A 54136-nucleotide genomic window follows, 5' to 3' on the forward strand; every position below is an offset into this window, starting at 1 on the left:
CGGCGAGCCGCGGACGCCCGCCTCGGACGTCTACCAGCTCGCGTCGACGATCTGGACGATGCTCGTCGGCCGCACCCCGTTCGCGTCCGAGGAGGGGTTCGACGCCCAGGCGTACGCGCGGCGGGTACTGACCGAGGACGCGCAGCCGGTCGGGCGCCAGGACATCTCCCGCAAGCTCCGCGGCGTGCTGACGCGTGCCCTGGCCAAGTCCCCTGACGAGCGCCACGAGAGCGCCGCGGAGTTCGCCGCCGCGTTCGAACAGGCACGCACGTCGCGGCCCGCGACGACCGTTTCCGGCGCGAGCGGCGCTCAGACGCCGCTGACCGGTGCGCCCTCCGGCCCGTACGCGGCGCCCAGCGGGCCGCAGCCGCCCCAGACCGCCGTGATGCCGGTCGCCGATCCACCGACGATCCCGCACACCGCGCCCAGCGGCGCACAGGCGCCGTACGCGCCCCGGGAACACCTGCCCGCCCCTCCGTACGCGGCCCCGCCGCACCCCGACACCGGGCCCCACGGCGCGCCCGCCGCCCCGCCGGCCCCGCCCAACGCCCCGCTGTGGCCGCGGCCCCAGCCCGACGGGCCCGCCCAGCCGTCCGCCGCGCGCCTGGAGGGCGCCCAGCGGCTGCGCGGGGAACCCCGCCCGGACCCCGGCGACGACCAGCACGGCAGTCGGCTGCCCGCCACCGACGCGGGCGGCACCGCCGAGATCATGATGGCCAAGCTGCGCGGCGAGGAGATCTCGCCCCTGCTCGCCTGGTCGCGCGTCGAGGGCTGGAGCGGCACGGCCGAGTCCGGTCGCCTGCCCGACGACGGTCCCGCCCCCCAGCGCGACGACGCCCCCGCGTGGGCGGACCCCGGCCCGGACCCGGCCCAGGTCCGCTGGCGCAAGAACCTCCACCTCGCCGCGACGGTGTGCGGGATCCTCCTGCTCACCTCCGTCTCCGGGGCGTTCGCGTCCGTCGGCCCCCGGAACACGGTCCTCTCGGCCGCCGGGCCCGAGGAGCCCGCCGCCGAACCGAGTGCGGGAGCCGACGCTCAGGCCAGCGGCGGCGACGACGCGGGAGAGACGGTCGAACCGACCGTCCCGGAGGCGATCGGCGCCCCGGCGAACGTGCTCCTGGAGGACTCCCTCGACGCCGTGCGGCTCAGCTGGACCGACAACAGCGGCGGCACCGCGCCCTTCTTCGTCGTGGGGGGCCGCCAGAACCACGAACCCGCGACCCTCGCCCGGACCGGGGCCGGAGTGACCTCCGCGCAGATCACCACCGCCGACACCTACGGCGAGTACTGCTTCACCGTGGTCGCCGTCGACGGTTCCGCCTCCGCCGCCGAGGAGGTGTGCACGCGTCGCTCGGCCGCGCGCGCCGAGGCCGCCGCCGCCGAGGAGGAGGCCGCGGAGGAGGAGCGGGAGCAGGACGCCGAGCCCTCGGAGGAGCCGAGCCCGGACCCCGCCGAGGAGTGACCCGCGCCAGGCCGCCGGTGTGACCCGCGCCGTGTCGCTTCCGCGCCGTCTCCGATAGCGTTTGCGCGGCCGTGTCGCGGTTTCGCACGAGGAGCGCGGATTGTCCGGGGTCATCGTAGGGTTCGGTGTCATCACCAGCGTCGTCGTCATCGGGTACATGCTGGGACGGATCCCCATCCTCGGCCCCGGCGCCAAGGACGTCCTGACCCGACTCGCCTTCTACGTGGCCAGCCCCGCGCTGATGTTCACGATCCTCGCCCGCGCCGACCTCTCCTCCCTGGTGTCCACCCCCGTCCTGGCCAGCGTGGCCAGCGTCCTGGTGGTCGCGCTGGCGTTCGTCGTCGTGGCGTCCGTCCGGCGGTGGGGCCTGGGCCGCGGCACGATCGGCGCCCTGGCCGCCTCCTACGTGAACGCGGGGAACCTGGGCATCCCCATCTCCGCGTACGTGTTGGGCGACGCCTCCCTGGTCGCCCCCATCCTCCTCATGCAACTCCTCGTGATGGCGCCCGTGGGACTCACCGTCCTCGACCTGTCCGCCGGGGACGTGCGCGGGGTGGTGCCGATCCTGCGCCGGGCGCTGGGCACTCCGGTGCGCAGCCCGATCGTCATCGCGTCCCTCGCGGGTGTCCTGGTGTCCGCGTCGGGGTGGACCCCGCCCGCCCCGCTCATGGAACCGTTCGACCTCGTGGGCGGGATGGCGGTCCCCGCCATGCTGCTGGCGTTCGGGATCTCCCTGAACGGCAGCGCCTTCCCCGGGCGCGGCCCCGAGCGCGGCCCCGTGCTGGCGGCGGTGGCGCTCAAGTCGGTCGGGCAGCCGCTCGTCGCGTGGGCGGTGGGCGCGTTCGCGTTCGGCCTGGACGGCGGTGCGCTGTTCGCGGTCGTCGTGCTCGCCGCCCTGCCGACCGCGCAGAACATCTTCACCTACGCCGTCCAGTACGACACGGGAGAGGCGATGGCGCGCGAGGCCGTGCTGCTGAGCACCTTCCTCACCATCCCGGTCCTGTTCACGCTGACGTTCCTGCTCGGCTGAACGGACGCCGCGGGCGGGTCCGCCCGGTCGGGCCCGGGGGAGCCGAAAGGGACCGCGCGTCATGTGTCGGTCAACGCCCGCCCGGGAATACCCCAAGGGCGGGGTCCGTCCCTCTCCCCCTTGGGGGGCGGACCCCCTCGGCGTTCCCGGACCCCGCCCGCGGTCGGTACGCGGCTACTCGTACCTGAGCGAGGCGATCGGGTCCTGGCGGGCCGCGCGCAGAGCGGGAACGGTCCCGGCCAGGAAGGCGATCCCCATGATCGCGGCCACGATCACGGAGATCGTGACGGGGTCGAACGCCATCAGCGTCAGCCCCGGAAGGTCCGCGAGCAGTCCCTCGCCGAGCACGCCGTTGAGGACCGTGCCCAGGAGCGTCGCGGCACCGGCCCCGATCGCGCTTCCGAGGAACCCGATGAACGCGGCCTCCAGGCTGAACAGGCCGAAGATCCGGCCGCCGCCCATGCCCACGGCCTTCATCAGGCCGATCTCCCGGGTCCGCTCCTGGACCGACATCAGCAGGGTGTTGACGATGCCGAAGCCGGAGGCGAGCAGGGCGATGACGGAGAAGGCGCCCAGGACCAGTGTGAGGCCCGTGATGACGGTCTGGAAGGAGCCGATCTGGTCCGCCACGGTCGTCGCGCTGTACCCGGCGTCCGCCAACCGGTCCCTGAGGGCGTCGGCGGCCCCCTCCTCGCCCTCGGGGTCGAACCGCACCGACGCGGAGGTGTAGCTCCCCGCTTCGGCCTCGCCCAGGCCGAGGGTCCGCAGGTCGTACAGGGCCAGGACCAGAGCGTCGTTGGCGGTCGCCGTGTCGCCGCCGATCAGACCCGCCTCGGCCACGCCGACGACGGTCGCCTCCAGTTCGTCCTGGTTCCCCTCCGGGTCGGTCACGGCGAAGGAGACGGTCTCGCCCACGATGTCCCCGGGGGAGGAGAAGCCGAACGCCTCCACGTGCGCGACGGGGAGCACGACCTGGAGGTCGTCGCTGTTCCAGTCGGGCTCGTCCCCCGCCGCCAGCTGGACCCGCATGCCGGAGGCGGTCCCGTCGACGGAGATCTCGTACCTGTCCCCGCCGTACTCCACGTAGTCCGCGGACACACCGAGCACCGGCTCCACCGAGAGCACGCCGTCGACGCCGCGGAGCTCGTCGAGGTCGTCGGAGTCGAGCAGTTCGACGGTCTGGGTCTGGCCGGGGGGACCGTCCTGCTCCCCGGCGGGATTCTCGGCGGTCCGCTGGTCCGGGTCGTACTCGCGGGGACCCTCGCCGCCGTCCTCGACGAGCCTGCTCACGGTCATCACGTCGTCCGCGCCGATGGCGGACACGGTGTCGTCGATGTAGGAGCTGACCCCCGATCCGATGGACGTGGTCAGGGTCAGCGTGAACGCGCCGATGACGATGGCCACGACGGTGAGCGCGGTCCGGGTCTTGTTGCGGAAGCTGTTGCCGACGGCGGACGACACCAGGTCCAGGGCCCTCACGCGGCCACCTCCGCGCCTTGGGCGACGAGCCCGTCCCGGATGTGGACCCGGCGGTCGAGCCGGTCGGCGAGGTCGTCGTCGTGCGTGACCACGATCAGGGTGATCCCCCTGTCCCGGTTCAGGTCCAGGAGGATGTTCTCGACCGTCTCCCCGGTGGCGCTGTCCAGGTTGCCGGTGGGCTCGTCGGCGAAGATGACCCCCGGCTCGTTGACCAGGGCGCGGGCGATGGCCGCCCGCTGCTTCTGGCCCCCGGACAGGTTCGTCGCCCGGTTCCCCGCCTTGTCCGCGAGCTCCAGCTGTTCGAGCGCCGCCATGCCCCGGCGCCTGCGCTCGGCGGGGCGGATCCCGGCGATGCGCAACGGCAGGGTGACGTTGTCGAGGACCGTCGCGTTCGGGGTGAGGAAGAACTGCTGGAAGACGAATCCGAACGTCTCGTTGCGCAGCCGGTTGAGCTTCCCGGCCGAGAGGCGGGAGGCGCTGTGGCCGCTCAGCTCGACGTCGCCCGACGTGGGCCGGTCCAGGAGGGCGAGCAGGTGCATGAGCGTGGACTTGCCGGAACCGCTCTTGCCCACGACGGCCAGGGACTCGCCCTCGCGGACGTCCAGTGAGACGCCCTTGAGGGCGTCGAACCTCGTCGCCCCCTGGCCGTAGGAACGGGTGACGTTCCTGGCCGAGAGGATGGGAACGGACATGCCGGTACTCCCCTTTCACGGTGTGCTGTGGGACGGCTCCGATCCTCCACCGGGGCGCCGCCCGCCCGCGTCAACCCGGCGCGGCATCCTGCGTGTACCGCGCGGGGGTGAGCCGGCCGCGGCCCGCTCCCGCTCCGCCGCCGGGCGTACCGCGTCCGCGGTACGCCGGATACCGCGTCCGCGTCATGGCTCCCACCTGTCCTGAGGTGGGAGAATGACCGCCACCGACGGCAATCGGAAGAGGAGGGCGGATGCACGTCCCGGAGCCGCTCGCCGGTCGGCGCTGGCCTCGCTGGGTCGGCTACCTGCTGAGCGCGGCGGGCTCGGCGATGATCCTGGCCGTGGCGCTCATGCCGCCGCCCTTCGACATGGGGGCGGACGCGGGGTCGGCCAGGGTGGCGACCTCCGCTGTCGCGGTCGTCCTGCCCCTCTTCCGGTCGGACTTTCCCCGCGCCACGGCCGCCGCGGCGAGCGCCCTGTTGGCGGTCGCCTCGCTCCTGGGCGACGCCCCGTTCGCGGTGGAACTGTGCCTGCTCATCGCGCTGTACACGGCGGCCCGCCGCACCGACCGCCGCACCACCCTCGTCTACGGCGGCGCGGCGCTGGCGGCGGTGCTGCTGTCGGCCCTGGCCCAACCCCTCGAAGCGGTGAGCCGCATGGCCGGGCTGGTGGGCTTCGCCGCAGCGCTCGGGGACGCGGGACGCTCACGCCAGGCGTACATCCAGGCCGTCACCGAACGGGCGCGCCGGGCGGAGGAGACCCGTGAGAGCGAGGCCCGGCGCCGGGTCGCCGAGGAGCGCCTGCGCATCTCCCGCGACCTGCACGACGCGCTGGCCCACCAGATCGCGGTCGTGAACCTCCACTCCGGCGTCGCCTCACGCGCCCTGCCCGACCGGCCGGAGGACGCCGAACGCGCCCTGGCCACCATCCGCGAGGCCGCACGGACCGTCCTGTCCGAGATGAGCGCCCTGATCTCCGTGCTCCGCACCACCGATCCGGCGGATCCGGAGCCGGCGCCGGTCGCCGAACCGGTGCCGACCCTGGCCGACCTCGACCGGCTGGTGAGGCGGTTCACCGAGAGCGGTCTGCGGGTGGACCTGCGGTTCGGCGGCGAGTCGGCCGCGGTGCCGGAGCCGGTCGGCATCGTGGCCTACCGCGTGGTCCAGGAGGCGCTGACCAACGCCCACAAGCACGGAGCCGACCACGTCGTCATGCTCAGCGTCGAGTACGGGGACGACCGGTTGGAGATCACGGCGACGAACCCGGTGGAACCGGAATCCCTGGACGTGGGGGGCACCGCGGGCGGGCACGGGCTGGTGGGGGCGCGCGAGCGCGTCGCCTCGGTCGGGGGAAGCCTGGACGCGGCGATCGTTCCCGGGCCCGTGTTCCGCCTGCGTGCCGTGCTGCCGCTGCGGAGGGGGTCCCGGTGATCTCGGTGCTGCTCGCCGACGACCAGGCGCTCATCCGCGGGGCGGTGGCCGACCTGGTGTCCCGCGAGCCGGGTCTGGAGGTCGTGGGCCAGGCCGCCGACGGCGGGGCGGCGGTGGACCTGGCTCGCGCGCTGCGTCCGGACGTCGTCCTCATGGACATCCGCATGCCGGTGACGGACGGAATCCAGGCGACCCGGCTGATCTGCGCGGACCCCTCCCTGCCCGGGACACGGATCGTCATCCTCACCACGTTCGAGGAGGACGAGTACGTGCTCCAGGCGCTCCGCGCCGGGGCGAGCGGGTTCATCGGCAAGGGAGCCGAGCCCGACGACCTGATGGACGCGATCCGAACCGTGCACGTGGGGGAGGCCCTTCTGTCGCCGAAGGCGACCAGGGCGCTGGTCGACCGGTACGTCTCGGTCGCGGAGGCGCCGCGGACCGCCCGCCCCGACACCGTTCCGGCGCGGCTGTCCGATCTGACCGAGCGGGAGCGGGAGATCCTGGTGCTCGTCGCCCGGGGGAGGACGAACACCGAGATCGCACAGGACCTGGTGATCTCCCCGCACACGGTGAAGACCCACGTCAACCGGGTGATGGCCAAGCTGCTCGTGCACGACCGCGCGCAGCTCGTCATCATCGCCTACGAGACGGGTGTCATCGCTCCCGGACAGCGGTGACGGGGCGCTCCGGGCGGCCACCCCCCGGGCGCGGACACGCGCGCGTCCACTACGCTTCCACCACCCACGTGTTCGTTGAGTGGACATTTGTTCATGAAACGATCCGATGTCCTTCGACACGCTTCGCCCCTCGGTGAGGAGTCCCTCCATGACCGCAGTCACATCCCGTGGACCCGACGAGTCCCCCGCACCCGAGACCCGTACCGCTTCCGGCGCGGTACGCGGCCGCCGCGAGGGCGGCCTGGCCGTCTTCCGCGGCATCCCGTTCGCCGAGCCGCCGGTGGGCGGGGCGCGGTTCGCCGCACCGCGGCCCGCGCGCGCCTGGGACGGGGTGCGCGAGGCGTTCTCGTTCGGGCCTCCGCCGCCGCAGGAGGAGGTCATGCCCGGAGCGGCCCCGGTGACGGGCGACGACTGGCTGACGGTCAACGTCTGGACACCCGACCCGGACCCGGCGGCCCGGCGCCCGGTGATGGTGTGGATCTACGGGGGCGCCTACAAGTTCGGCTCCTCCGACGACCCCGGCTACGACGCGAGCCGGATCGCCAGCGACGGCGACCTGGTCGTGGTCACCTTCAACCACCGCGTCGGCATCGAGGGGTTCGCCCAGATCGAGGGGGCGCCCGCGAACCGGGGTCTGCTCGACCAGGTCGCCGCGCTGGAGTGGGTGCGCGACAACATCGCGGCGTTCGGCGGCGACCCGGGCCGGGTCACGGTCTTCGGCGAGTCGGCGGGGGCCGGGGGCATCGCCGCGCTGCTGGCCATGCCGCGCGCCACGGGGCTGTTCGGCCGGGCCATCGCGCAGAGTGTGCCGGGCACGTTCTTCTCCCCGGAACTGGCCGCGGACATCGCGACCGCCATCGCCGGGGAGTTGGGGCTGCGCCCGACCGCGGCCGACCTGTCCGGCGTCGATCCGCGCGCGCTGCCCGCCGCGGGGGCCGCGGTCAGCGCCCGGATGCGCGGCTATGAGGACCGCTGGGGAGCGGTCGCGCTCACGCCCACCCCCTTCTCACCCGTCGTCGACGGCGACGTCCTGCCCGTCACACCGTGGCGGGCCCTGGCCGACGGCGCCGGACGCGACGTGGACCTGGTCGTCGGCCACACCCGGGACGAGTACCGGCTGTTCACCGCCATGGCCGGGCAGCTCGGCCAGATCACCCCCGAGGAGGCCGCGAAGGCCCTGCGCGCGTTCGGACCGGGCGCGGACGGCGAGCGCGCCTACCGCGACGCCTTCCCGGACGCCTCGGCGGAGCGGCTGCACGAGCTCGTCCAGTCCGACTGGCTGTTCCGCATGCCCTCGCTGCGTCTGGCGGAGGCCCAGGTCGCCGGAGGCGGGCGCGCGCACGTGTACGAGCTCACCTGGAGCGCCCCCGGGAGCGGCGGCGTCCTGGGCGCCTCCCACGGACTGGACGTGCCGCTGGTGTTCGGCGCCTACGACGCCACGCTCGGCCAGCTGCTGATCGGCCCGGAGCCCTCCGCCGAGGCCGAGGCGTTGTCGGCGCGCGTCCGTACGGCCTGGACCGGCTTCGCCGCCACCGGCGACCCCGGCTGGCCCGACTACGCCGCCGACCAACGCCTGACCTGGGTCGTCGACGCGGAGCCGAAGGTCTCCGCCTACCCGGAGGAGTCCTCCCGCCTCCTGTGGCGGGAGCACACCTTCCCGGCTCTGCCGCTGCTCGGCGGGTAACCGCACCGCTCCGGCGCGGGCGGGCGGACCCGGACGGGCGGCGCTCAGGTCCCGAGCGCGTCCGCCAGCCCGGCGGCGGCGGGATGCCCCTCCAGGTCCGCCGCCACGCGGAGCAGCCTGGTCCGGGTGTTCGCGCGCAGGCACCCGTCGGGGACGGCCTCCAGGACGCTCATGCCCAGGGCGGTCGCGCTGGGGGCGTCCCGCCTGGCCGCGTACGTCCGCGCGAGGATCGCGGTCGCCGCCGCCCACCCCGGCGAGCCCGCCCGCTTCAGACCGATCGACGTCCGCGCGTGCCGCTCGGCCTCCGCCGGGTCGTGACCGGCCAGTGCCTCGGCCAGGTGCTGGTGGAACTCGGCGCGGTCGAACCCGAACCGGCCCGGCTCCTCGCGGTCGGCGGCGTCCATGCGGCGGCGGGCCGCCGTGACGGCGTCGTCGAGCCGTTCCCGGTCGCCGAGGGCCGCGAGCGGGCGCAGACGGCACCAGGCGGCGATCTGGGCGCGGCGCAACGCGTCGTCCGCGAACTCCTCCGCCTGGTCCGCGAGCTCCAGCGCCTCGACGTGCCGGTCCTGGGCCATGACCACCATCGACTGCGCTCCCAGCGCCCAACCCGCGAGCCGGTGCTCGCCGAGGTCCTCCCCGACCCTGGCCGCGGTGCCGAAGTGGATGAGCGAGGCGGAGACGTCGCCGGTGTGGTGGGCGAGGCTGCCCAGGAGGCCGGACAGCCACCCGACCACCCGGCGCACGTCCGTCGAGACGGCGCTGCCGTCGATGAGCGCCGAACGGCAGCGGGCGACCTCGGCGGCGAGCACGCGCGGCGGATAGTCGCTGTAGTGGGAGGAGTAGAACTCCACGGCGCGCTCGGCGAGGTCGAGCACGCCGGTGCCGGGTCCGTGGAGGGCGATGCTGTCAGCGACCGCGGTGAGGTCGGGGTGGGCATCGGGCTGCATGGGGCCCTCCTGTCGCGGGTGCGGTGTGAGGCGACCGTACCAACCGGAGGGGCTCCCGGGCAGAGTGATGCCCAGACGCGTCGGAGGAACTCCGTACGCCGCGGCCGGCGCGGGCCGGAGGCACACGACCTCCGACCCGCGCTCGGAGCCCGGGCTCCGACACGAATCCCGACTACCCCCAGGCGAGGGCGGTCAGCTCGGGGTCCTCCAGCGCGGTGCCGACGTCCCGCAGCACCTTGGAGCCGAGCTCGCCGTCGACCAGCCGGTGGTCGAAGGACAGCGACAGCGTCGTCACCTTGCGGACCGCCAGCTCTCCCCCGTGCACCCACGGCATGTCGCGGATCTGCCCGAAGGCCAGGATCGCGGCCTCCCCCGGGTTGATGATCGGGGTGCCCGCGTCCACGCCGAACACGCCGACGTTGGTGATGGTGACCGTGCCCTGCGACATGTCCGCCGGGCTCGTCTTGCCCGCCCGCGCGGTGTCGGTCAGCCCCTTCAGGGCCGCGGCCAGCTCGGGCAGGGCCTTGGCGTCGGCGTCCTTGATGTTGGGCACCACCAGCCCCCGGTCGGTGGCGGCGGCGATCCCCAGGTTCACGTAGTCCTTGACCACGATCTCCTGGTTCTCCTCGTCCCAGGACGCGTTGATCTCCGGGTTCCGGCGGATCGCCATGAGCAGCGCCTTGGCGACCAGCAGCAGCGGCGAGACGCGCACGTCGGCGAAGTCGGGGCGCTCCCGCAGCCGCGCGATCGCCTCCATCGTCCGCGTGACGTCCACCTGGAGGAACTCGGTGACGTGCGGCGCCGTGAACGCGCTGCCGACCATCGCCGCGGCGGTGTGCTTGCGCACCCCCTTGACCGGGATCCGCCGCTCACGGGCGGCCCGGTCGGTCGTGACGGCCGGAGCCGCCACCGCCGGAGCGGCGGGTGCCTCGGCGGGCTCCGCCGCGGCCCGCACGTCCTCGCGGGTCACGATCCCCCCGGGACCGGTCGGCGTCAGCGACGCCAGGTCCACCCCGAGGTCGCGGGCGAGTTTGCGCACCGGCGGTTTGGCCAGCGGACGCCCACCGGCGGGTTCCGCCGGGGGCGCGGGAGCGGCCGGAGCCGCCGCGACGGGCCTCGGCGCGGGCGGCGACACCGGGGCCGACGGGGTCGGGCGACGGCGGGCGCGGCGCTGGGTGGCGGCGGCCTTCTCGCCGTAGCCCACCAGCGGCTTCTCCCGCTCCTCGGTCTCCTCGCCCGCGACCGGCGTCCCGGCCGGGCCCCCGCTGCCGTCGTCGACGGTGATGATCACCGTGCCGACGTCGACCGTCTGTCCCTCCTCGACCAGCAGCTCCCGGACGGTGCCCGCGAACGGGCTGGGCAGCTCGACCACGGCCTTGGCCGTCTCGATCTCGCAGATGTTCTGGTTGACGGTGATCTCGTCACCGGGTTTGACGTACCAGGTGAGCAGTTCGGCCTCGACCAGGCCCTCACCGACGTCGGGCAGCTTGAACGACTGCACGCCGCCGCTGGCGGGTGCGTTCCTCTGAATCCCCATGTCTCCAGTTCCCCTAGAACGCGAACGCCCGGTCCACACCGTCCAGAACCCGGTCAAGGTCCGGAAGATAGTGCTCCTCCAGCCTGGACTGAGGGTAGGGAGTGTCGAAGGCGGCAACACGGATCACCGGCGATTCCAGGTGGTAGAAGCACTCCTCGGTGACCCTCGCGGCGATCTCCGCGCCGGGGCCGCCGCTGAGCGGGGCCTCGTGCGCCACGACCAGGCGACCGGTGCGCCTCACCGAGTCCACGATGGTCGGGTAGTCCACGGGGGACAGCGACCGCACGTCGACGACCTCGATCGAGTGGTCGGCGTCGGCCTCGGCCGCCTGGAGGGCGGTCTTGACCATCGGCCCGTAGGCCAGCAGCGTCACGTCCGTGCCGTGGCGGGCGATCCGGGCGGCCCCCAGCGGCGTCGCCTCCTCGATCGGCGCCGCGGTGTCGACCTCGGCCTTCTCGTAGTAGCGCCGCTTGGGCTCCAGGAAGATCACCGGGTCGTCGGAGCGGACGGCCTGCTGGATCATCCAGTAGGCGTCCTCGGGGTTGGCGACCGTCACCACCCGCAGGCCGGCCGTGTGGGTGAAGTAGGCCTCGGGGGACTCGCTGTGGTGCTCCACCGCGCCGATGCCGCCGCCGTAGGGGATGCGCATGACGACGGGGACGCTGAGCTTGCCGGCGGACCGGCGCCGCATCTTGGCGAGCTGGGTGAAGGTCTGGTTGGCGGCCGGGAAGAAGAAGCCGTCGAACTGGATCTCCACCACCGGCCGGTACCCGCGCAGGGCCATGCCGATGGCGGTGCCGACGATGCCGGACTCGGCCAGCGGGGTGTCGATCACCCGGTCGGCGCCGAAGTCCTTGTACAGCCCGTCGGTGACCCGGAAGACACCGCCGAGGCGTCCGACGTCCTCGCCCATGACCAGGACCTTGGGGTCGTGCTCCATGGCGGCGCGCAGGCCGGCGTTGATCGCCTTGCCGATCGTGAGGTTGGTTCCCATGGCCTAGCGGCCCCCTTCCGCGCCGGCGCCCTCGAAGGACGCGAGGTAGTCGGCGAACTCGGACCGCTGCTGGTCGATGTGGACGTTCGGTTCGGCGTAGACCTCGTGGAAGATGTCCAGCGGCTGGGGGTCGGGCAGCGCCCGGCACTCCGCGCGCACCCGCTCGCCGATGGCGTCCGCCTCCTCCTCGACCGAGGCGAAGAACGCGTCGTCGGCCAGCCCGCCGCGCTCCAGGTAGCGGCGCAGGCGAAGGATCGGGTCCTTGGCCTTCCACTCGTCCAGCTCGGCGGTGGAGCGGTACCGGGTGGGGTCGTCGTTGGTGGTGTGGGCGCCCATCCGGTAGGTGAACGCCTCCACGAGCGTGGGCCCGTTGCCCTCGCGCGCGTTGGCCAGGGCGGCGCGGGTGACCGCGAGGCAGGCGAGCACGTCGTTGCCGTCCACGCGCACGCCCGGGAAGCCGAACCCGGCGGCGCGGCGGAAGATGGGCACGCGGGCCTGCCGCTCCAGGGGCTCGGAGATGGCCCACTGGTTGTTCTGGCAGAAGAAGACCACGGGCGCGTTGTTCACCGACGCGAAGTTGAACGCCTCGTTGGTGTCGCCCTGGCTGGTGGCGCCGTCGCCGAAGTAGGCGATGACCGCGGTGCCGTCCTCCCCGACCGCGCCGTCGCGCTGAACGCCCATGGCGTAGCCGGTGGCGTGCAGGGCCTGGCTGCCGATGACGATCGTGTACAGGTGGAAGCCGTGCTCGTGGGGGTCCCAGCCGCCGTTGGTGACGCCGCGGAACATGCCCAGCAGTTCCTTGGGCTCGATGCCCCGGCACCAGGCGACGCCGTGCTCGCGGTACGAGGGGAAGGCCATGTCCGTGTCGCGGAGGGCCCGGCCGGACCCGATCTGCGCGGCCTCCTGGCCCAGCAGGGAGGCCCACAGGCCCAGCTCACCCTGCCGTTGGAGGGACACGGCCTCGCTGTCGACCCTGCGGACGAGCACCAGGTCCCGGTACAGGTCGCGGATCTCGTCGGCGCCGATGTCCAGGGGGTAGTCGGGGTGCGCGGTGAACTCCCCTTCGGGTGTCAGGAGCTGGACAAGCTCCGGTTCTGCGTGTGCGGTGGTGTCCGACACGTCGCTCCTCGGGTTCTCGGGGCCGGGTTCGCGTGGGTGAACGCTGATCGGCCGAATCAAGGTCCGCTCACCCGGGGTGGTGGGCGCAGCGGACAGCCCTCATCACATCGTGACAGAACTCACTATGTGGAGCGCAAGACCTCAGCGTCACCTTTTAACCTGTCCGCCCCATCATCCTGAACCAGCGCGCATACGCAACTACCAGGGCTTCCTAGCAATTACAAGGACTTCCAACAACTTTGTGGACCCCGGTCGGACACATACCGGAAACGCCCGGGCGGCCTCGGGTTCGAGGCCGCCCGGGCGTGACGCGCCATGGTGCGGCGACTACGGAGAGAGACGAGCGGAGCTCGCGGAACGCGGGGGCGGGGGCGCGTGGGCGCGGTGCGGCCCCGCGGAGCGGAAGGGCTCAGGCGGGGACGCGCATGCCGCGCTCGCGGCCGTAGTCGGCGAGCATCTCGCGGAGCTGGCGGCGGGCCCGGTGCAGCCGGGACATCACCGTGCCGAGCGGGGTCCCCATGCGGGCGGCGACCTCCTTGTAGGCGTAGCCCTCGATGTCCACGAGGTAGATGACCTCCTGGAACTCCTCCGGCAGCCGCGCGAGGGCGAGCTTGATGTCGGAGTCGGGCAGGTGGTCGAGCACCTCGGTCTCGGCGGAGCGCATGCCGGACGACGTGTGCGCCTCGGCCGCGGCGAGCTGCCAGTCCTTGATCTCGTCGGTGGTCTCCTGGCGCGGCTCGCGCTGCTTCTTGCGATAGGAGTTGATGAAGGTGTTGGTCAGGATCCGGTAGAGCCAGGCCCTCAGATTGGTACCCGCTCGGAACTGGTGAAAATTGGCGAAGGCCTTGGCGAATGTCTCCTGGACGAGGTCCTCCGCGTCGGCCGGGTTGCGGGTCATCCGCAGGGCCGTGGGGTAGAGCTGGTCGGCGAACGGTGTCACCGCGGTGGCGAAGTCCAGGGTCTGCTCTTCGGCGCGGTTCCCACCGGTCGTGGAGGTCTGGTCCGCTGCGATAGTCGTCAAGATTCCCCCCTCAGGACGACCGGACGATCACTTCCACACTGGTAGACGCCACCACACGCTTCCAATGATGACATCAATCGGGGTGATACGAGTCACGAAGGCACCGAAAGCGTCTCCAGTACGGGTAAGCATGCGGTAAAGGACCAGCGTGGCGGCTGGCCAGGACACGGTCGCGGGCCCGCGTGCCATACGCTGGCGTCGCCCGCTCCGAGTGGCTCGGAGAGGCGCCCGCCCACCCCGCGGCGGGCGAGTGCGGCACACCCACATTTCTTCTGGAGGACGCTGTGGCCCGCGTCGTTGTTGACGTCATGCTCAAGCCCGAGATCCTGGACCCCCAGGGTCAGGCCATCGCCGGGGCCTGCTCCCGGCTGGGCTTCGAGGGGGTCGCGCAGGTCCGGCAGGGCAAGCGCTTCGAGGTCGAGGTGGAGGGCGAGGTGGACGACGCCAAGCTCGCCGACGTCCGCCGCCTGGCCGAGACCCTGCTCGCCAACACCGTCATCGAGGACTTCGAGGTCCGCGTCTCCTGACCCGACCGGAGAACGGACGCGCCAGGTGTGTCCGGAATTGGCCAGCCGTGCCCCGTATCGGGCGCGGCTGTTCGTTTTGCGGCAACCGGGCTCGGGAACGTTCCTTAACGTGCCGGTCCGGTAACCGATCACGGAGCACGAGAGGTGTACGCATGGACGCCGTTTTCTCGATATCGCTCCCCCGACAGGCGTACACGGTGTCCGTCGTCCGCGATGTCCTCAGCACCCTCCTCCGGCGGGCGGGACTGTGCCGGGACTGCACCGACGACGTCGTCCTCGCCACCTCCGAAGCCTGCGCCAACGCCATCGAGCACGCCGGATCCGCCCACGACTACCGGGTCGAGGCCGATCTCGACGCCGACCTCTGCGAGCTGAGGATCTCCCACAACGGCGGGGTGCCGGCCAGCGCGGCACTGCCCCGCAGATTCTCCCAGGGCCACGTGCCCCTGCCCCGGCTCTCCGCCGAATCCGGCAGGGGCATCTTCCTGATGCGCTGCCTCATGGACGAGGTCGCCTTCCGGGCCACCCCCAGGTCCACGGTCCTGCTGCGCAAACACCTCGCCTCCTGCGACCGGCACGGCGGCCCCGGGGGCGCGCCCGCCCCCAAGCACGACTTCGCGCGGCTCTGAGGCGTCCTCCGCCCCGGCCCCGGGGGATCCGCCGGGGCGCCCGCGCACGGTGTGGCGCACACCACCGCGTCTGTCGGGTCGCACACTCCGACCGCGCCCGCGACCGCCGCGACTGGGAGGATCACACAGGCCACGGGCCCGGAACCGGGGTGAGCGTCGTACCCGAGCACAGGCGAGCGGGTACGCTGCGAGGTGCGGACACGCCGTCCCCGCGACGGTCCGGCGTCCGCGGACTCCTCGCCCAACCACCCGTTCCTCCCGCACGCGCGGGACGCGGACACACAATGACCCGGAGTGTGCTCATGGCAGCCCGTGTGGGCGTCGTCACCTTCCCCGGCTCCCTCGACGACAAGGACGCCGCCCGCGCCGTCGCGCTGGCGGGCGCCGAGCCCGTCGCGCTCTGGCACGCCGACGCCGATCTCAAGGGCGTGGACGCCGTCGTCCTCCCCGGCGGCTTCTCCTACGGCGACTACCTGCGCTGCGGCGCCATCGCCCGGTTCGCCCCGCTGATGTCCGAGCTCGTTCCGGCCGCCCGCTCGGGCGCGCTGCCGGTGCTCGGCATCTGCAACGGCTTCCAGATCCTGTGCGAGAGCCACCTCCTGCCCGGCGCTCTCACCCGCAACTCCTCGCTCCGCTTCGTCAACCGCGACCAGGTGCTGCGCGTGGAGTCCGCCGACACGGCCTGGACCGGCGACTACGCCGAGGGCCAGGAGATCCTGGTGGTCCTCAAGAGCGGTGAGGGCAGCTACGTCGCCGACGAGGAGACCCTGGACGAGCTGGAGGCGACCGGGCGGGTCGTGGTCCGCTACGCGGGCGGCAGCCCCAACGGATCGCGCCGCGACATCGCCGGGATCACCAACGAGCACGGGAACGTCGTCGGCCTCATGCCGCACCCCGAGCACGCCGTCGAGGCGCTGACCGGGCCCTCCACCGACGGGCTGGGTTTCTTCACCTCGGTCCTCAGCCACCTGGCGGCCGGATCCCCGGTCCACGCCTGACCCGACCGACCCGCACACGGACAGGGGGACGATCCTCGCGATGATGGAGCTCCTGCGTTCCCGCCGATTCAAGATCGCGCTGGCCTCGGCGGTCGTCGTCGGCCTGGTCGTCTCCGGGGCGCTCGGCCTCTTCCAGGCCCTGCGCGCCCCCGTGGCCCCGGCGCCGGGCGCGACCCCCGACGCGGGGGCCGCCCCGACCCAGGAGCGGTTGGAGGCGCCGGACGTCGACGTGCTGGGCGATCCCCCGGAGGGGCTGTCCTACCTCTCCGAGGACGCGGACGTGCGCTGCTCCGCCGCCGAGTGCGTACGCCTCGTGCGGGTCGTCGCCGCCGAGGGCGAGGAGACCCCCGGCTCCGAGGAGGCGATCGCGTCGGTCTACGACCACCTCCTGGGCGCCGACTGGGGTCAGCTGCTCCCCGAGGGCGCGGAGTCCCCGGACGACGTGCCCCTGGGCGAGACGATCCTCACCGACGGGGACGTCCTGGTCGCCGACTCCTCCGAGCACGACGCGGAGGACGCGACCGCGCTGCTCATGCTCGGCAACGCCAACCCTCCCGCCTCGTGACGACCTTCCGCGCCGCTCGGCGGACGCCGCGGCCCGGCTCACAACCGCACATCCCGAACGGAACCACGCATGTCTGAAGTACCTGGTCTCGACACCGTCGCCGTGGCGATCGACACCCCGGACACCGCCCAGCCCTACGCCGAGCTGGGCATGGCCAAGGACGAGTACGAGCGGGTCCGCGAGATCCTGGGCCGCCGCCCCACCTCCTCCGAGCTGGCGATCTACTCGGTGATGTGGAGCGAGCACTGCTCCTACAAGTCCTCCAAGGTGCACCTGCGCCAGTTCGGCGAGAAGGCCCCCGAGAGCGACGCGCTGCTGGTCGGCATGGGTGAGAACGCGGGCGTGGTCGACGTCGGCGACGGTCGCGCGGTCACGTTCAAGATCGAGTCGCACAACCACCCCTCCTACGTGGAGCCGCACCAGGGCGCGGCCACCGGCGTCGGCGGCATCGTCCGCGACATCCTCACCATGGGCGCCCGGCCCGTCGCGGTGATGGACGCGCTGCGGTTCGGCCCCGCCGACGCGGAGGACACCAAGCGCGTCCTGCCCGGCGTGGTGTCCGGCATCTCCTTCTACGGCAACTGCCTGGGCCTGCCCAACATCGGCGGTGAGATCGGCTTCGGCGCGGGCTACCTCGGCAACCCGCTGGTCAACGCGCTGTGCGTGGGTGTGCTGCGGCACGAGGACATCAAGCTCGCCCAGGCCCCCGGCCCGGGCAACAAGGTGGTCCTGTTCGGCTCCACCACCGGCCCCGACGGGATCGGCGGCGCGTCCGTGCTGGCCAGCGCCACCTTCGACGACGAGTCGCACGCCAAGCGTCCGAGCGTGCAGGTCGGCGACCCCTTCATGGAGAAGCTGCTCATCGAGTGCAGCCTGGAGCTGTACGCCCGCGACCTGGTCGTGGGCATCCAGGACCTCGGCGCCGCGGGCGTGTCCTGCGCGACCACGGAGCTGGCCGCGGGCGGCACCGGCGGCATGGACATCCAGCTCGACCGCGTCCCGCTGCGCGACCCCCGGCTCACCCCCGAGGAGATCCTCATGAGTGAGTCCCAGGAGCGCATGATGGCGGTGGTCGAGCCCGCCAAGATGGACGAGTTCCTCGCCATCTGCGAGAAGTGGCAGATCCTCGCCACCGAGATCGGCGAGGTCACCGAGGTGACCCCCGAGGAGGCCGAGCGCGGCGGACGCCTCGTCATGACCTGGCACGGGGAGACGGTGGTGGACATGCCGCCGCGCACCGCCTCCGACGAGGGTCCCGTCTACCAGCGGCCCTACGCCCGCCCCGCCGAGCAGGACGCGCTCCAGGCCGACGACGCCGCCGCGCTGCGCCGCCCCGCCGACGACGCCGAGCTGCGCGACCAGCTGCTCCGCGTGCTGGGCGCACCGGGCGTGGGCGACCCCACCTGGGTCACCCAGCAGTACGACAGCTACGTGCGCGGCGACACGGTGGTCTCGGCCCCGCACGACGCCGGGATGATCCGCGTGGCGGACGACTCGCACCGCGGCGTCGCCCTGGCCACCGACGGCAACGGCCGTTACACCCGCCTCGACCCCTACGCGGGCACCCAGGCGGCCTACGCCGAGGCCTTCCGCAACGTCGCCGCCACGGGCGCCCGCCCGCTGGCCGTCACCAACTGCCTCAACTTCGGCTCGCCCGAGGACCCGGGGGTCATGTGGCAGTTCGCCGAGGCCACGCGCGGCCTCGCGGACGCCTGCCAGCGGCTCGGCACCCCGGTGACCGGCGGCAACGTGAGCTTCTACAACCAGACCGGTGACGTGGCGATCAACCCGACGCCCGTGATCGGCGTGCTCGGCGTGATCGACGACGTCCGCACGCGGCTGCGGTCGGCCTTCGACACCGACGGCGCCGCGGTGTTCCTGCTGGGCGAGACCCGCGCCGAGTTCGGCGGGTCGGCCTGGGCGGACGTGGTCCACGGCCACCTGGGCGGGCTGCCGCCCCGGGTGGACCTGGCCGCCGAGGCGGCGCTGGGCGAGGTGCTGGCCACCGCCGCCGACCGCGGCCTGGTCACCTCCGCGCACGACCTGTCCGACGGCGGCCTGGGGGTCGCCCTCGCCGAGTCGGCGCTGCGCGGCGGCCGGGGCGTGCGCGTTGAGGTCGACGGCGACGCGTTCACCGCGCTGTTCAGCGAGTCCGGCGCCCGCGCCGTCGTCGCGGTGGCCCCCGAGCACGCGGACGCGCTCCGCGCTCTGGCCGCCGAGCACGGCGTCCCCGTCGCCCAGATCGGCGCGGTGGGCGGCGACTCCCTGGCGGTCAGCCACCCGGGCGGGTCCGTGGAGGTCCCGCTGGACGAGCTGCGCACCGCCTACGAGTCCGCGCTGCCCGCCCTGATGGACGGCGTGTAGGACCCGGAAGCCGACGGAGCGGGGGCGCCCACCGGGCTCCCCCGCTCCGTCGTCACCAGTGACCGTCCTCGTCACGCACGTCCGCCAAGGCCCCCGTAGCCAGAGGTGTGCCGGGTGGTGACGGTGCCCAGGACATGCCCGTGGCGTCGCTCACTGTCGGCCGCGCGTCCCCCTGTGTCGAGTTCACAGGACGTCGCTCACACGGTGAACAACGGGATACGCGCGCCGACGGAATCGGCGATCTTGGCGATGTCACCGGGATCGGAGGTGACAACGGTGGCACCCGCGTCCATAGCGGCCAGCACCACCATGGCGTCAACCACGTCACTGGTACCGGACTGTCCCAGGAGCTTGCCGATGCGCCGTGCCATGGTCCCATCGAGGCCAACGACCTCGCAGCTGTTCACCACCCGGGCCATCCCCGCCTGACGAGGCCCTCCACGCCAGATTTGAGCCAACACCATAATCGGCAGCAAGGGTTGCCGTCCCGCGATGTGCTCCTGTCGGCAGAGATCCCACACGTCCCCTCTGGGGTCGGCCTCAGCCGAACGGAGGGCGCCGGCGTCCAGCAGGAAACCCCGCGGTCGCAACACCGTCACTCTTCGCTCTCCTCATCCAGGCTGTCAAGGTAGGCGAGTGCCGCCTGATTCGCCCTGGCATCCTCGATCGGAACCGGGCGCCCCACTCCTGTGGCTTGGATCGCCTCCCGGACCCTGGCCTGCGCCTCCTTCGTGGGTTCACCGTGTTCGGCGAAGTGCTCCTCGAGAGCGATGCGCGCCTCATCCAGGGCCGCCTCTCTCCGAGCGGCACCGTCCAACCATCTCGACAACGGGATGCCCGCGCGACTCGCCGCGCGACGGGCCCGCTCAAGGGTCTCGGAGTCAAGGGACACGGACAGCTTCTCAGCAGACATGTACCCACCATAGCTCCACCGGTAGCACCGAGGTAGGAATACTGGCGACTGCACTGCCGAAGACGACGAGGCGGGTCTGCTCAACCGGACCCGACCCTCTGTCGTCGGCTCGCGTGGTGACCGCATCGTCGGCGCGGACGATCTGTGCCCGCTTCTCCGGAGGGGCGGTGTCATCGCCAGGGCCGAACCAGAGGCGTCGTCCTCTACCGGTGTTCGTGTTCGTCGGCGACGTCCGCCCAGCGGGCCCGGTCCATCCGCAGGGCGTTCGCGAGGGCTTCGTTGGCGGCCGAATGGCGCATCCCGCAGACCCGTGTGAGGTAGCGGTAGCACTCGTCCCAGCTGCCCTCCCGCCCGTCCACCAGCCATCGCGAGCGACCGGCGTAGGCGACGGCACGGCGGCTCATGTCTCCGCCTCCGACCGGTGTCGGGGCGAGAACTGGGTCAGGTGCAGCCGTGCTCCCAGGACCTCGACCGTGTCCGCGCGGATGACGTCGTCGGCGTCGGGTCCGTGCACGGCGATCCAGGCCGGGCCTCCGTCGTAGGCCCGCTGGATTCTCCAGCCGGGATACCGCTGGCGGAGGTCGGCGAGGGCGGTCTGTTCTGGGGTGTCGGGCTTCGTCATGCGTCCCATGTCACAGCGTGCTCACAATGCGCGACAAGGGGCCTGTGCTGCATACGTGCATCGCCGTACAGTCCGTGCATGGACGGTGCATCTTTCCGCACGCTTCTCCACGCTGGCCGCACATCCCGGGGATGGACGCTGGAGCGCCTGGGGCGCATGATCGGCGCTGTTGGAACTACGGTCGGCAGATGGGAGAGGGGCGAGTACCTTCCCCCCAGAGAGGTCGCCGTCGCCCTGGACAGGGAACTCGGCTACAACGGCCATCTGATGAGGGCCTGGCAGATCGAGAAAACCGGTTCACCGCTGCCTCCGTGGGCACACGACATCGCCCAACTGGAAGAACGGGCGCGGCTCATCGAACTCGTCTCGCCCCACCTGGTTCCCGGAATCCTCCAGTGCCCGAAGTACATGACACTGATGATGCGGCGAAACCTGATCCGGGCCGCTGACATCACCCAGTTAGTGCGGGCGCGCTCCCAACGCTTCGAGGTGTTGGTGGCGAACAATTTGGCGTCTGTGACAGCTGTGTTCCCCGCCTTCGCCGTGACCCGGCTACCTGATGACATTCGTCGCACACAGGCCAGGCGGTTACTCGACCTGATCAGAACAGGATGTCTCGATGTCCATCTGATCATGGAGGAGGAGACACCGATCGGGCTCATGGGTCCGCTGATGATGTTCCACCTGCACGAAGGCGGGACGATCGCGGCCAGCGAGCACAATCGGGGAGTTATCGTGCACGACGAGGCGAGCGACTACGGCCGTCTGCACAACCAGATCAAGGCGGCCCTCGGCCGTTCTCTGCCTCCGGTGCAGTCGCGCCGGTTCCTGGACGAGGAGAAGGAGAAGTAGCCATGTGGCACAAGTCCACGTACAGCCCGAGCGGTGGCGACTGCGTCGAGGTGCGCGAGCACGCGAACGGCGCGGAGGTGCGCGACACCAAGAACCGCGAACTCGGCGCACTGGCCTTCGACACCGACCAGTGGGTCACGCTGATCGCCAGCGTCACCCGCTGACGCACCGCCCGGTGTCCCGTGGGCAGCTCCGTTCACGGGACACCGGTATCAGGCTCAGCCGGGATCGACGTCGAAGGCGGCCCAGACCTGGGTGAAGTAGCCCGGCCACTCCGGGAAGGCGTGGCAGCCCCAGTCGGCGGCCAGGCTCTCCACGAGGAGCAATCCGCGCTGTCCCTCGGCGACGTCCCACTCGTCTTCGGTGCGCTCCGTGGGGATGCGGGGGCGGGTGGGCCCGCCGGGGTCGCTGACGGCGACGCGCAGCGTGCGCCCCCCGAGCAGGCACATCGTGCGCACGACCTCGCCGCCCGGGCGGGCGTACTTGGCCGCGTTCGCCACGAGCTCGCTGACCACGAGCTGGACGGTGTCCACCAGGTCCGGGTCGAAGCCGACCAGGTCACGACCGAGATCGGCACGGACCCCGGCGAGTTCGGACAGGTCACCGGCGTAGCCGCGGCAGGGCCACCACACGCCGGGCAGGGCGATGTCCAGGGCGCTCACACCGCCACCTCCGCACACCGCCGGGCCCGCTGGTCGTTCCAGGTGCGCACGAGGGCCGCGAGCTCGTCGAACTCGCCGGGCAGCGGCTCCACGGGGGCGGCGAGCAGGTCGCCGGAGGGGCGGGGCCTGGGCACCCACGCGTGCAGGCGGGCGGTCGCCTCGGCCCGGACGCTGTCGAGGTCGCGCTCGTGGGAGAGGTAGTAGGGGCGGACGAGGGCGATCTCGTCGGCGGGGAGGCTCTCACGCGGCGGAGCCAGAGGCGGCGCGGGCGTGGGGGCGGGAGGCGTGCTGGCCTCGACCGGAGCGGGGAGCGGCGCGTAGCGGCGGACCCGGGTGGAACGGCGACGGCGGGCGGCGGACGCGTGGCGACCGCGCGCGGGGGTGAACAGCGCCTTCACGAAGCCCATGGGCAGGGCGAGGAAGACACGGGTAAGGTTACCCATGTCGGCAATCCTTTCGGTTCAAGGTTCGACTTTGCTGACCACGACCCCGGGCGCTGACAAGCGTCGCGGGGTCTTCCGAGTTTTCAGTTGTGTTGGGTAGAAGATTAGGGCATGGGAGGGGTGGGGACGAACTTTTTCGCGAAGCGGATCTGAAAAAGTTCGCCACGTCGGACATCGCACCAGGTCAAACCGCTTGTTTGGAACGGTCGTTCCCCTTCCTGAATGGCGCCGGAAGAATTCTTTTAGTCCGAATTGAAGGGATTTGCTGGGATATCTGAAGCCCCGCTGTGCGGGCAATCCGTCCCGGTGGGTAGGGGTGGGACGAGGGGGTGAGGCGCGTGACGGTGGGAACCCTCTCCACGGGCCGGGGCGTCCGCCCCCGGTGGCTGCCCCTGGCGCCGCTCGCCCTCCTGGTCACGGCCCTCGCGGCGACCGGTGTCCTGCCGACCTGGCCGGGCCTGGTCCACCTCGTCGCGCTCCCGCCGCTGGACCTCTTCGGCGACCTCCGGGTCCTGCTGACCACGACCACCGGGCCCGTGTCGTTCACCCTGTGCCTGGCCGTCGTGCTCGCCGTCCGCGTCACCGTCCTGGCCCTGATGACGGGCGGGCTCAGTCGGAGACGGCTGGCCCTGGCCGCCGCCTTCTACGGCGTGCTGCTCCCGCCCATGCTGCTCGCGGCCGAGTTCGTGTACATGGCGGGCACGCTCCTGTACGCGCGCCTGTTCTGGGCCGGGCTCGTCGCGGTCGCGGTCCTCGTCCTCGTGTGCGCCCCCCTGCCCTGGGGACCGGGCCGACGGATCCGGGACGTCCTCGCCCGTGCCTGGCACGACGGCTTCCGGGTCGGCGTGACGCTGACCTACGGCGTCGCGGTGGTCGGGATCGGCGCGCTCGCCCACCTGTTCCCCGCCGCGACGGTCGCGCTCGTCCCCGTGTCGGCCGCGGCGACCGCCGTCGCGATCACCGCGCTGACCCGTCCCGCGCGCCCCGGCGGGCCGCGCCGCCTGGCGGCCGTCGCGACGTCGTTCGCCGTCCTGGCCTGGGCGTGGGTCGCCACCCGCGACACGGCGTCCGAGCCGCCCGGACCCGCCCCGCCGCGCGCGGGGTCGATCCTGCTGATGTCCGGCACCGACTCGCGGTCGGGAGCCGGGAACGCCTTCCGCACCCGCACCGACCTGCTCGGCTACGGCTGCGACCAGACCCACTACTTCTCCTACGCGGGCCCCGGGAACGGCCAGCCCCGGGGCGAGGCCCTCTGCCCGATCCGCACCGGCGCCCCCTACGTCAGCGCCCACACCCAGACCCCGGTGGGCGAGCAGGTCCGGTCGTTCGCGGCGCAGACCGAGGACCTGCCGCGCCCGCTGGTGGTGGTCGGGCACTCCCAGGGCGCGTGGATCGCGTGGCGGGCCGTGGCCACGGGCGCGGCGCCCCGGGTCGACGCCCTCGTTCTCGCGGGACCCTTCCCCGAGAGCGTCAGCGGCTACCGGCCCCCGGGCGAGCCGGGCCCGGGCCGACCCGCGTCCGACCTGCTCCACCTGCTGACACCGCTCAGTCGGGCGGTCGACTTCGCCTTCGACACCGAATCCGCCGCCGGGTACGAACTGCTCGGCACCACGGACGCCCCCGCCGCGGTCTTCGGTCTCCCCCTCCCCGGGCACACGCGCTCCCTCAGCGTGGTGTCCACCGTCGACCTGCCGCTCATGCCCTCCGGGTGGCGGCTGCCGGTCGACCGGAACGCCTGCCCGGTCCGCGCCCCGCACGCCTACCTGCCGACCAGCCCGGCCTTCTACGAGGAGGCGAACCGCTTCCTCGACGGCGCCCCCGCCCCGCACTGCCCGGTCTTCCGCACCTGGGGAGTCCCGCCGGCCGTGCCGTTCACCGCTCCGGCGGTCCACGCGGGGCCGAGGGCGCCGTGCCCCCGCCCGACGCGGGCGGTAGAACGGAGGGTGAGGACACGAAGGAGGCGGACATCATGCGGCGGGGATGGCTCAAGGGACCGCTCGGCAGCCACGAGCGTCCGGCGAGCGCGCTGGGCTTCCGGCTCGTGCTGGCCGTGTTCGGCGCCCTGGTCCTGCTGGTCGGCACGGTCGCCAGCGCCCTGCTCACCGGCGAGGCGTGGCTGACCGTCCTGTTCGGCGGCGGCTTCGCGTGCGCGTGCGTGAACGTGTACTGGGTGGGCCGACGCCTGCGCTACGAACGTCCGCGCCCCTGACGCCTACCCCGCCCCGCCCGGGAAGGCGCCTCCGAACGCCACGGGCTCGGGGACGCCCCACGGGCTCGGGCTTCCCTTGGCTCCGAAGAAGTCGCCGCCCTTGCTCTTGACGTCGTCGGTGCCCCACTCCTCGTCGCGGCCCACCGCGCGCAGGTGGGGAATGTGCTTGCGGCAGTGGATGTAGGCCTCCTCGACGTGCACGAGGGTCCACACCAGCGCCCGTTGTCCCGGCACCTGGGGCTGCGGCAGGCCGGGGACGTGCCTGCGGATCTGCTCGTCCTCCACGATCCGGGCCCGCCCGTTGACGTGCAGCCCGATGCGGTCGCGGAGGAAGTCCAGGAACATCAGCCCGACGTGCGGGTTCTCCATGATGTTGCCGGCGCTGGCGAACACGCCGTTGCCCCGGAACTCGGGATAGGCGACGGTGTACTCGTCGATCACGTGGACGAACCCCGGCGGGCCCGCGCGGAAACTGGAGTCGCACTCTCCCTCCGCGTCGGAGGTGGCGATGAACAGCATCTCCTGGCGGGAGATGAACTCGCGCATGCGCGGGTTCAGGTGGTCGAGCATCTGGTCCTGGTAGAAGCGGTCGGCACGCTCGGTGCTGCCGAGGATCGCCTGGACCTGGCGCTCGCCCTCCGTGCCGGGGGTGCGGCCGTCGTGTCGCGTCATCGGGGTCCCTTGCGGAGTCGGGGAAGAGGACGGTCGGGGTGCGGTGGGTTCGGGCGCGGTCAACGGGCGGACCGCGCGTACCGGGCGTACCCGACACCGGTCCCGGCGTCCTGTTCGGCGCCCGCGAGCATGTTGGCGGTGATCCACTCGTAGACCAGCACCCACGCGGAGCTCATCGAGGACGACCAGGTCGGGGAGACCTCGCTGACCGCGCGGACCAAGGCTCGGCCCACGTAGGGGTAGTGCTCGGGTTGGACGCCGAGCTCCCGGCGGTGCTGGGCGCCGAGCTTGCGGAGCTCGTAGGCGACCTCGTCGGGCGTGTCGAGGTACTGGACGACCTGCAGGAGGGCCTGGGCCATCCGCCGGTGCTGGGGGCGGAGGTCGTCGGCGAACATGCTCCGTACGCCGGGGGCCATCTCGAAGAGGTTCCGGTAGAAGGCCTCGGCCAGGCGGGTCGATCCGGACGGCAGCTCCGAGCAGGAGCGGCGGACGGCGTCGATGACCGACTGGTCGGGGAGAGGGACGTGGGCGAGTGAGCGGGGAGCCATGACGTTCCAAGGGGTGTCGGTGATCAGGGGGGACACCGGATCGTTGGGGGGCGCGAACGGCGTACGCGCCGCCCGCGGGTTCCGGGTCGGGGGCCGCTGTGGCGCGATCAGCGCTCTGGGGCGGCCACGAGCCCCGGCTGGGGGCAGCGGCAGGCTCATGCGGCGGGTGCGATGGTCCGCGCTCCGGCGGTCGGTCAACGGAACGGTGTGTCCGGGGGTCACGCGGAGTGGCTGGGGTCCGCATTCTGCCTGCGTGTCGCAGAAACGGTCGTACTCTAACAGAGACCAACACCTTGCACACCGTTACCGTGGTTAACAGTCGCGCTCGCGGGCGTGGGACGGTGGCCCGCCGCCCCGCCCCCGCGGCGGAGCGCACCCCGATCCGGCCCGCGGCACAGGGCCGGGACGGAGGTCCTCGCCCCCGCCCCGGCCCCCGTGCGGATCAGCGCCCCCCGTACCCCTCGGGGATCCAGTCGCGCCACACGTCCGGGTTCTCGTCCACCCAGATCCCGGCCGCCTCCGAGGGGTCGATCCCCTCGTCCGCGATCATCCGTGCGACCTCGTTCTGGTCGGAGTTGCTCCACCGCCAGTTGTCGAGGAACTGGTACGCGGGGTCGCCCGTCTCCACGAACCCGGTCCTGAAGATCTTGTTCAGCTCGTAGGTCGGGTAGTCGCAGGGGACGTACTCCAGGTCGTCGTCGCACCCCTCGACGAAGGGCGGGAACTCCACCTTGACCAGGTCGAGTTCGTCCTGGAGCCACTGCGGGTCGTAGAAGTAGAAGAGCACCGGCTCCCGGTCGGCGTACCGTCGCCGGACCTCGGTGATCTGCGACGCCTCCGATCCGGCGTAGACGATCTCCAGGTCCAGGTCGAAGGCGTTGATCATGCCCTGGTCCTGGGTGACGAACCCGGGGGCGCCGGCGAGGAACTCCCCGCTGTCGCCGGTCTGGGCCGTCCGGAACAGGTCGGTGCGCTCAGCCAACCCGTCCACGGTCGCGATCTCCGGATACTCCTCCACCAGGTAGGCGGGCACGTACCAGCCGATCACGCCCTCGTTGCCGTTGGGTCCGCCGTCGACGACCGTCCCCTTGCCCTCGGGGCCGTAGAGCTCCATGAGGTCCTCGTGACCCCAGTTCTCCACGATCACGTCCAGCACGCCCTGGTCGAGCGCCTGCCACGCGGGCTGCTCGTCCACCCGCATGAGCTGGACCTCGTAGCCCATCTCCTCACGGAGGACGTACGCCAGCACCTCGGCGCTGGCCTCGTACCCCACCCAGCCGTTGACGGCGATCCGCACGGTGTTGGGGTCCCGGGCGACCTGGTCGGTGCGCACCGCGCAGGAGCTGACCGACACCACGGCCAGGACCGCCGCGCACAGGCGGATCAGGGCGCCCTTCCTCATGAACCTAGGCACGGGGTGCCCTCCTTCCCTGCGTCACGCGGTCCAGGAACAGGCCGAGGCACACGATCGCCAGGCCGGACGCCAGACCCAGGCCGAACTGGTTCTGGGCCAGGCCGAACACGACCCCGAAACCGAGCGCTCCGGCGCCCACCAGCGCGCCCATGACCACCATGGACAGCACGAGGATGATGCCCTGGTTGACCGCGAGCAGCAGCGACCCGCGCGACATCGGCAGCTCGACCTTGGTCAGCAGCTGCCACTTCGTGGACCCCTGCGACCGCGCGGCCTCCAGCGTGGCCTTGGGGACACCGCGGATTCCGTCGTTGACCAGCCGGATGACCGGGGGCAGGGCGAAGACCACCGCCGCCACCAGGGCCGGGACCGGGCCGAGGCCGAAGAAGGCGACGGCCGGGATCAGGTACACGAACGGGGGCAGGGTCTGCATCGCGTCCAGGATCGGTTTCAGGACCGCCGCGAGCACGTCGCTGCGCGAGGCCAGGACACCGATGACCACGCCCAGCACGAGCGTCACCAGCGCCGCGACCAGCACCTGCGCCAGGGTGTCCATCGCCTCGGTCCACACTCCCAGCAGACCGACGACCACGAAGGACACGCCCGAGACCACGGCGGCACGCGTCCCGGCGAAGATCCACCCGAGCGCGGCGGCCACGAGCACCACCAGCCACCAGGGCGACCCCGTGAGCACGGCCGTCAGCGGGTTGATCACGACGCTCTGCGCCGCCTCGCCGAGGGCAGCCGTGAAGTCCCCGGCCACCGACTCGAACCACGCCTCGAACGCGTTGATCGGGCCGCTGATGTCGACCGACAGATCGCGCGGCCATCCCTCGACGCCCAGGACGCGTGCGACGCCGACGACGGTGATGACGATCGCGAGACCGCCGCCGAGCACCGGCAGCCGGAACCGCGGCGCGATGTCCGGGGTGTGCGCGCCGTGACCGACCGCGCCGGTCACCCGGTCCATCGCGATGGCCAGCATGACGATCGCCAGACCCGCCTGGAACGCCTCGCCGACGTTGACCTTGGCCAGCGCCTGGTAGATCGCGTCACCGAGACCGCCCGCGCCGATGACCGACGCGATCACGACCATGGAGACCGCGAGCATGATCGTCTGGTTGACGCCCAGCAGGATGGTCCGCCGCGCCATCGGCAGCTGCACCTTGGTGAGGAGCTGCCAGGACGTCGAGCCGAGCGACGTCGTCGCCTCGACGGCGCCCCTGTCGACCTCGCGCACGGCCAGCGCCGTGATCCGCACCGCGGGCGGCATCGCGTACACCGCGGTCACCACGACCGCCGCCGGGTTGCCGATACCGAAGAACAGCACGAACGGCAGCAGGTAGGCGAAGGCGGGCAGGATCTGCATGAAGTCCAGCACCGGCCGGATGCCCCGGTAGAACCGATCGCTGCGCCCGGCCAGGACGCCCAGCGGGAGACCGAACAGCAGGGCGGCGATGACCGAGGTGACGATCAGCGACAGCGTGGTCATCGACTCGTTCCACAGCCCGGTCAGCGCGAACACCGCGAACGTGGCGAGGACGACCAGCGCGACCCGCCACCCGGCGACCCGCCAGCCGACGAGCACCCCGGCGACGGTCACGCCCACCCAGGTGAGGTAGTCCAGGACCTGGTTGATCAGCACGACGGCCGAACCCAGGGTCACGGAGACGTAGTTGAACCCGTACAGGAACAGCGGGCTCTCGTTGCGGTTCAGGACGATCCACAGGTAGGCGTCGTCCATCCGGGCCATGAGCCACTCGCCGGTGGCGGCCGGGAACGCGCCCGCCCACGCCGGGTGGCCCAGCCAGGCGCTCACGAAGTACCCGGCGACGAGCAGCCCGACGGCGATCAGCGCCGCGGGCCACTGCCACAGGGGTATGCCGTCGATCCGTCCGAGTCCGCCGGTGTTCTGCCCGGGGTCGGGCCTGGTCGCCGTGGCCATGTCACCCACCGTCCCCGGTCGGCGCCGGGCCGCCGTGCCCCGTGTATCCGCTGGGGCCGTCGTAGCGGCGCGAGGAGTCGGGCTCCTCCGGCGGCGTCTCGGCCTCCGGAGCGCCCTCGGCGCCGGCTCCGCCCTCCGCGGCGCCCTCGGACCCGGGCTCCGTCCCGGCCCCGCCCGGCCGCTCGGGCGTCTCCGGGAGTCCGCCCCCACCGTGCTCGGCGACCTCCTCGACCGCCTCCTCCTCGATGGCCGCCGCCACCGTGGCGTCGGCGAGCTGGTCCTCGGCGATGGCGCGCAGCACGTCGTCGCGGCCCACGTACCCGAGGAAGGTGCCCTTGTCCACGACGCGGACCGGGGCCGTCGTGGCCGCGAGCATCGGCAGCACCTCCGCCAGGACGGTTCCCGCCTCGCAGACGGGACCGTCGGTGCGCTCCTCCGGGAAGGCGTCGCGGACCAGCCACCGCGCGGTGAGCACGGTCGTCCGCGCGACGTCCGAGGTGAAGTCGGCGACGTAGGCGTCGGCCGGGCGGCCGACCACCTCCTCCGGCGTGCCCACCTGCACCAGCTCGCCGTCGCGCATGATGGCGATGCGGTCGCCGAGCTTGAGCGCCTCCTGGAGGTCGTGGGTGATGAACACCGACGTCTTGTCGAGCTCGTGCTGGAGCCGGACGACCTCGGCCTGCATGTCGCGGCGGATCAGCGGGTCCAGGGCGCTGAACGGCTCGTCGAAGAGCAGGACCTGCGGGTCGACGGCGAGCGCGCGGGCCAGGCCGACCCGCTGCTGCATGCCGCCGCTCAGCTCCCGCGGCCGGGCGTTCTCGTATCCGCCGAGCCCGACCATCTCGATCATCTCCCGCGCACGGGCGTGGCGGTCGGCGCGCGGCATCCCGCGCACCTCCAGCCCGTAGGCCACGTTGTCGATGATCTTGCGGTTGGGCAGCAGACCGAAGTGCTGGAAGACCATGGCCAGCTTGTGGCGGCGCAGCTCGCGCAGCCGTTGCGGGCTGGCCTGCTCGATGTCCTCGCCGTCGAGCAGGATCTGTCCGGCGGTCGGCTCGATCAACCGGGTCAGACACCGGATCAGGGTCGACTTTCCCGACCCCGACAGGCCCATGACCACGAAGATCTCACCGGGACGGACGTCGAAGGACACGTCGCGCACGGCGACGGTGCAGCCGGTCTCCTCCTTGATGCGGTCCCGGTCCGCCGTCTCCAGTTCGGTGCCGATCACCTTGTCGGCGTTCCTGCCGAAGATCTTCCACAGATTGCGGACCGAGAACGTGACGTCGGACCCGCCGCCGTCCGGTCCCGCCGTCCCAGCCGTCTGCGTGCTCATCGGGCGCCCTCCTTCCGAACGGTGCGGTCGGCGCGGATCAGGTCCGCGGCACGCTCCCCGAGCGCCAGCACCATGACCATGGGGTTGGGCGTGGGCAGCGTCGGGAAGACCGAGGCGTCGGCGACCCGCAGACCGCGCAGCCCCCGCACGCGCAGCCGGGGGTCGACCACGGCGGCGCCGTCGTCGGCGGCCCCCATCCTGCAGGTGCCCGCCGGGTGGTACACGGTGTGCGCGGCGCGGCGGCCGTACTCCGACAGCTCCTCGTCGGTCTGGACCCCGGGTCCGGGGGCGACCTCGCGCTTGATCCAGGAGCGGAACGGCTCGGTGGCGGCCACCTGACGGGCGATCCTGAGCCCGTCGACGATGGTCCGCTCGTCGTAGCCGTCGGGGTCGGTGAAGTAGCGGAAGTCCAGCGCGGGCTTGGCCTGGGGGTCGGCGCTGGTGAGGTACAGCTTGCCGCGCGAGCGGGACCGGGGGATGTTCGGCGTCATGCAGACCGCGTAGCCGTCCGCGGGCGACGCGTAGCCCAGGCGCTTCGTGTTGTCGTCGAAGGGGATCTGGTAGATGTGGAACATCAGGTCCGGGCGGGGGTCGCTCTGGTCGCGCCGGACGAACAGGGCCGCGTCGGAGTCCATCACCGTCTCCCGGGGGACCGGGCGCTCGGTCTCCCACATGATGATCGACTCGGGGTGGTCGAGCAGGTTCTCGCCGACGCCGGGCAGGTCGTGGCGGGCCTCGATGCCCACCGAGCGAAGCTCCTCGGCGTTTCCCACACCGGACAGCATGAGCAGGCGCGGACTGTCGACGGCGCCGGCGGCCAGGACGACCTCCTGGCGGGCGTGGACGGTGACGCGCTCTCCGGACTTCAGGGTCGCGCTCACGCCCGTGGCGCGGTCGCCGTCGAAGACGATCCGGTCGACCCAGGTCTCCAGCATCACCGTGAGGTTGTCGCGCACGCCCATGATCGGGTGCAGGTAGGCGACGGAGGCGGAGGAACGGTCGCCGGTGTAGGGGTCGTAGGCGATGGACAGGAAGCCCGCGCCGTCCGAGAACCCGCCGCCGTGCGAGGTCAGGGCGTTGAAGTCCTCGACGACGGGGACGTCCGCCGCCTCGGCGGCCGAGGACACCCAGTCCTTGACCATGGCGTTGCGGTCCTTCTCGGCGACCGGGACGATGTTGCACCTGATCCGGTCGGCGTAGGACTGGACGGTGGCGTTGTCCCACCCCTCGGCGCCCATGGCGACCCACTCGTCCAGGTCCTCGGCGAAGGGGCGGAAGCTGATCAGCGTGTTGTGCGACGAGCAGCCGCCGAGCACGCGGGCACGCGAGTGCAGGATGTGGGAGTTCCCGCGCGGCTGCTCGGTCGTGGTGTACCCGTAGTCGAGGTCGCCGCCGAGGACGCTCAACCAGTCGCGCAGCCTGATCACGTTGGCGTGGTCGCGGTCGTCGGGACCGCCTTCGATCACGCAGACGGTGGTGCCGGGATCCTCGGTGAGCCGGTTGGCGATCACCGACCCCGCCGTTCCACCTCCCACGATCACGTAGTCGTACGTCCTCTGGTCGTCGGACACGGTCTGGTTTCCTCTCGTCGCTTCTCACACAGGGGGATGCCGGGGGATACCGACCTGCGCGTCGTTCTTCCTCTGGTCTCGGGGGCTAGCCGAACCAGCGCTGCGGTTCGGGTGCGAGATTGCGGTAGATGTGCTTGGCCTCGCGGTACTCGTCGAGTCCGGCGAGCCCGAGTTCCCGACCGACGCCGCTCTGCCCGAAGCCGCCCCACTCGGCGCCCGGGAAGTACGGTCCGTAGTCGTTGATCCAGACGGTGCCGTGCCGCAGGGCGGCGGCGACGCGTTCACCGCGGGCGGTGTCGTCGGTCCACACGCCGCCGGAGAGCCCGTAGTCGGTGTCGTTGCCGAGTTCGATCGCCTGGGCCTCGGTCTCGAACCGCTCGACCGTCACGACCGGGCCGAACACCTCGGTCTGGACGATGTCCATGGAGCGGTCGCAGTCGACGAAGACGGTCGGACGGTAGAAGTAGCCGTCGGCGAGTTCCGGCTCGTCGGGGCGCCTGCCGCCCGCGATGACCCGGGCGCCCTCCTCGACGCCGCGCGCGACGGCGGCCTCGACCTTGGCGCGGTGTTCGGCGGAGACCAGCGGGCCGCAGCGCACGCCCTCGACCTGGCCGGGTCCGATCCGGATGGCCTCGGCCCGCCGGGCGAGCTCGGTGGTGAAGGCGTCGTGGATCTCGTTGTGCACGATGAGCCGCGCGCCCGCCGAGCAGACCTGGCCGGAGTGGAAGAACGCGGCGCTGAGCGCGTAGTCCACCGCGGTGTCCAGGTCGACGTCGGGGAAGACGATGTTCGGGTTCTTGCCGCCGAGCTCCAGGGCGATCTTCTTGACCGTGGCGGAGGCCGCCGCCATGATGCGGCGCCCGGTGGCCAGCCCCCCGGTGAAGGAGATGAGGTCGACGTCCGGGTGCTCGGACAGCGGGGCGCCCGCGTCGGGGCCGCTGCCCAGGACCAGGTTGACCACGCCCGCCGGGATGCCCGCCTCGGTGGTGAGCTCGACCAGTTTGGCGGTGGTGACGGGGGTGATCTCGCTGGGCTTGATCACCATGGTGTTGCCCGCGGCGATGGCGGGGGCCATCTTCCAGGCGAGCTGGAGCAGCGGGTAGTTCCAGGGCGTGATCATGCCGCAGACGCCGACGGGTTCGTAGACGACGCGGCTCTGCACGCCCTCGGGAGCGGAGACGAGCCGGCCGGAGTCCTTGTCCGCGAGACCGGCGTAGTGGCGGAAGACGTCGGTGACGTCGTCGACGTCGATCCCGCCCTCCTCGATCGTCTTGCCGGTGTCCAGCGACTCCATGACCGCGATCTCCCTGCGGTCGCGCTGGAGGAGGTCGGCGATGCGCTCCAGGATCCGACCGCGCTCGGCGGCCGTGGTGCTCCGCCACCCACCGTGGTCGAAGGCGCGTCGGGCGGCGGCGATGGCCGCCTCCGCGTCGGCTCGTCCGCCCTCGCTCACGATGGTGAGCACGGAGGCGTCCGCCGGGTCCAGGATCTCCCGGACACGGCCGTTCTGGGCCGCCCGCCACTCGCCGTCGATGTACAGGCTGGTGGCCGTGGCCGAACCCGGTTCCGACAGGTACGGCACGGACGGCAGGGTTGCGTAGGGATCGTTCACGGGTCCGGTCTGCCCGAGATCGGTAGTCACAAACTGCCTCGTCTCAATGGACACTTATGTCACACAACTCCCACAACTCGCCCCTGACCAGCACATGCGCGCCCTCGGGGAGCCGTGACCCGTGGTGAGCGTCACGCGTGGACAGTGTCCACAGGTACTCGGCGCCGAAGGGCCGCCACACAGCGCACACGCCCGTCTGGGGAATATCTGGGAGAGAATTTGACGTACATTGGGGTGTACCTCAGTGGATTCGTCCGGTTCCGGGCGTCCACGCCAGAGCCCGCACCAGGACCGCACCGCCAGCGTGCGCCGAGGAATCCCACATGCTGCTAGAACAGGAACGCCGCGACGTCTGCCTGACCGCACGTAGCCTCGCCTCCGGGGCCGCTCCAGGGGAGTCGGTGACCGTCAGCGTCCGCAGCGGGGACCTCGTGGTCGTCACGCCGTACGGGGTCGCGCCCGACCAGCTCCAGCCGGCCGACTGCCCGGTGATGTCCGTGGACGACCGCGTCCTGGAGGGGCGCCACGACCCGGCGGCCGAGACCACCCTGCACCTGGCCGTGCACCGGGGGGCCGTCGAGCACGGGCGCGACGTGACGGCCGTGGTGAACGCGTTCACCGCCGACACCGTCGCGGTCTCCGCCGTCCTGGCCGAGCTGCCCCCGGTGCACCACCGGGCCGCCGCGCTGGGCGGGGCGATCGCGGTGACGCCCTACACGACCTACGGTTCCGGGGAGATCTCCGACCAGGCGGTCAAGGCGCTCAAGGGGCGCGACGCCGCACTGCTCGCCAACCACGGCGGGGTGGCGCTGGGCCGCGGCCTGGAGCACGCGCTGGAGAACCTGCGGCTGCTCGACTGGCTGTGCGCCGCCTACCTCAGGGCCCGCCAGCTCGGCGAGCCCCGGGTGCTGTCGGAGGACGAACTGGCCCGGGTGCGCGTGCGCGACACCTACGGCTGGGCGGGCCCGGACGTCTTCTAGCCGCTACTCCACTGCCTCCACGTCGCCGCGTACGGCCGCCGCCGTCTGACTCTCAGGCTCTGGAGCCGGCCGAGGGAGGAACCGGGAACGTCGGGGCCGGTCACTGGCCGAGGCGCGGGAAGGGTTCGGTGGAGAAGACCACCTCGACCGGCACCTCGAAGTAGCGGGCGATCCGCAGGGCGAGGTGGAGGCTGGGGCTGTACTCGCCCCGCTCCAGGTAGCCGACGGTCTGGTAGTGGACGCCGAGCGCCTCGGCGAGCTGGCGGCGGGAGACGTTCCGCTCCGCCCGCAGCATCGCGATGCGGTTGTAGATCGTCTCGCCGCCCCCGGCGCCGGAGCGGCCGCGCCGGCCGCCCCCACCGGCGCTCTTGGCCTCGGCCTGGTCAGAGGACACGCTTCATCGCCTTCTCCCTCGCCGCCTGCACCCGCGATCCCGACTCCCGCCGGGCCATCCGCCGCAGCACGCGCAGAGCCACCAGCGAACCGACCACCGCCCACGCCGCCAGCACCGCCGCCACCACGGGCAGCTGCCAGGACCCGGCCGGTTCGAGCGCGGCGAAGTCGGCGGGAAGCGTACCCGCCCGGACGCCCAGACCGAGCCAGTACACGGGTGTCGCCTGGGCGACGACCAGCACCCAGTCCGGCAGGAGTTCCAGAGGGAACATGATCCCCGACAGCATCACCAGGGCCATGATCGGGATCATCAGCAGCCCCACGGCGCGGGGGTTGCCGAAGAGGGCGCCGAGGGTCGCGCCGATGGGGGCCATGGCCAGCAGTCCCAACACGCTCACCCAGACGAGCGTGAGCGCGGCGACCCACCCCTGGGGGCCGAACGCGTCCACGACGAACAGGCCGGGGACCACGGTGAGCGCCACCGCCACGGCGGACATGGCCAGGAGGTGCACGGTCTTGGCGACGCCGTATCCGACCATGCCGTGCGGGGTCGCCTTGGCCCGGAGGAACGTCCCGTCCTCGCGCTCGGCCGCCAGGACCTGGGCCACGGTCAGCGTCCCCAGCATGATCAGCATGAGGACCAGGCCGCCGCTGTAGGTCACCGCGCCGTAGTTGGTGGCGGCGCCGTCGACCTCCTCGTCGGCGAGGAAGACGCCGAGCACGACGAACAGGGCGGGCATGTAGAGGTAGCCGAACAGGTCGGTCGGGTTGGTGAAGGTCCCCCGGAACTCCAGGACGCCGCGGGCGTACCCCGCTCGGACCGCGTTGCTGACGGCGTTGTTCACCGGATCCCCTTCACGAACTCGTGGGCGGCCTGCTCGGCGTCGCCGGACTCGTGGCGGCGGACCAGTTCCATGTAGACGTCCTCCAGGGAGGGCCTGGTGACCCGGAGGTCGGTCAGGTCCTCGCCGTACTCCGCGTACAGTGCGGCGACGTGGCGCGCCGGACTGTCGGTGGTGTGCACCCGCCGCTGGCCGTCGACGCTCCAGGAGACCTCGCTGTCCCGTTCGACCAGCGACGACAGCTGCTCCACGCTCCCGTCGGCGACGATGACGCCGCCCGCCAGGACGAGCACCCGGTCGGCCAGCTTCTCGGCCTCGTCCAGGTCGTGCGTGGTCAGCAGGACCGTGGTGTCGTCGCTGTCGACGATGTCGTGCACGAGGTCGTGGAAGTCGCGGCGGCCCACGGGGTCCAGCCCCGCGGTCGGCTCGTCGAGGAAGAGCACCTCCGGACGCCCGACGACGCCGATCGCCACGTCCAGGCGGCGGCGCTGCCCTCCGGAGAGCCGGTTGATCCGCTGGTCCGCGTGCTCGGCGAGGCCGACGCGGGCGAGCAGTTCGTCGGTGTCGTGGGGGCGGACCCGGTCGGGGGTCGAGTAGGGGGCGTGGAAGCGGCCGAAGTGGTGCAGGAGGTCGCGCACCCTCCAGCGGCCGTGGTCGCGCCACGACTGCAGGACCACGCCGAGCCCGGCGCGCCAGTCCTCCCCGCCGCGCTCGGGGTCGGCGCCCAGAACCTCGACGTCGCCCCCGGAGCGCCTCCGGAAGCCCTCCATGATCTCGACGGTCGTGGTCTTGCCCGCGCCGTTGGGCCCCAGGAGCGCGACGACCTCGCCGCGGTGGGCGGTGAGGTCGACGCCCCTGAGGACCTCGTTCACCCCGTAGCTCATCCGCAGGCCTCGGACCCGGATCACGGCCTCGCCGGAACCGCCCGCCGCCTGGGCCTCCGCTCTGGACAGCGGAGCGGCCGGAGTGTTCGTCACACCACTTCACCTCTTCGTCTTGTTTCTGCTGTCATTGATAGTACTTGTACTACATCTCGAAGCAGAAGGACAACCGGAAGCCGGGCACGTGGACCGCCGTACGGGGCGGACCAGCAGATCATCGGGGCGGGAGACGTGTCCGCATCCGGCCAACGCCCGGCGCGTGGACGTCGGCGCGCCGCCGAGCACACCGCGGGCCGCGCGGGCGATGGTGCGGGGGAACGCGGGTACGGATACTCGGTGATCCGCCGTTCCGACACGTCAGGGCGGTACGGCGGGACCCGGACCGCGATCGTTTGGAGGCCCCATGCGCTGCACCTACATCAGGCTCCTCGTCAACGACTACGAGGCCTGCTTCCGGTTCTACTCCGACGTGCTCAAGCTCCCGGTCCTGTGGGGCGGGACGAGCAGCCGCTACGCCGAGTTCGACGCGGGTTCCACCACCCGGCTGGCGATCAACCAGCGCGAGGTCATGGCGGAGGCCCTGGAGACCGACACGGCCGACCCCGAACTCCCCCACCAGGACCGGCTCGCCGTGGTCTTCGAGGTGGACGACGTCGACGGGACCGCCGCCCGGCTGGTCGCGGACGGAGCGCGGCAGGTCATGGAGCCGAGGGACTGGACCGCGTGGGGCATCCGCGCCGCCCACTTCCGCGACCCCGACGGCTACCTGTTGGAGATCAACCAGCCCCTGATCCCCGCGAAGACGCCCTGACCGCCACGGCGCCGCGCACTCGGACCCGCGCGATCAGGTCAACCCCTCCGGCCGCGGTCCGGCCAGGTGGTCGACGAGCAGTTCGCCCACCCGTTCGGCGCGCTCCACGCCCACGAGGTGCGCGGCGCCGGTGACCACCTCGAAGCGGGAGTCGACGATCCCGTCCGCCAGCCTGCGGCCGTGCCCGGGCGGCAGCAGCGGGTCGTGGGCGCCCGAGACCACGAGCGTCGGCGCGCGCACCGCGGCCACGAGGTGGCGCAGGTCCATCGCGCCCACGGCGTCGCAGACCGACGCGAAGGCGCCGGGGTCGAGCCTGCCGAAGTCCTCCGCGAACCGCTCCACGACCTCCGGGTGCTCGTCGGCCATGTCCGGCGTGAACCACGGCAGCATGACCTCGGCGGTCACCGAGTCCAGGCCCTCGGCCCGGATCCTGGCGGCGATCCGGTCCCAGCGGTGCGACCTGGGCGTGCGCGGCGCGGCAGCGAGCAGCGCGAGGCGGTGCACGGTGCGCGGGGAGTTGGCGGCGATCCACACGAGCAGCGACGAGCCGAAGCCCGCGCCGACCGCCGAGACGCGGGGCAGGTCCCGTTCCTCCAACACCCGCAGCACGTCGAGCGCCATCTCCCCGATCGTGTACGGGCCGTCCGGCGCCGGGGAGAACCCGTGCCCCCGGTGGTTGATCCGCAGGACCTGGTAGTCGCGGGTCAGCACGGGCAGCTGCGCGTCCCACACCGACATCGTCGTGCCGAAGGGCGGCACGAGCAGCACGACGGGCGCCTGTCTCGGACCGTCGAGCCGGTACTGGAGCGGGATGAGGGCCATGGAACCTCCGGGTCGCCAGAGGCCCAGGTTAGCGGGAGAGCCTCCGGGGGTTCCAGAAACACATCTCCGCAGCGATGCGAGTAGAGGACAGCAACTGACCTAGATGGTTCCTAAGGTCGGTACCGAGCACGGAGGACGACTCTCGGGAAGCGGTGGTCATGATGGGGACCCAGGTTCAGGGCACGACGGTGGACGTCGAGCGCGCGGCGCTGCTGCGGATGCTGGAGGAGATGCGCGGGAACATCCGTTACACGGTGCGGAACCTGACCGACGGGCAGGCCGGCGAGCGCACGACCACGAGCGAGCTGTGCCTCGGCGGGGTGGTCAAGCACCTGGCCAGGGGGGAACGCCAGTGGGTCCGGTTCATCCTGGACGGCGACCCGGGCATCGACTACTCGGACCCGGAGGTCGTGGCCGGACACCTGGCGAGCTTCCGCATGGAGGACGGTGAGACCCTCGCCGGTCTCCTGGCCGAGTACGCGGAGGTGGCGGAGGAGACCGAGCGCATCGTCAACGGACTCCCGGACCTGGAGGTCAGCCAGAAGCTCCCGCCGGCGCCCTGGTTCGCGGAGGACGCCTCGTGGACCGCCCGCGACGTGCTGCTGCACGTCATCGCCGAGACCGCCCAGCACGCCGGGCACTCCGACATCATCCGCGAGACGCTGGACGGCCAGAAGACCATGGGCTGACCCGGCCGCACCCGCCCCGCCCCTCCGTCCTGGGGCGGGGCGCTCCGCGTGTCAGCGCTCGGTCGTCCGTCCGCGGCCACGCGTGACCAGCGTGGCCAGGGTGACGCCGACCCACGCCGCCGCCAACCCGCCCAGCAGGTTGGCGCCCAGGAAGACCAGCGCGGCCCCGGCCCGCCCCGCCTCCAACAGGTCGTGGGCGTCCAGGACGTGCGTGGAGAACGTGGTGTACCCGCCGAGGAACCCCACGCCGAGCAGGGGGCGCAACAGCGTCAGACGTGGCCACACGTCGATCACCAGCACCATGAGCACGCCGATGAGCAGACAGCCGGTGACGTTGACGAACAGCGTCGAGACCGCGAACCCGCCCGGGGCGCCCGGCACCAGGGAGTCGACCCCGTAGCGGGCGACCGCGCCGAGCGCGCCGCCCGCCGAGATCGCGGCGAGCACCGGCCAGGGCGCGTCACGCAGTTCCCGGCGCTGCCGGGGGAAGTGGACGTCGATGTCGGAGTCGACGGGCAGCTCCCCGTCCTCGCGCCGCATACCCGACTCCCCTCGTGCACGCCACCGGGCACGGCGATCGTATCCGCCCGGGAGCGGTCAGAGCGCGGCGGCGAAGGCCGCTCCGATGTACGCGGCGCCCAGTCCGGCGCCCACGGAGGCGGCCACGTTGGCGAAGGCGAGGAACCAGGTCTCCTTCTCCAAGAGCCGCAGCGTCTCGTACCCGAACGTCGAGTACGTGGACAGCGCCCCGAGGAAACCCGTCGCGACCAGGGCGTACGCCCACTCCGGCAGGGTGAGCGCACTGACGAGGCCGAGCAGCAGGCACGCGGTCGCGTTGGCGGCGTGGGTGCCCCACGGGAACACCGAGTCGTGGCGCACCTGTACGAACCGGTCGGTGAGGTAGCGCAGCGGGGCGCCGATCGCGCCGCCGACGGCGACCATGAGCAGGGTCATCGGTCCGGCTCCCCTCGTCCGCTCCTCCGGGCACGGCGATCGTACCCGGCCGGGGCCGCCCGCCCCGCTACGGCGCGGGCCGGTGCGGCCGCCCGGACGGGGCGCGGACGGCCGCGCCCCGGACGGCGACCGCCCACGCCACCGTCCAGACGGCGCCGACCGCCAGCGTCGTCCAGGCCGCGACGCCGCCCGCCGGTGCACCCGGGGCCACGCCCGCGGCGCGCGCGGCGAACGTCACCACGCCCACGCCGACCATCAGCGCCCCTGCGCCGTTGACGAGGAGCAGCGCCCAGCGCCCGAGTGCCCCGCTCGGCTGCCGCAGCAACGCCAGGGTCAGGACGACCAGCACCGCGCCGACCGCCGCGTTGGCGAGTTGGCCGCCCAGCGCGTCGTGGGTCGCGTAGGACTCCGGAGGGGCCGGGAAGCCGGGCATGCCCAGCCGCCCCCGCAGGGCCAGGTCGACCTTCGAGACCGCGTAGGCGGCCGCGCCTCCGGCGGCGACGAGGACGGCGGCGGTGTGTCGGTCCATGCCCCGAGTCTGGCGTACGGCGCGTGGTCCGCGGTCCGACCCGCGTTCCGCGTTAGATTCGCCGCATGGATGGAGCCGCCTGCATCGTCAGCTCCCTCGCCGCCGAGGGCGTCGATCATCTCTTCATGGTCCCGGGTGGGCTGAACGATCCGTTCATGCCGCCGATGACCGGGACGCCGGGCGTGCGCACCATCGTCGCGGCGCACGAGGGCGGCGCGGCCTACATGGCCGACGGCTACGCCCGTGCCTCGGGCCGCCTCGGGGTCGCGTTCGGCATCGGCGGGCCGGGCATCACCAACATGGTGACGGCCCTGGCCGCGGCACGAGCCGACCGTTCCGCGCTGCTCGCCATCAGCGGAGAGGTCGCGGTTGGCACCGAGGGGCGCGGGGCGTTCCAGGACGCCAGCGGCGCCGCACTGGACGACGTCTCCGTGCTCAGACCGGTCACGGCGGAGAGTCTCAGCGTGAACTCGCCCGCCAACCTCCAGCCCTACCTCCGTGTCGCGGCGCTCACCGCGCTGCGCGAGCGGGCACCCGTCCATCTGTCGATCCCGCTGGACGTCCAGCGAAGTCCCCAGATCAAGGACTGGACGCCACTACCGGAGGCGGCGTATCGGCCGCTGGCGATCGACCAGGCCGCGACGGACGCCGCTCTGTCCGTGTTCTCCGTCGACGCCGCCGACCCTCCCGTCGCGAACGTGGTCCTCCTCGCGGGGCCGGGAGTACGCCACGCGGGGGCGGAGGCGGCTCTGATCGCCGCGGCCGAGCGCTTCGAGATCCCGGTCGCGACCACCCTCGGCGGGAAGGGAGTGGTCCCCGAGGACCACCCGCTCGCACTCGGCGTCTTCGGTTACGGCGGTTCGCGTTGGGCGAGCGAGGCGATCCTCGATCCCGCCGTCGCGGTACTCATCGTCGTCGGGTCGGCGCTCTCCCAGCGAGACACGATGAACTGGGACCCGAAGATGCTGCCGACGGCCGAACTCGTGCATGTCGATGCCGACCCGAGCCTCATCGGGCGCACATGGCCCTCGAGCCGCCCGGTCACCGCCAGCCCGAGGGCCTTCCTCGAGCAGCTCACCGCCGTCGACGGACCGATCGCCGCCGGGCTGGACGCCGGCCGTGCGGCCCGGCGGGCATTCCTCGGCGACGTGCGGGGCCGCGGACCGCGCGCCTACGCGTCGGGCGACACCACCAGCGAGGCCGTACCGATGCATCCCGCCCGGTTCGTCGCGGAGGCGCGCGCCGCCTGCCCGCGCGACACCGTGCTCTCGGTCGACTCCGGCGCGCATCGCGCCTGGTGCTCGCAGTACTGGCCGAGTTACGGCCATGGGGACTACGTGTCGCTGGCCAACCTGGCTCCCATGGGCGGCGCGATCCCGCTGGGCATCGGCGCCAAGATCGCTCGGCCGGAACGCCCGTTGGTCGTCGCCACGGGCGACGGCTGCATGCTCATGCACGGTATGGAGCTCCACACGGCCGCTCGTTACGGCATCCCTCTCGTGATCCTCGTCTTCGACAACCACGCGTACGGGAACATCTGGTACCGGGCCGAGCCCATGGGGAGCGGACCCGCGGCGTTGACCGACATCCCCGACCTCTCCTGGCCGGAGTTCGCACGCTCGGTGGGCGCCGACGGAGTGTCCGTCGCCCACCCCGGCGAGGTGGGCGAAGCGATCGCGCACGGGCTCACACAGGAGGGGCCGTTCCTCGTGTCGGCCCGGATCGACAAGCGCTATCCGACGCCCATCGCGCCCTGGCGCGAAGCCGTGGCGGAGTGGGAGGACAGCCACTGATGGCCAGGCTTCCCGATCCCGGCCAGCACGCGACGCCCGAGGTCCGAAGCGAGATGGAGCGCATGGCCGCCGTGCGCAGCCACGCGGACGGACGGGCGCGTCTCGCCGAGGTCTACGCAGCGATGTTCAACAACCCCGATGTCGCGAGGGCCGTCGGCGAGCTCGGCGAGCGGTTGCGGTTTCGGGGTGTCCTGCCGGACGAGCTACGCGAGACGGCGATCCTGCGCTTCGCCGCTCGCCGCGGCTTGGACTACGAGTGGGCCCACCACGTGCGCCCGGCGACCCAGGCGGGTCTCCCTGCCGCGTACATCGACGCGTTGGCCGACACCGGTGTGCCCGCGGGCCTCACACGTGTGCAGCACACCGTCGTCCTGGCGGTCGACCACGTCGCCGACGGCGCCGAGATCCCCGACGACGTCCAGAGCGTACTCGTCGAGGCCGTCGGCGTCGCGGGCGTCGTCGAGCTCGTGGCCCTGTGCGGGCTCTACGCCCTCATGGGCTACATGTGCACGGCGTTCGGGATCGGGATCGAGCCCGGACTGCCGTCTCCCCCCTGGGCGGAGGACACACCCACGGCGGAAGGCCCGTGACACGGGGCGGTTCGGGGACCCGCCCTCGGCGATCGACGGCGGCTCCGCCCGGACACGGCGCCCCGGGTCCTCAGAAGGCCCCGCCGCCCAGGGGAGGATCCAGAACACGGATCCCTCCGGGCGGCGGGGTCACGGGGCCGCGCACACGTTCGACCCGCACCGTCGGCATGCCCCGGAGGAGGTGGCCGCCCTCGGCCTGGAACAGGCCGTGGACGACTGGGCCGACCTCCGCTCACGACCACACTGACCCCACACGCCGCCCTCGGTGTCCGAACGTGTGCCAGCGGCGCGGAACGCCACGCGCACGACACCGGGGCGCCCCCGCTGATCTGCGGGAACGCCCCGGGAAAGAGTGGCGAGGATCGCCTCCGCATCCCGCGTGAGTAGGGGAACTGGAAGCATCCAGGTACCACCAGACGCAGGTGGGGACGGGTAGCGGAACTCCCCAGCTACATCCGGGGGCATCCCGGGACACCCCGAAACTCGGACGGCAGTATCACGGGAAGTATCACGACGGGTATCAGCGACGGGGCGTCTGAACCGTTCCCGGCACAGGCGCACCCGTCGCCAATCTGTATAGTTTTCTATACAGTTGAGGCATGGCGATTCTTGAGCACACCCAGAAGATCAGCGTCACCGATGCGGCCAGACGTGGCGTCGCGGGTATCGTCCACGACGCGGAACAGGGCACCGAGGTCATCGTGACCCGTCGGCACGAACCGGTCGCGGCCGTGGTCGCGTTCGCCCGACTCGCGGAACTGGAGCAGGCGGAAGCGGATCTGAGGGATCTCGCCCTGGTCATGGCCCGGGAACTCACGGACAGTGGACGACGTACCCGCATGGACGACGTACTGGCCGCCTTCGGGCACAGCCGTGCCTCACTCGAAGAACTCCCCGAGGACTGATGGCCGAGATCACCTTCACCGACGCCGCCCTCGACGATCTGCGGCGACTCGGCCCGGACGCTGTGCCCAAGGTCCTCAAGAAGGTCCTTCTCCTAGAGGAGGACCCAGAGGCCGGATACCCCCTGGGCGGCGAACTCACGGGGTTTCGCAAACTGGTCGTCGGACGCAACACCTGGCGTGTCGTGTACCGCGTCACCGACGAGAAACGTGTGGAGATCTGCGAGGTCTGGGCCGTCGGAGCGCGAGCGGACGCCCAGGTCTACGCCGAGGCCTCCCGGAGAGTCCGGGCAGCTTCGAAGGACACCCCCACCGCCCGGAAGCTCGCGGTCGTCATCGAGCACCTCGGCAAACCAGCGGAGAAGGTGGCGCATGAATCGCCCCCCGCGAGAGAACCCGTCCCGGACTGGTTGGCCGAACGTCTGATCCACACCGTCGGCATGCCCCCGGAGGAGGTGGCCGCCCTCGGCCTGGAACAGGCCGTGGACCTCTGGGCCGACTTCCGCTCACGACCACACTGACCCCACACGCCGCCCTCGGTGTCCGAACGTGTGCCAGCGGCGCGGAACGCCACGCACACGGCACCGGGGCGCCCCCGCTGATCTGCGGGAACGCCCCGGGAAAGAGTGGCGAGGATCGCCTCCGCATCCCCCCTCAAAGTACGGAGGCGACCCTCGCTCTGGGAAACGGCCTGCGACTCCTCCCCCCTGGAGTCGCGGCCTGGAAGGTCTGCCCGCGGAAACGATCCTGTCGTTCCGCGTTGATAGAGACACTACCCACCCCACCCTCGAATAACAACCCTCAGTCACTGGAAACTACTTAAAGTGATCGTCATTCCTCGCCCCCCTCGCGGCCAAGGCCGTCCGGGCAGTGTCAATCCGGGGTCATGACCGGGTCCCGGAGAGGCACGCATAGCCTGTTCGGGTGAGATCACCGCTGCTCAGTCCTCGCTGGATCGGCCTGCACCTCCTCGTCGTGCTGGCGGTCACCGTGTGCTCGGCCGGGACCTACTGGCAGTCCGTCCGCGCCATCGAGCCCGACCGCGACGTCATCACCAACCCGGCCGAGGACCTCGCCGACGCCACCCCCGTCGACGACCTCATCGAACCCGGCGCCTACATGCACCCGGGCCTCTTCGCCAACACCGCCGTCGAGGCGACCGGGACCTACGACGCCGACGCCCAACTCCTGGTCCCGCGCGTCGAGGACGGCGTCCGGGGCTTCGACGTCATCGTCCCCCTGGTCACCGACGACGACGTGGCCCTGACCGTCAACCGGGGCTGGACCGAGGACGGCGCCGACGTCCCCGACGCCCCCGGCGGCGAGGTCACCGTGACCGGATGGCTGCTGCCGCCCGACAGCGCCCCCGACGGCATCATCCCCGTCGACACGCCGGACGGCCAGGTCGAGCGGATCGCCGCCTCGGTCCTGGTCAACGAGTGGGACTACCGCCTCTACGAGGGGTACGTCGCCCTTCCCGAGGACGACCCCGCCACCGCGTCGCTGACCCCCGTCCCCCCGCCGGAGCCCCCGACCGAGATCACCGTCAACTGGCGCAGCCTCAGCTACGCCGTCCAGTGGGCGATGTTCGGCGTCTCCGCGATCGCGTTCTGGATCATCCGGATGCGCCGCGACGTGAGAGAGGCCCGCTCCCAGCGGGAACGGGCCTCGGAGACGGAGGAGGAGCGGGGTCAGGCGGTCGGCGCGGGCTCCTGAGCCCCCCGGTCGGCGGCGCGCTCGGCCTTGACCAGCCGGTGCTCGACGACGAAGCCGAGCACGGGAACGGTGCCCGCCAGCACCACGCCCAGGGTCCGCCCCGCACCCCAGCGGCGGTTGAGCGACACCCACAGCACCACCAGAACGTACGCCATGTACACATAGCCGTGCGGCATCGCGATGAACAGCATCAGCGGCGACTCGGGGCCGAACCAGTGCTCCAGACCGCTCGGCGCGGGCACCAGGGAGAACCTCGCGTCCTCGCCGACCAGGTACTTCGCGGGCATGGCCACGAAGGTCAGGCCGAGCAGGAACACACCGGTCACGTACGCCAGCACCCGGTACAGCGTGAACGACACGCGTCTGCTGTCCACCGCTACCTCACCCCATCCACAGACTGCCGCCCCGAGGAGGGTCGGGGCTCCTCCCCGAGGCTAAACGCTCCCCGGCACCGCCCCGCGCCGGGGTGGGCGAGGCGGTGCGATCTCACACGGGACCAGGTCAGGACCGGTTCGACACCCGCACGGGGCTGCGCCACCGGCCGTCGGAACTGGCCGTCCACGCCCGGGGGACCATGCGCAGCGACAGGTAGGCGTCGATCAGCCGCATCGGCAGGAAGAACAGCCCGTAGATCAGGTAGGACGGCCGCCTCCGGACCATCGCCATCACGCACGTGAGCGCGTAGTCGGGAACGAACAGCCCGACCAGCAGCGCCGTCGGCGGCAGGAACGCGGTCACCGCCGTGACGCCCTCCCCGTAGAACGGGATGCTCAGCACCGGTTCCCCGCCGACCGTCCCCACCAGGACGAACAGTCCGAGCGCCGACGTGGCCAACAGCACAGCGGAGACCAGCACGACCTCCAGCAGGTACGGGGCCAGGAACAGCCAGAACGCGCTGGGCCACACCCCGTGGCGGCGGATCGTCTGCCAGAACCCCAGTGTCCACCGGCCCACCTGCTTGGAGTAGTCCCGCAGGGTGAACGGGTCCTGGCTGTAGGCGCGGGTGTCGGGCCGCATGGAGATCCGGCCGAGGCGCTTGCGCTGGAGCTCGAAGGTCATGTTGAAGTCCTCGATCACCAGCCCCTTCGGGTTGACCTCGATCTCCCGCAGCGCACTGCTGCGGTAGACGCTGGCGAAGCCCGGGACGATGAACGCCGTGCTGGAGCGCCGCCAGGTCTGCCCGAACCGCATGAAGTACTGGAGCGTGAAGTACAGCCGGTCCCGGTAGGCCGAGATCAGGCGGCCCGCGAACGTGCGCTCGCGCGGCTTCCACTCCGACACCACGAACCCGGCGACGGCCGCCACGTCCGGATCCCTGAGCTGCCGCTTGGCCCCCTCCACGTACCCGGCGTCCAGCTCGGTGTCGGCGTCGAGGATGAGCACGGCGTCGTAGTCGTCGGTGAGGGCGAACTCCTCGATCACCGCCTCCAGGGCGCCCGCCTTGCCGCGGTTGGTGAGCAGTTCGAGGACGTTCACACCGGTCCGCGCCGCGATCTCGGCGGTGGAGTCCTTGGACGAGTCCGAGACGACGTACACGTCCCAGCGGTCGAAGAGCCGCAGTGCCGACTCGATCGCGCCGCCGATCACCGGCTCCTCGTTGTGCGCCGGGATGATGACGGCGATGCGGACGTCACGCGGCTCGTCGGACCCCTCGGACCCGTCCCGGGCCACCGTGCCGTCGCCCTTCCCCGCCAGCCCGGCCGACGCGGCGCCGTCCGGGACGCGCCCGGACTCCGCCCCGGGCTCCTCCGCCGCCGGGTCGATCGTGTCCACCGCCGCGCCACCGGACTCGGTGGCGCCGGCGAGGACGAGAACGCGTTCGCGCTCGGCCCCCCTGGCCACCTCCCGCCTCCGCGAGCGCGCACCGCGCCCGACCGCGGCCCGGACCGAGCCCTCGCCCAGCCGCAGGATCCCTACGGCGCTCCACCACAGGAGGTTCGCGCCGAACGCCAGCCACAGGAACACGTAGGCGAGCGCACCGCCCCCGGCCGCGTCGGCCGCGGTCGTCGCGAAGTCGAACCAGTAGACGAACAGTGCCGCTGCCAGGACGAGGGCGACCAACCCCGCCAGCAGGCCTCCGATGAAACGTACGCTACGCACAATCCTGGGACCCTCCGGAAGTCACTGGTTTTCGGACCGACATTAACCGCAAAGTCGGTGTTAGATTGACGCCCTGCGACTCGGATGGGTTCACCCGGCTTCGCGTCCTATGTAGGCCACGCAAATCGTATCCACGGGCTTGCGTGAGGTGGTACCCATTAGAGGATATTTGTGATGACGGCCGGAGGCGGTCCCCCTCCGGTTTGTTCGAGGCTGCCCGGAGCACCGGAAAACCTCGCGGACGGTGACACGAGGAGACAAGGAGAACGCCAGACGTGATCGGCGACGTACCGACCACTTCGGCCGCATCGGACCCCGAACCCCCGAACTCCGGCACCATGGCACCAGCACCCACCAGGCACGATCACCGTGCCACGGGTGCCGCGGAGCGGCGGTCGCGAAGCCGTGTTCCGGCAACGGCGGTCGGCGGGGGCGCCGGATTCGGCCTCGCCGACCGTTTCCCGGCGCCCGGATCAGAACCGTGTCCGGATCAGTTCGAAGGGTCACTTCGACATAACCGAATACACGTAGTAGATCCCGAGAATCCCACAGGGACGACCTTCTCGGCAATACGGAAGAACCCCATAACGGACACGACTCACGGCAACTCGCCACAATGGAGAATCTGGCCTCACCACGGCCACACCGAGCACAGGCGCCACAGTGCGCTGCTTCAGGGGAAGAATCACACCGAATGCGTACACGCGTTCGCAACAAAGTGGGACGAATCCACACATCCGTCCACACTCCGCCCCACGAGCGCGACCACGGACCCAGCCGCTGACCCACCCGTCCGCCCCGGCCGCCGGTGGACCGGAGCGGCGGCGCCGCCCCTCCCACCGCTCGACCGACCGTGATTCGGACACCCCTGCACTCACTCACACCTCGTGCGCCCCGAGGTTCACACCGCGCACGTAACCCTGACTCGCTCTCATGACCACCACAACCAACGCGGCCACCACACCGCCCACGGGTCCCGCTCCCCACTCCGGTCTCGCCTCCGCCGCCCCCGGCCGACCGGAATCCCCCATACGCCCCTCTCGGTAAAGGACGGGAAACTGGCATGAAGACGGACTGGTCCCAGGAGCGCATCCTGGTCCTCGCACCCCACCCCGACGACGAGACCCTTGGCTGCGGTGGTCTCATGAGCAAGGCCAAGGACGCGGGTGCCGAGGTCTTCGTGCAGTTCATGACGGTCGGCGACACCGCCGACCTCTCCCCGAAGGGCTTCTCCACCGCCGAGGAGCGGTTCGCCGAGATCAAGCAGGTGCGCGACCACTTCCGCTGGGACGACTGGCACATGGCGCTACCCGGCGACGAGTACCACCTCCGGCTCGACCTCGTCGGCCGGCTCCGGCTCGCCCAGGTGATCGAGAGCGAGAGCCCGATCTCCGTCGCCCGCCTCCGCCCCTCGGTCGTGATCGCCCCGCACCACACGAGCTACAACCAGGACCACCGGGCGGTCGCCGAGGCCGCCCACACCGCGCTGCGCCCCTCCAACGCCGCCCTCCGCCACCACCCCCGCCTGGTCCTCGCCTACGAGGAGGCCGCCGACCAGTGGCGCGCGGACGCGGTCGCCCCGCCCTCCCTCCTCGTCGAACTGGACGAGAGGGACCTGGCGGCCAAGCTCCACGCGATGGCGACCTACGGGTCGCAGAGCCACCCCCACCCGCACACCCGCTCAGCGACGACCCTGCGCGCCCTGGCCGTCCTGCGGGGCATGCAGGCCGGGGTCGCGCTCGCGGAGGCGTTCCACGTCCTACGCCAGCACGCCTGAACCGCCGGGCGCCCCTCCGGCCGTGCCGCCCGGCGCCACGACCGTCCCCGCGCCCGCACGACCCCGGCCGGGCCGCGCGCCCGGCTCCACGGACCACCCCACCGATCCCGTGTGTCCATGGCCCCGTGAAACGCGGGGCGCACCAACCCACAGTGGAGGAAGACAATGAAGACCCTCGTCACCGGCGGCGCCGGGTTCATCGGCTCGCACCTGTGCGACCACCTGGTCGCCCGCGGCCACGAGGTCACCGTCCTGGACGACCTGTCCACCGGTTCCGCCGACAACCTCTCCCAGGCCGAACGGGCTCCGGGCTTCCGGTTCGTCCGCGGCGACATCCTCGACCGCGACCTCGTCGACGCCCTCGTCGCCGAGTCCGACACCGTCTACCACCTCGCCGCCGCGGTCGGCGTCCACACGATCGTGGACAGCCCGCTCCGGTCGCTGCGCACCAACCTGCACGGCACGGAGAACGTGGTGGAGGCCGCCGTGGCGCACCGGGTGCCGTACATGGTCGCCTCCACGAGCGAGGTGTACGGCAAGAACGACGCCGACGGCCTCACCGAGGACGACGACCGCGTCTACGGGTCGCCGACCAAGAGCCGGTGGTCGTACGCGGCCGCCAAGGGTCTGGACGAGCTGGTCGCCTACGTGCACGGCGTCGAGTCCGGCGTCCCGTGCGTCATCACGCGGTTCTTCAACGTGGTCGGACCGCGCCAGACCGGTCGGTACGGAATGGTCGTCCCGCGCTTCGTCGACCAGGCGCTGGCCGGTGCGCCCATCACCGTGTACGGCACGGGCACGCAGCGGCGCTGCTTCGGCTCCGTCTTCGACGTCGTGCCCGCGATGACCCGGCTGATGGAGACGCCGGAGGCCCACAACCGCGCGGTCAACCTGGGCGGACGCGAGGAGGTGTCGATCAAGGGGCTCGCCGACCGCGTGGTCGCGCTGACCGGGTCCTCCAGCGCGATCACCTACGTGGACTACGAGCAGGCCTACGGCGAGGGGTACGAGGACATGCAGCGCCGCTATCCCGACACCTCGCTGGCCCACCGGCTGATCGGCTTCGAGCCGACCCGCGACCTCAACGACATCATCCAGTCACTCGTCGAACACCGCCGATCGATCCGGTCCGTTCCCACGCCCGCCTGACGCGGGGCGGACGTCGACGGCCCCGGTGTGCCCCCGTTCCCGTGGGAGGGAGGGACACGGCCACCGGGCGCCCGCACTCCGCCCGCTCAGGGCATGCTCCACCCGTCCCGCCCGCCCGGGACGGCCCCGAACCCGTGCCCGGCGGCCCGGCCCCCAGGGTCAGGCCAGGAGAACCGGCACCATGAGGACGACGCTGAGGCCGAGGACGCCGACGCTGAGCAGACCCATCGCCCACGGGCGGGCCAGGGTGGCCGGCGGCCGACCGGTCACCGCTTCGCGCAGGCCCCGCCCGGTCCGTCGCCAGCGGTGCCACAGGTGCAGTCCGAGGACGCAGCACATGAGGAGCAGGCAGACCAGGACCGCGAACCGGACGGTCGGCGGCGCCACCGGCAGGGCCGGTTCCGTGCCCACCAACGACCCGCGCAGGTACAGGACTCCCACGACGACCACCAGGATCAGGGTGCGCTGCCAGGACAGCAGCGTCCGCTCGGGCTGACGGCCCGTGTCCCGGTCCTCGTCACCCGCGGCGGTCACCGCAGGTTCCCCCAGAGGATCACGGCGCACACCACGAAGACCGCGAACGTCGCCACCACCGGCAGCAGGCTCATCCGCAGGGTCTGTCCGCGGCTCATGACCCTCTGCACGTGGTACCAGCGCAGCGGCGCGTACACGGTGATGACACCGGCCAGGACCGTGAGCGTGAGGCCGACCGTCGTGCGCTGGGCTCCGCTCCAGTCGAGCGGCAGCAGGTGCAGCACCGCGACGGCGCCGGCGAGGAGGGCCAGGGCGGTCCGGAGCCAGGCGAGGAAGGTGCGCTCGTTGGCGAGGGTGAAGCGGTAGTCGACCGGGGTGCCCTTCCCGGATGCGTCGGCACTCATCCGTCCCCCCGTGGACCTCGCGATGTCGCCGTTCGGACCACAGTTCGCGATCCGGTCACGACAATGGGACCGTGTCCCTTGAGCAGACCCTAGCTCCAGCGCGCCCATCCTCCCAAACAGGTATGCAATGCGTGTTGTGTCGGAAACCGCCCGTCGGCGGCTCCGCGGACCCCGTGGAGCCGTGGAACAAACAGGCGGACACCACTGCTGTAGCACTGCAAGAGGATGGCAGTTGGCCACAGGTCGACACCAGACGACGATCAGATTCCAGGAGACCCCGTGCCCACCGTCGAACTCACCAAGGACAACTTCGCCGACACCCTGAAGGACAACGAGTTCGTCCTCATCGACTTCTGGGCCGACTGGTGCGGTCCCTGCCGCCAGTTCGCCCCGGTGTTCGAGAAGTCCTCGGACAAGCACGCCGACATCGTGCACGCCAAGGTGGACACCGAGGCCGAGCGCGAACTCGCCTACGAGTTCAACATCCAGTCCATCCCCACGCTCATGGTCGTCCGCGACCGGACGGTCATCTACAACGAGCCCGGGGCGCTCCCGGCCGACGCCCTGGACAGCCTGATCAGCCAGGCCCGGGAGCTGGACATGGACGAGGTCCGCGCGAAGATCGCCGAGCAGACCGCCCAGGACGACGACGCCCGGCCCCGGACCGAGAGCGACGGCCAGGACTGACCCTCCCGTTCACCGGACCGACGGCCGCCCCGGGGCGGCGGCGCCACCGCCGTCGCGCCGGGGCGGCGCCCGTGATCACCCGCCCGTTCACCAACCGCGCCCACCAGGTCACCAACACCATCGCCTTCCGGGCGGTCACGGACGGTGGTCGCCCCGCCCACGCGGCGTCCCCCGCGGAAGGGTGACATCCACCGGGCCCGGAGTCCACCGCCCACGTTCACTTTGGCCACGAGGTTCGTTCACCTCCGCTTCATCCGGACACCTTTGCATGGGTACGACCGCGCTCCGCGGGATTCGCCCCTCATCGACCGCGTAACCTCCATCCGGAAGTGGCCCCATGTCTGTCAGCAACACCGCGACTCCCCGCGGCGCCGAGTCCGGCCGCGGCGTCGCCCCCGACACCGTCCGGTACAACCGGGAGGTTCCCGGTCTCGACGAGCCCGTCTTCGACGTCAGCGGCCTGTCCATCTACTACGGCGACAACAAGGCCGTCCGCGATGTGAACATGAAGGTCGGACCGCGTCAGATCACCGCGATGATCGGCCCCTCCGGCTGCGGCAAGAGCACCGTTCTGCGCACGCTCAACCGGATGAACGACCTCATCCCCGGGGCCCGTGTCGAGGGCGACGTCACCTACCACGGCGAGGACCTCTACGACCCCGCCGTCGACCCGATCGAGGTCCGCCGCCGGATCGGCATGGTCTTCCAGAAGCCGAACCCGTTCCCCAAGTCGATCTACGACAACATCGCCTTCGGCCCCCGCATCAAGGGAGTGCGCCGCGGCCTGGACGAGATCGTCGAGGAGTCGCTGGTCAAGGCCGCGCTGTGGGACGAGGTCAAGGACAAGCTCAAGCAGAGCGCGTTCGCCCTCTCCGGCGGCCAGCAGCAGCGGCTGTGCATCGCGCGCGCCATCGCGGTCAACCCCGAGGTGATCCTGATGGACGAGCCGTGCTCGGCGCTCGACCCCATCGCCACCCTCAAGATCGAAGACCTGATGTACGAGCTCGCCGACGAGTTCACCATCGTCATCGTCACCCACAACATGCAGCAGGCGGCCCGCGTCTCCGACCGGACCGCGTTCTTCACCGCCGGCGTCGACGAGAACGGCGACCGGTTCGGCAGCCTGGTCGAGTACGACGAGACGGCCACGATCTTCAGCAAGCCCTCCGACAAGCGCACCGAGGACTACATCTCCGGCCGCTTCGGGTAGGCCACGCGCGACACGCCCCGTCCTTCACTCCCCTTCGACGAAGTGGATCGCCCATGCCCGCGCTCAGCCCCTCCGCCTCGGTCCCCCAGCCCTCGGGCTCGCCGGACCAGGAGGAGCGGGTGGAGCGCGGCGGCGAACGGTCGGAGGGGCCGCTGCGCGTTCTGCTGATCGAACCGGAGTCGGAGCAGTCCCACCAGCTCGTGCTGTCGCTCACCGGGCACGACATGGACATCACCGTCTGCGTGGACGGGGCCGAGGCCCTGCTCCGGATCGGCATGATCCGACCGGACACGCTCGTCACCAGCGCCAATCCCCCCGAGGTCGACCTGGAGACGCTCGTGCGGGTCACGCGCCGCGCGACCGACATCCCCATCCTCATCGGGGTCGGGCCGGGCGACTCCCAGCGCGCCATGCGGGCGCTGGCCGCCGGGGCGACGGCCTGCGTGAACCGCCCCTACCGGATCCCCGAGCTCTCCGCG

At 71.9% G+C, this 54136-nt stretch carries 58 protein-coding genes (2 of these 58 only partly in view); 27 read left to right on the forward strand and 31 right to left on the reverse strand.

Annotation, left to right across the window (positions count from 1 at the left end; translation table 11 throughout):
- Together ACIBFB_RS07575 and ACIBFB_RS07580 are read left to right on the forward strand one after the other, a co-directional pair.
- Positions 1-1462 carry the 3' portion of a serine/threonine protein kinase gene (locus tag ACIBFB_RS07575; RefSeq protein WP_397227357.1) on the forward strand. Its footprint begins 527 nt before the window's first position, so only the last 1462 of its 1989 coding nucleotides appear in the window; its start codon lies off the left edge, out of view; its stop codon occupies positions 1460-1462.
- Positions 1463-1562: 100 nt separating this feature from the next.
- Positions 1563-2492: an AEC family transporter gene (locus ACIBFB_RS07580; RefSeq protein ID WP_397227359.1), complete on the forward strand. Its 930-nt coding sequence runs from the start codon at positions 1563-1565 to the stop codon at positions 2490-2492.
- Between the two features lie 174 nt (positions 2493-2666).
- On the opposite strand, the gene ACIBFB_RS07585 is transcribed toward ACIBFB_RS07580, so the two are convergent.
- Positions 2667-3971 (reverse strand): ABC transporter permease, encoded by a 1305-nt coding sequence (locus ACIBFB_RS07585; RefSeq protein WP_397227361.1) that lies wholly within the window; start codon positions 3969-3971, stop codon positions 2667-2669.
- Positions 3968-4663, reverse strand: a complete 696-nt coding sequence (locus ACIBFB_RS07590; protein WP_397227363.1) for an ABC transporter ATP-binding protein — start codon at positions 4661-4663, stop codon at positions 3968-3970. The genes ACIBFB_RS07585 and ACIBFB_RS07590 overlap by 4 nt, the downstream gene beginning before the upstream one ends.
- Positions 4664-4914: 251 nt before the next feature.
- On the opposite strand from ACIBFB_RS07590, the gene ACIBFB_RS07595 reads away from it, so the two are divergent.
- The 3 genes from ACIBFB_RS07595 to ACIBFB_RS07605 all read left to right on the forward strand — a co-directional run bounded on the left by ACIBFB_RS07595 (position 4915) and on the right by ACIBFB_RS07605 (position 8454).
- Complete coding sequence (locus ACIBFB_RS07595; protein WP_397227365.1) at positions 4915-6093, forward strand: sensor histidine kinase; 1179 nt, start codon at positions 4915-4917, stop codon at positions 6091-6093.
- Entirely contained in the window at positions 6090-6770 is a 681-nt protein-coding gene (locus ACIBFB_RS07600; protein WP_397227367.1) for a response regulator, read from the forward strand. The genes ACIBFB_RS07595 and ACIBFB_RS07600 overlap by 4 nt, the downstream gene beginning before the upstream one ends.
- Before the next feature lie 148 nt (positions 6771-6918).
- The gene (locus tag ACIBFB_RS07605) at positions 6919-8454 is read left to right on the forward strand and encodes a carboxylesterase/lipase family protein (protein ID WP_397227369.1); all 1536 of its coding nucleotides are present in this window, start codon (positions 6919-6921) and stop codon (positions 8452-8454) included.
- Positions 8455-8498: 44 nt separating this feature from the next.
- Here the strand turns inward: ACIBFB_RS07605 and ACIBFB_RS07610 are convergent, their stop codons facing one another.
- From ACIBFB_RS07610 to ACIBFB_RS07630, 5 genes are all read right to left on the reverse strand, one after another.
- Complete coding sequence (locus tag ACIBFB_RS07610; protein WP_397227371.1) at positions 8499-9401, reverse strand: hypothetical protein; 903 nt, start codon at positions 9399-9401, stop codon at positions 8499-8501.
- Between the two features lie 172 nt (positions 9402-9573).
- On the reverse strand, positions 9574-10938 hold the full coding sequence (locus ACIBFB_RS07615) for a dihydrolipoamide acetyltransferase family protein (RefSeq protein WP_397227373.1): 1365 nt from the start codon (positions 10936-10938) through the stop codon (positions 9574-9576).
- 13 nt (positions 10939-10951) lie between these two features.
- Complete coding sequence (locus tag ACIBFB_RS07620; protein WP_397227375.1) at positions 10952-11932, reverse strand: alpha-ketoacid dehydrogenase subunit beta; 981 nt, start codon at positions 11930-11932, stop codon at positions 10952-10954.
- Between the two features lie 3 nt (positions 11933-11935).
- Positions 11936-13051: a pyruvate dehydrogenase (acetyl-transferring) E1 component subunit alpha gene (gene pdhA / locus ACIBFB_RS07625; RefSeq protein ID WP_397227377.1), complete on the reverse strand. Its 1116-nt coding sequence runs from the start codon at positions 13049-13051 to the stop codon at positions 11936-11938.
- Positions 13052-13460: 409 nt separating this feature from the next.
- Entirely contained in the window at positions 13461-14072 is a 612-nt protein-coding gene (locus ACIBFB_RS07630) for a sigma-70 family RNA polymerase sigma factor (RefSeq protein WP_397227379.1), read from the reverse strand.
- Positions 14073-14356: 284 nt separating this feature from the next.
- On the opposite strand from ACIBFB_RS07630, the gene purS reads away from it, so the two are divergent.
- The 5 genes from purS to purL all read left to right on the forward strand — a co-directional run bounded on the left by purS (position 14357) and on the right by purL (position 19155).
- Positions 14357-14599, forward strand: a complete 243-nt coding sequence (purS, locus tag ACIBFB_RS07635; RefSeq protein ID WP_397227381.1) for a phosphoribosylformylglycinamidine synthase subunit PurS — start codon at positions 14357-14359, stop codon at positions 14597-14599.
- 152 nt (positions 14600-14751) lie between these two features.
- Positions 14752-15228 carry an ATP-binding protein gene (locus ACIBFB_RS07640; protein WP_397227383.1) on the forward strand — a complete coding sequence of 159 codons (477 nt, stop codon included), beginning with the start codon at positions 14752-14754 and terminating at the stop codon, positions 15226-15228.
- A 302-nt stretch (positions 15229-15530) separates the two neighbouring features.
- The gene (gene purQ, locus ACIBFB_RS07645) at positions 15531-16226 is read left to right on the forward strand and encodes a phosphoribosylformylglycinamidine synthase subunit PurQ (RefSeq protein ID WP_397227385.1); all 696 of its coding nucleotides are present in this window, start codon (positions 15531-15533) and stop codon (positions 16224-16226) included.
- Positions 16227-16266: 40 nt separating this feature from the next.
- Positions 16267-16791: a hypothetical protein gene (locus ACIBFB_RS07650; protein WP_397227387.1), complete on the forward strand. Its 525-nt coding sequence runs from the start codon at positions 16267-16269 to the stop codon at positions 16789-16791.
- A gap of 69 nt (positions 16792-16860) precedes the next feature.
- Entirely contained in the window at positions 16861-19155 is a 2295-nt protein-coding gene (purL, locus tag ACIBFB_RS07655; RefSeq protein WP_397227389.1) for a phosphoribosylformylglycinamidine synthase subunit PurL, read from the forward strand.
- A gap of 197 nt (positions 19156-19352) precedes the next feature.
- Here the strand turns inward: purL and ACIBFB_RS07660 are convergent, their stop codons facing one another.
- The 4 genes from ACIBFB_RS07660 to ACIBFB_RS07675 all read right to left on the reverse strand — a co-directional run bounded on the left by ACIBFB_RS07660 (position 19353) and on the right by ACIBFB_RS07675 (position 20690).
- Complete coding sequence (locus ACIBFB_RS07660; protein ID WP_397227391.1) at positions 19353-19754, reverse strand: hypothetical protein; 402 nt, start codon at positions 19752-19754, stop codon at positions 19353-19355.
- Positions 19751-20068, reverse strand: coding sequence for a hypothetical protein (locus ACIBFB_RS07665; protein WP_397227393.1), 318 nt, complete (start codon positions 20066-20068; stop codon positions 19751-19753). The genes ACIBFB_RS07660 and ACIBFB_RS07665 overlap by 4 nt, the downstream gene beginning before the upstream one ends.
- Positions 20069-20271: 203 nt before the next feature.
- Positions 20272-20472, reverse strand: a complete 201-nt coding sequence (locus tag ACIBFB_RS07670; protein ID WP_397227395.1) for a hypothetical protein — start codon at positions 20470-20472, stop codon at positions 20272-20274.
- Positions 20469-20690, reverse strand: coding sequence for a hypothetical protein (locus ACIBFB_RS07675; protein WP_397227397.1), 222 nt, complete (start codon positions 20688-20690; stop codon positions 20469-20471). The genes ACIBFB_RS07670 and ACIBFB_RS07675 overlap by 4 nt, the downstream gene beginning before the upstream one ends.
- Before the next feature lie 78 nt (positions 20691-20768).
- Between ACIBFB_RS07675 and ACIBFB_RS07680 the strand changes: the two genes are divergently transcribed.
- Complete coding sequence (locus ACIBFB_RS07680; RefSeq protein WP_397227399.1) at positions 20769-21542, forward strand: Scr1 family TA system antitoxin-like transcriptional regulator; 774 nt, start codon at positions 20769-20771, stop codon at positions 21540-21542.
- 2 nt (positions 21543-21544) lie between these two features.
- The gene (locus tag ACIBFB_RS07685; protein WP_397227401.1) at positions 21545-21706 is read left to right on the forward strand and encodes a DUF397 domain-containing protein; all 162 of its coding nucleotides are present in this window, start codon (positions 21545-21547) and stop codon (positions 21704-21706) included.
- A gap of 54 nt (positions 21707-21760) precedes the next feature.
- Here the strand turns inward: ACIBFB_RS07685 and ACIBFB_RS07690 are convergent, their stop codons facing one another.
- On the reverse strand, positions 21761-22204 hold the full coding sequence (locus ACIBFB_RS07690; RefSeq protein WP_397227403.1) for an ATP-binding protein: 444 nt from the start codon (positions 22202-22204) through the stop codon (positions 21761-21763).
- The gene (locus tag ACIBFB_RS07695) at positions 22201-22647 is read right to left on the reverse strand and encodes a hypothetical protein (protein ID WP_397227405.1); all 447 of its coding nucleotides are present in this window, start codon (positions 22645-22647) and stop codon (positions 22201-22203) included. Before ACIBFB_RS07695 ends, ACIBFB_RS07690 begins: the two co-directional genes overlap by 4 nt.
- Positions 22648-22985: 338 nt before the next feature.
- On the opposite strand from ACIBFB_RS07695, the gene ACIBFB_RS07700 reads away from it, so the two are divergent.
- Complete coding sequence (locus ACIBFB_RS07700) at positions 22986-24767, forward strand: hypothetical protein (RefSeq protein ID WP_397227407.1); 1782 nt, start codon at positions 22986-22988, stop codon at positions 24765-24767.
- Positions 24698-24856, forward strand: a complete 159-nt coding sequence (locus ACIBFB_RS07705) for a hypothetical protein (protein WP_397227532.1) — start codon at positions 24698-24700, stop codon at positions 24854-24856. The genes ACIBFB_RS07700 and ACIBFB_RS07705 overlap by 70 nt, the downstream gene beginning before the upstream one ends.
- A gap of 3 nt (positions 24857-24859) precedes the next feature.
- Here ACIBFB_RS07705 and ACIBFB_RS07710 read toward each other — a convergent pair whose 3' ends face one another.
- From ACIBFB_RS07710 to ACIBFB_RS07740, 7 genes are all read right to left on the reverse strand, one after another.
- Positions 24860-25528 (reverse strand): pyridoxamine 5'-phosphate oxidase family protein, encoded by a 669-nt coding sequence (locus ACIBFB_RS07710; protein ID WP_397227409.1) that lies wholly within the window; start codon positions 25526-25528, stop codon positions 24860-24862.
- A gap of 59 nt (positions 25529-25587) precedes the next feature.
- Positions 25588-26076, reverse strand: coding sequence for a globin domain-containing protein (locus ACIBFB_RS07715; RefSeq protein ID WP_397227411.1), 489 nt, complete (start codon positions 26074-26076; stop codon positions 25588-25590).
- 442 nt (positions 26077-26518) lie between these two features.
- Positions 26519-27478 carry a glycine betaine ABC transporter substrate-binding protein gene (locus tag ACIBFB_RS07720; RefSeq protein ID WP_397227528.1) on the reverse strand — a complete coding sequence of 320 codons (960 nt, stop codon included), beginning with the start codon at positions 27476-27478 and terminating at the stop codon, positions 26519-26521.
- Positions 27479-27482: 4 nt separating this feature from the next.
- Complete coding sequence (locus tag ACIBFB_RS07725) at positions 27483-29435, reverse strand: ABC transporter permease (RefSeq protein ID WP_397227413.1); 1953 nt, start codon at positions 29433-29435, stop codon at positions 27483-27485.
- A gap of 1 nt (position 29436) precedes the next feature.
- Positions 29437-30771 (reverse strand): glycine betaine/L-proline ABC transporter ATP-binding protein, encoded by a 1335-nt coding sequence (locus tag ACIBFB_RS07730; RefSeq protein WP_397227415.1) that lies wholly within the window; start codon positions 30769-30771, stop codon positions 29437-29439.
- Positions 30768-32342, reverse strand: coding sequence for a GMC family oxidoreductase (locus ACIBFB_RS07735; RefSeq protein WP_397227417.1), 1575 nt, complete (start codon positions 32340-32342; stop codon positions 30768-30770). Before ACIBFB_RS07735 ends, ACIBFB_RS07730 begins: the two co-directional genes overlap by 4 nt.
- A gap of 85 nt (positions 32343-32427) precedes the next feature.
- Complete coding sequence (locus ACIBFB_RS07740; protein ID WP_397227419.1) at positions 32428-33954, reverse strand: aldehyde dehydrogenase family protein; 1527 nt, start codon at positions 33952-33954, stop codon at positions 32428-32430.
- Positions 33955-34277: 323 nt separating this feature from the next.
- Here ACIBFB_RS07740 and ACIBFB_RS07745 point away from each other — a divergent pair, with 323 nt between their 5' ends.
- A complete protein-coding gene (locus ACIBFB_RS07745) occupies positions 34278-34934 on the forward strand; it encodes a class II aldolase/adducin family protein (RefSeq protein ID WP_397227421.1) in 657 nt (218 codons plus the stop codon).
- A gap of 100 nt (positions 34935-35034) precedes the next feature.
- Here the strand turns inward: ACIBFB_RS07745 and ACIBFB_RS07750 are convergent, their stop codons facing one another.
- The 3 genes from ACIBFB_RS07750 to ACIBFB_RS07760 are packed head-to-tail and all read right to left on the reverse strand — an operon-like array spanning position 35035 to position 37053.
- The gene (locus ACIBFB_RS07750; RefSeq protein WP_397227423.1) at positions 35035-35328 is read right to left on the reverse strand and encodes a helix-turn-helix transcriptional regulator; all 294 of its coding nucleotides are present in this window, start codon (positions 35326-35328) and stop codon (positions 35035-35037) included.
- On the reverse strand, positions 35318-36172 hold the full coding sequence (locus tag ACIBFB_RS07755; protein ID WP_397227425.1) for an ABC transporter permease: 855 nt from the start codon (positions 36170-36172) through the stop codon (positions 35318-35320). The genes ACIBFB_RS07750 and ACIBFB_RS07755 overlap by 11 nt, the downstream gene beginning before the upstream one ends.
- Positions 36169-37053 (reverse strand): ABC transporter ATP-binding protein, encoded by an 885-nt coding sequence (locus tag ACIBFB_RS07760; RefSeq protein ID WP_397227530.1) that lies wholly within the window; start codon positions 37051-37053, stop codon positions 36169-36171. The genes ACIBFB_RS07755 and ACIBFB_RS07760 overlap by 4 nt, the downstream gene beginning before the upstream one ends.
- A gap of 400 nt (positions 37054-37453) precedes the next feature.
- Between ACIBFB_RS07760 and ACIBFB_RS07765 the strand changes: the two genes are divergently transcribed.
- Positions 37454-37861, forward strand: a complete 408-nt coding sequence (locus ACIBFB_RS07765) for a VOC family protein (RefSeq protein WP_397227427.1) — start codon at positions 37454-37456, stop codon at positions 37859-37861.
- Positions 37862-37894: 33 nt separating this feature from the next.
- On the opposite strand, the gene ACIBFB_RS07770 is transcribed toward ACIBFB_RS07765, so the two are convergent.
- The gene (locus ACIBFB_RS07770) at positions 37895-38683 is read right to left on the reverse strand and encodes an alpha/beta fold hydrolase (RefSeq protein ID WP_397227429.1); all 789 of its coding nucleotides are present in this window, start codon (positions 38681-38683) and stop codon (positions 37895-37897) included.
- Positions 38684-38841: 158 nt separating this feature from the next.
- On the opposite strand from ACIBFB_RS07770, the gene ACIBFB_RS07775 reads away from it, so the two are divergent.
- A complete protein-coding gene (locus ACIBFB_RS07775; RefSeq protein WP_397227431.1) occupies positions 38842-39372 on the forward strand; it encodes a DinB family protein in 531 nt (176 codons plus the stop codon).
- Between the two features lie 51 nt (positions 39373-39423).
- Here ACIBFB_RS07775 and ACIBFB_RS07780 read toward each other — a convergent pair whose 3' ends face one another.
- The 3 genes from ACIBFB_RS07780 to ACIBFB_RS07790 all read right to left on the reverse strand — a co-directional run bounded on the left by ACIBFB_RS07780 (position 39424) and on the right by ACIBFB_RS07790 (position 40855).
- A complete protein-coding gene (locus tag ACIBFB_RS07780) occupies positions 39424-39912 on the reverse strand; it encodes a fluoride efflux transporter FluC (RefSeq protein ID WP_397227433.1) in 489 nt (162 codons plus the stop codon).
- Between the two features lie 57 nt (positions 39913-39969).
- Positions 39970-40326, reverse strand: coding sequence for a fluoride efflux transporter FluC (locus ACIBFB_RS07785; protein WP_397227435.1), 357 nt, complete (start codon positions 40324-40326; stop codon positions 39970-39972).
- 67 nt (positions 40327-40393) lie between these two features.
- Positions 40394-40855 carry a hypothetical protein gene (locus tag ACIBFB_RS07790; RefSeq protein WP_397227437.1) on the reverse strand — a complete coding sequence of 154 codons (462 nt, stop codon included), beginning with the start codon at positions 40853-40855 and terminating at the stop codon, positions 40394-40396.
- A gap of 65 nt (positions 40856-40920) precedes the next feature.
- On the opposite strand from ACIBFB_RS07790, the gene ACIBFB_RS07795 reads away from it, so the two are divergent.
- From ACIBFB_RS07795 to ACIBFB_RS07815, 5 genes are all read left to right on the forward strand, one after another.
- Positions 40921-42648 (forward strand): thiamine pyrophosphate-binding protein, encoded by a 1728-nt coding sequence (locus tag ACIBFB_RS07795; protein WP_397227439.1) that lies wholly within the window; start codon positions 40921-40923, stop codon positions 42646-42648.
- Positions 42648-43238: a carboxymuconolactone decarboxylase family protein gene (locus ACIBFB_RS07800; RefSeq protein ID WP_397227441.1), complete on the forward strand. Its 591-nt coding sequence runs from the start codon at positions 42648-42650 to the stop codon at positions 43236-43238. Before ACIBFB_RS07795 ends, ACIBFB_RS07800 begins: the two co-directional genes overlap by 1 nt.
- Before the next feature lie 599 nt (positions 43239-43837).
- The gene (locus tag ACIBFB_RS07805) at positions 43838-44143 is read left to right on the forward strand and encodes a prevent-host-death family protein (RefSeq protein WP_397227443.1); all 306 of its coding nucleotides are present in this window, start codon (positions 43838-43840) and stop codon (positions 44141-44143) included.
- Positions 44143-44661: a type II toxin-antitoxin system RelE/ParE family toxin gene (locus ACIBFB_RS07810; RefSeq protein WP_397227445.1), complete on the forward strand. Its 519-nt coding sequence runs from the start codon at positions 44143-44145 to the stop codon at positions 44659-44661. Before ACIBFB_RS07805 ends, ACIBFB_RS07810 begins: the two co-directional genes overlap by 1 nt.
- Before the next feature lie 403 nt (positions 44662-45064).
- Complete coding sequence (locus tag ACIBFB_RS07815) at positions 45065-45856, forward strand: SURF1 family protein (protein WP_397227447.1); 792 nt, start codon at positions 45065-45067, stop codon at positions 45854-45856.
- On the opposite strand, the gene ACIBFB_RS07820 is transcribed toward ACIBFB_RS07815, so the two are convergent.
- Both ACIBFB_RS07820 and ACIBFB_RS07825 read right to left on the reverse strand, forming a co-directional pair.
- A complete protein-coding gene (locus ACIBFB_RS07820; protein WP_397227449.1) occupies positions 45832-46230 on the reverse strand; it encodes a DUF3817 domain-containing protein in 399 nt (132 codons plus the stop codon). The genes ACIBFB_RS07815 and ACIBFB_RS07820 overlap by 25 nt on opposite strands.
- Positions 46231-46357: 127 nt before the next feature.
- Positions 46358-47956 (reverse strand): glycosyltransferase, encoded by a 1599-nt coding sequence (locus ACIBFB_RS07825; RefSeq protein WP_397227451.1) that lies wholly within the window; start codon positions 47954-47956, stop codon positions 46358-46360.
- Between the two features lie 1063 nt (positions 47957-49019).
- Between ACIBFB_RS07825 and ACIBFB_RS07830 the strand changes: the two genes are divergently transcribed.
- Both ACIBFB_RS07830 and ACIBFB_RS07835 read left to right on the forward strand, forming a co-directional pair.
- Positions 49020-49733, forward strand: coding sequence for a PIG-L deacetylase family protein (locus tag ACIBFB_RS07830; RefSeq protein WP_397227453.1), 714 nt, complete (start codon positions 49020-49022; stop codon positions 49731-49733).
- A 165-nt stretch (positions 49734-49898) separates the two neighbouring features.
- On the forward strand, positions 49899-50882 hold the full coding sequence (locus tag ACIBFB_RS07835) for an NAD-dependent epimerase/dehydratase family protein (protein ID WP_397227455.1): 984 nt from the start codon (positions 49899-49901) through the stop codon (positions 50880-50882).
- Between the two features lie 159 nt (positions 50883-51041).
- Here ACIBFB_RS07835 and ACIBFB_RS07840 read toward each other — a convergent pair whose 3' ends face one another.
- Together ACIBFB_RS07840 and ACIBFB_RS07845 are read right to left on the reverse strand one after the other, a co-directional pair.
- Entirely contained in the window at positions 51042-51416 is a 375-nt protein-coding gene (locus ACIBFB_RS07840; RefSeq protein ID WP_397227457.1) for a DUF202 domain-containing protein, read from the reverse strand.
- Positions 51413-51760, reverse strand: coding sequence for a DUF202 domain-containing protein (locus ACIBFB_RS07845; protein WP_397227459.1), 348 nt, complete (start codon positions 51758-51760; stop codon positions 51413-51415). Before ACIBFB_RS07845 ends, ACIBFB_RS07840 begins: the two co-directional genes overlap by 4 nt.
- Positions 51761-52039: 279 nt before the next feature.
- Here ACIBFB_RS07845 and trxA point away from each other — a divergent pair, with 279 nt between their 5' ends.
- The 3 genes from trxA to ACIBFB_RS07860 all read left to right on the forward strand — a co-directional run.
- Positions 52040-52447, forward strand: coding sequence for a thioredoxin (trxA, locus tag ACIBFB_RS07850; RefSeq protein WP_397227461.1), 408 nt, complete (start codon positions 52040-52042; stop codon positions 52445-52447).
- A 337-nt stretch (positions 52448-52784) separates the two neighbouring features.
- Complete coding sequence (pstB, locus tag ACIBFB_RS07855) at positions 52785-53657, forward strand: phosphate ABC transporter ATP-binding protein PstB (protein WP_397227463.1); 873 nt, start codon at positions 52785-52787, stop codon at positions 53655-53657.
- A gap of 53 nt (positions 53658-53710) precedes the next feature.
- Positions 53711-54136, forward strand: partial view of a response regulator transcription factor gene (locus ACIBFB_RS07860; protein WP_397227465.1) — the 5' portion only. 372 nt of this gene lie beyond the right edge of the window; only the first 426 of its 798 coding nucleotides appear in the window; the start codon lies at positions 53711-53713; its stop codon lies off the right edge, out of view.

It is taken from the genome of Nocardiopsis sp. NPDC050513 (assembly GCF_044457925.1).
Taxonomy (GTDB): Bacteria; Actinomycetota; Actinomycetes; order Streptosporangiales; family Streptosporangiaceae; genus Nocardiopsis.

What these genes read in the sequence shown, in the direction of transcription:
- ACIBFB_RS07590 (WP_397227363.1), bottom strand. Translation starts at nt 4,663, where the DNA reads ATGTCCGTTCCCATCCTCTCGGCCAGGAACGTCACCCGTTCCTACGGC.
- ACIBFB_RS07595 (WP_397227365.1), top strand. Translation starts at nt 4,915, where the DNA reads ATGCACGTCCCGGAGCCGCTCGCCGGTCGGCGCTGGCCTCGCTGGGTC.
- ACIBFB_RS07605 (WP_397227369.1), top strand. Translation starts at nt 6,919, where the DNA reads ATGACCGCAGTCACATCCCGTGGACCCGACGAGTCCCCCGCACCCGAG.
- ACIBFB_RS07610 (WP_397227371.1), bottom strand. Translation starts at nt 9,401, where the DNA reads ATGCAGCCCGATGCCCACCCCGACCTCACCGCGGTCGCTGACAGCATC.
- ACIBFB_RS07615 (WP_397227373.1), bottom strand. Translation starts at nt 10,938, where the DNA reads ATGGGGATTCAGAGGAACGCACCCGCCAGCGGCGGCGTGCAGTCGTTC.
- ACIBFB_RS07620 (WP_397227375.1), bottom strand. Translation starts at nt 11,932, where the DNA reads ATGGGAACCAACCTCACGATCGGCAAGGCGATCAACGCCGGCCTGCGC.
- ACIBFB_RS07640 (WP_397227383.1), top strand. Translation starts at nt 14,752, where the DNA reads ATGGACGCCGTTTTCTCGATATCGCTCCCCCGACAGGCGTACACGGTG.
- purQ (WP_397227385.1), top strand. Translation starts at nt 15,531, where the DNA reads ATGGCAGCCCGTGTGGGCGTCGTCACCTTCCCCGGCTCCCTCGACGAC.
- ACIBFB_RS07650 (WP_397227387.1), top strand. Translation starts at nt 16,267, where the DNA reads ATGATGGAGCTCCTGCGTTCCCGCCGATTCAAGATCGCGCTGGCCTCG.
- purL (WP_397227389.1), top strand. Translation starts at nt 16,861, where the DNA reads ATGTCTGAAGTACCTGGTCTCGACACCGTCGCCGTGGCGATCGACACC.
- ACIBFB_RS07665 (WP_397227393.1), bottom strand. Translation starts at nt 20,068, where the DNA reads ATGTCTGCTGAGAAGCTGTCCGTGTCCCTTGACTCCGAGACCCTTGAG.
- ACIBFB_RS07670 (WP_397227395.1), bottom strand. Translation starts at nt 20,472, where the DNA reads ATGAGCCGCCGTGCCGTCGCCTACGCCGGTCGCTCGCGATGGCTGGTG.
- ACIBFB_RS07675 (WP_397227397.1), bottom strand. Translation starts at nt 20,690, where the DNA reads ATGACGAAGCCCGACACCCCAGAACAGACCGCCCTCGCCGACCTCCGC.
- ACIBFB_RS07680 (WP_397227399.1), top strand. Translation starts at nt 20,769, where the DNA reads ATGGACGGTGCATCTTTCCGCACGCTTCTCCACGCTGGCCGCACATCC.
- ACIBFB_RS07685 (WP_397227401.1), top strand. Translation starts at nt 21,545, where the DNA reads ATGTGGCACAAGTCCACGTACAGCCCGAGCGGTGGCGACTGCGTCGAG.
- ACIBFB_RS07695 (WP_397227405.1), bottom strand. Translation starts at nt 22,647, where the DNA reads ATGGGTAACCTTACCCGTGTCTTCCTCGCCCTGCCCATGGGCTTCGTG.
- ACIBFB_RS07710 (WP_397227409.1), bottom strand. Translation starts at nt 25,528, where the DNA reads ATGACGCGACACGACGGCCGCACCCCCGGCACGGAGGGCGAGCGCCAG.
- ACIBFB_RS07715 (WP_397227411.1), bottom strand. Translation starts at nt 26,076, where the DNA reads ATGGCTCCCCGCTCACTCGCCCACGTCCCTCTCCCCGACCAGTCGGTC.
- ACIBFB_RS07720 (WP_397227528.1), bottom strand. Translation starts at nt 27,478, where the DNA reads ATGAGGAAGGGCGCCCTGATCCGCCTGTGCGCGGCGGTCCTGGCCGTG.
- ACIBFB_RS07725 (WP_397227413.1), bottom strand. Translation starts at nt 29,435, where the DNA reads ATGGCCACGGCGACCAGGCCCGACCCCGGGCAGAACACCGGCGGACTC.
- ACIBFB_RS07730 (WP_397227415.1), bottom strand. Translation starts at nt 30,771, where the DNA reads ATGAGCACGCAGACGGCTGGGACGGCGGGACCGGACGGCGGCGGGTCC.
- ACIBFB_RS07745 (WP_397227421.1), top strand. Translation starts at nt 34,278, where the DNA reads ATGCTGCTAGAACAGGAACGCCGCGACGTCTGCCTGACCGCACGTAGC.
- ACIBFB_RS07760 (WP_397227530.1), bottom strand. Translation starts at nt 37,053, where the DNA reads ATGAGCTACGGGGTGAACGAGGTCCTCAGGGGCGTCGACCTCACCGCC.
- ACIBFB_RS07765 (WP_397227427.1), top strand. Translation starts at nt 37,454, where the DNA reads ATGCGCTGCACCTACATCAGGCTCCTCGTCAACGACTACGAGGCCTGC.
- ACIBFB_RS07770 (WP_397227429.1), bottom strand. Translation starts at nt 38,683, where the DNA reads ATGGCCCTCATCCCGCTCCAGTACCGGCTCGACGGTCCGAGACAGGCG.
- ACIBFB_RS07775 (WP_397227431.1), top strand. Translation starts at nt 38,842, where the DNA reads ATGATGGGGACCCAGGTTCAGGGCACGACGGTGGACGTCGAGCGCGCG.
- ACIBFB_RS07780 (WP_397227433.1), bottom strand. Translation starts at nt 39,912, where the DNA reads ATGCGGCGCGAGGACGGGGAGCTGCCCGTCGACTCCGACATCGACGTC.
- ACIBFB_RS07785 (WP_397227435.1), bottom strand. Translation starts at nt 40,326, where the DNA reads ATGACCCTGCTCATGGTCGCCGTCGGCGGCGCGATCGGCGCCCCGCTG.
- ACIBFB_RS07790 (WP_397227437.1), bottom strand. Translation starts at nt 40,855, where the DNA reads ATGGACCGACACACCGCCGCCGTCCTCGTCGCCGCCGGAGGCGCGGCC.
- ACIBFB_RS07795 (WP_397227439.1), top strand. Translation starts at nt 40,921, where the DNA reads ATGGATGGAGCCGCCTGCATCGTCAGCTCCCTCGCCGCCGAGGGCGTC.
- ACIBFB_RS07800 (WP_397227441.1), top strand. Translation starts at nt 42,648, where the DNA reads ATGGCCAGGCTTCCCGATCCCGGCCAGCACGCGACGCCCGAGGTCCGA.
- ACIBFB_RS07805 (WP_397227443.1), top strand. Translation starts at nt 43,838, where the DNA reads ATGGCGATTCTTGAGCACACCCAGAAGATCAGCGTCACCGATGCGGCC.
- ACIBFB_RS07810 (WP_397227445.1), top strand. Translation starts at nt 44,143, where the DNA reads ATGGCCGAGATCACCTTCACCGACGCCGCCCTCGACGATCTGCGGCGA.
- ACIBFB_RS07830 (WP_397227453.1), top strand. Translation starts at nt 49,020, where the DNA reads ATGAAGACGGACTGGTCCCAGGAGCGCATCCTGGTCCTCGCACCCCAC.
- ACIBFB_RS07835 (WP_397227455.1), top strand. Translation starts at nt 49,899, where the DNA reads ATGAAGACCCTCGTCACCGGCGGCGCCGGGTTCATCGGCTCGCACCTG.
- ACIBFB_RS07845 (WP_397227459.1), bottom strand. Translation starts at nt 51,760, where the DNA reads ATGAGTGCCGACGCATCCGGGAAGGGCACCCCGGTCGACTACCGCTTC.
- pstB (WP_397227463.1), top strand. Translation starts at nt 52,785, where the DNA reads ATGTCTGTCAGCAACACCGCGACTCCCCGCGGCGCCGAGTCCGGCCGC.